Source organism: Niastella sp. sgz303648 (genome assembly GCF_059587045.1).
This window is the reverse complement of record NZ_JCAPSW010000024.1, coordinates 57,672-115,342: the sequence shown is the minus strand read 5'-3', so window position 1 is coordinate 115,342 and position 57,671 is coordinate 57,672. Positions and strand designations below refer to the sequence as shown.

37 protein-coding genes (2 of these 37 cut by a window edge) are annotated in these 57,671 nt (G+C 44.2%); 12 read left to right on the top strand and 25 right to left on the bottom strand.

Translation table 11 applies throughout. The features are described from left to right. The 5 genes from AC59IL_RS36485 to AC59IL_RS36465 form a co-directional block, all read right to left on the bottom strand. Positions 1-647 carry the 5' portion of a LolA3 family protein gene (locus AC59IL_RS36485; protein WP_496557186.1) on the bottom strand. It extends 79 nt beyond the left edge of the window, so 647 of the gene's 726 nt are visible here — the first part of the coding sequence; it begins with the start codon at positions 645-647; its stop codon lies beyond the left edge, outside the window. A gap of 30 nt (positions 648-677) precedes the next feature. Then, positions 678-8,177: a PA14 domain-containing protein gene (locus tag AC59IL_RS36480; protein WP_496557185.1), complete on the bottom strand. Its 7,500-nt coding sequence runs from the start codon at positions 8,175-8,177 to the stop codon at positions 678-680. 30 nt (positions 8,178-8,207) lie between these two features. Beyond that, on the bottom strand, positions 8,208-9,323 hold the full coding sequence (locus tag AC59IL_RS36475) for a hypothetical protein (protein WP_496557184.1): 1,116 nt from the start codon (positions 9,321-9,323) through the stop codon (positions 8,208-8,210). A 1-nt stretch (position 9,324) separates the two neighbouring features. Further along, a complete protein-coding gene (locus AC59IL_RS36470) occupies positions 9,325-11,691 on the bottom strand; it encodes a hypothetical protein (protein WP_496557183.1) in 2,367 nt (788 codons plus the stop codon). 346 nt (positions 11,692-12,037) lie between these two features. After that, positions 12,038-12,604 carry a hypothetical protein gene (locus AC59IL_RS36465; RefSeq protein WP_496557182.1) on the bottom strand — a complete coding sequence of 189 codons (567 nt, stop codon included), beginning with the start codon at positions 12,602-12,604 and terminating at the stop codon, positions 12,038-12,040. A gap of 357 nt (positions 12,605-12,961) precedes the next feature. Here AC59IL_RS36465 and AC59IL_RS36460 point away from each other — a divergent pair, with 357 nt between their 5' ends. Both AC59IL_RS36460 and AC59IL_RS36455 read left to right on the top strand, forming a co-directional pair. After that, positions 12,962-13,315, top strand: a complete 354-nt coding sequence (locus AC59IL_RS36460) for a LytR/AlgR family response regulator transcription factor (RefSeq protein WP_496557181.1) — start codon at positions 12,962-12,964, stop codon at positions 13,313-13,315. Between the two features lie 22 nt (positions 13,316-13,337). After that, complete coding sequence (locus tag AC59IL_RS36455; RefSeq protein WP_496557180.1) at positions 13,338-13,850, top strand: hypothetical protein; 513 nt, start codon at positions 13,338-13,340, stop codon at positions 13,848-13,850. Between the two features lie 3 nt (positions 13,851-13,853). Here the strand turns inward: AC59IL_RS36455 and AC59IL_RS36450 are convergent, their stop codons facing one another. Further along, positions 13,854-15,086: a glycoside hydrolase gene (locus tag AC59IL_RS36450; RefSeq protein WP_496557179.1), complete on the bottom strand. Its 1,233-nt coding sequence runs from the start codon at positions 15,084-15,086 to the stop codon at positions 13,854-13,856. Between AC59IL_RS36450 and AC59IL_RS36445 the strand changes: the two genes are divergently transcribed. After that, a complete protein-coding gene (locus tag AC59IL_RS36445) occupies positions 15,061-15,294 on the top strand; it encodes a hypothetical protein (RefSeq protein ID WP_496557178.1) in 234 nt (77 codons plus the stop codon). The genes AC59IL_RS36450 and AC59IL_RS36445 overlap by 26 nt on opposite strands. On the opposite strand, the gene AC59IL_RS36440 is transcribed toward AC59IL_RS36445, so the two are convergent. The 11 genes from AC59IL_RS36440 to AC59IL_RS36390 all read right to left on the bottom strand — a co-directional run bounded on the left by AC59IL_RS36440 (position 15,276) and on the right by AC59IL_RS36390 (position 33,151). Then, positions 15,276-16,604 carry a glycan-binding surface protein gene (locus AC59IL_RS36440; protein WP_496557177.1) on the bottom strand — a complete coding sequence of 443 codons (1,329 nt, stop codon included), beginning with the start codon at positions 16,602-16,604 and terminating at the stop codon, positions 15,276-15,278. The two genes, AC59IL_RS36445 and AC59IL_RS36440, sit on opposite strands and share 19 nt — an antisense overlap. 69 nt (positions 16,605-16,673) lie before the next feature. Beyond that, the gene (locus AC59IL_RS36435) at positions 16,674-18,308 is read right to left on the bottom strand and encodes a RagB/SusD family nutrient uptake outer membrane protein (protein WP_496557176.1); all 1,635 of its coding nucleotides are present in this window, start codon (positions 18,306-18,308) and stop codon (positions 16,674-16,676) included. Between the two features lie 21 nt (positions 18,309-18,329). Further along, on the bottom strand, positions 18,330-21,782 hold the full coding sequence (locus AC59IL_RS36430) for a TonB-dependent receptor (protein ID WP_496557175.1): 3,453 nt from the start codon (positions 21,780-21,782) through the stop codon (positions 18,330-18,332). Positions 21,783-21,909: 127 nt separating this feature from the next. After that, the gene (locus tag AC59IL_RS36425) at positions 21,910-23,154 is read right to left on the bottom strand and encodes a FecR family protein (protein ID WP_496557174.1); all 1,245 of its coding nucleotides are present in this window, start codon (positions 23,152-23,154) and stop codon (positions 21,910-21,912) included. A 166-nt stretch (positions 23,155-23,320) separates the two neighbouring features. Next, a complete protein-coding gene (locus AC59IL_RS36420) occupies positions 23,321-23,905 on the bottom strand; it encodes an RNA polymerase sigma-70 factor (protein ID WP_496557173.1) in 585 nt (194 codons plus the stop codon). Between the two features lie 120 nt (positions 23,906-24,025). Continuing rightward, positions 24,026-24,160 (bottom strand): hypothetical protein, encoded by a 135-nt coding sequence (locus tag AC59IL_RS36415; RefSeq protein ID WP_496557172.1) that lies wholly within the window; start codon positions 24,158-24,160, stop codon positions 24,026-24,028. 379 nt (positions 24,161-24,539) lie between these two features. Then, positions 24,540-26,393, bottom strand: a complete 1,854-nt coding sequence (locus tag AC59IL_RS36410; RefSeq protein WP_496557171.1) for an arylsulfatase — start codon at positions 26,391-26,393, stop codon at positions 24,540-24,542. Between the two features lie 174 nt (positions 26,394-26,567). Beyond that, entirely contained in the window at positions 26,568-27,524 is a 957-nt protein-coding gene (locus AC59IL_RS36405; protein ID WP_496557170.1) for a hypothetical protein, read from the bottom strand. A gap of 83 nt (positions 27,525-27,607) precedes the next feature. Further along, positions 27,608-29,101 carry a RagB/SusD family nutrient uptake outer membrane protein gene (locus AC59IL_RS36400; protein WP_496557169.1) on the bottom strand — a complete coding sequence of 498 codons (1,494 nt, stop codon included), beginning with the start codon at positions 29,099-29,101 and terminating at the stop codon, positions 27,608-27,610. A 24-nt stretch (positions 29,102-29,125) separates the two neighbouring features. After that, complete coding sequence (locus AC59IL_RS36395) at positions 29,126-32,302, bottom strand: SusC/RagA family TonB-linked outer membrane protein (protein ID WP_496557168.1); 3,177 nt, start codon at positions 32,300-32,302, stop codon at positions 29,126-29,128. Positions 32,303-32,797: 495 nt separating this feature from the next. Continuing rightward, positions 32,798-33,151: a VOC family protein gene (locus AC59IL_RS36390; protein WP_496557167.1), complete on the bottom strand. Its 354-nt coding sequence runs from the start codon at positions 33,149-33,151 to the stop codon at positions 32,798-32,800. Positions 33,152-33,526: 375 nt separating this feature from the next. On the opposite strand from AC59IL_RS36390, the gene AC59IL_RS36385 reads away from it, so the two are divergent. The 3 genes from AC59IL_RS36385 to AC59IL_RS36375 all read left to right on the top strand — a co-directional run bounded on the left by AC59IL_RS36385 (position 33,527) and on the right by AC59IL_RS36375 (position 36,862). Continuing rightward, positions 33,527-33,997: a (2Fe-2S)-binding protein gene (locus AC59IL_RS36385; protein WP_496557166.1), complete on the top strand. Its 471-nt coding sequence runs from the start codon at positions 33,527-33,529 to the stop codon at positions 33,995-33,997. Then, positions 33,994-36,147, top strand: coding sequence for a xanthine dehydrogenase family protein molybdopterin-binding subunit (locus AC59IL_RS36380; protein WP_496557165.1), 2,154 nt, complete (start codon positions 33,994-33,996; stop codon positions 36,145-36,147). The genes AC59IL_RS36385 and AC59IL_RS36380 overlap by 4 nt, the downstream gene beginning before the upstream one ends. A 91-nt stretch (positions 36,148-36,238) precedes the next feature. Then, on the top strand, positions 36,239-36,862 hold the full coding sequence (locus AC59IL_RS36375; RefSeq protein WP_496557164.1) for a hypothetical protein: 624 nt from the start codon (positions 36,239-36,241) through the stop codon (positions 36,860-36,862). Between the two features lie 120 nt (positions 36,863-36,982). On the opposite strand, the gene AC59IL_RS36370 is transcribed toward AC59IL_RS36375, so the two are convergent. After that, a complete protein-coding gene (locus AC59IL_RS36370) occupies positions 36,983-39,112 on the bottom strand; it encodes a family 43 glycosylhydrolase (RefSeq protein WP_496557163.1) in 2,130 nt (709 codons plus the stop codon). A gap of 544 nt (positions 39,113-39,656) precedes the next feature. Here AC59IL_RS36370 and AC59IL_RS36365 point away from each other — a divergent pair. Further along, positions 39,657-41,555, top strand: a complete 1,899-nt coding sequence (locus AC59IL_RS36365; protein WP_496557162.1) for a glycoside hydrolase family 127 protein — start codon at positions 39,657-39,659, stop codon at positions 41,553-41,555. 194 nt (positions 41,556-41,749) lie between these two features. Here the strand turns inward: AC59IL_RS36365 and AC59IL_RS36360 are convergent, their stop codons facing one another. Beyond that, positions 41,750-42,532, bottom strand: coding sequence for an alpha/beta fold hydrolase (locus AC59IL_RS36360; RefSeq protein ID WP_496557161.1), 783 nt, complete (start codon positions 42,530-42,532; stop codon positions 41,750-41,752). A gap of 396 nt (positions 42,533-42,928) precedes the next feature. Here AC59IL_RS36360 and AC59IL_RS36355 point away from each other — a divergent pair, with 396 nt between their 5' ends. Next, on the top strand, positions 42,929-43,738 hold the full coding sequence (locus AC59IL_RS36355) for a peptidoglycan-binding domain-containing protein (RefSeq protein ID WP_496557160.1): 810 nt from the start codon (positions 42,929-42,931) through the stop codon (positions 43,736-43,738). A 78-nt stretch (positions 43,739-43,816) separates the two neighbouring features. Here AC59IL_RS36355 and AC59IL_RS36350 read toward each other — a convergent pair whose 3' ends face one another. Together AC59IL_RS36350 and AC59IL_RS36345 are read right to left on the bottom strand one after the other, a co-directional pair. Further along, complete coding sequence (locus tag AC59IL_RS36350; protein WP_496557190.1) at positions 43,817-43,939, bottom strand: RNA polymerase sigma factor; 123 nt, start codon at positions 43,937-43,939, stop codon at positions 43,817-43,819. Positions 43,940-44,193: 254 nt separating this feature from the next. Continuing rightward, positions 44,194-46,017, bottom strand: coding sequence for a glycoside hydrolase family 35 protein (locus AC59IL_RS36345; protein WP_496557159.1), 1,824 nt, complete (start codon positions 46,015-46,017; stop codon positions 44,194-44,196). A 1,397-nt stretch (positions 46,018-47,414) separates the two neighbouring features. Between AC59IL_RS36345 and AC59IL_RS36340 the strand changes: the two genes are divergently transcribed. Both AC59IL_RS36340 and AC59IL_RS36335 read left to right on the top strand, forming a co-directional pair. Next, complete coding sequence (locus tag AC59IL_RS36340; RefSeq protein ID WP_496557158.1) at positions 47,415-48,008, top strand: hypothetical protein; 594 nt, start codon at positions 47,415-47,417, stop codon at positions 48,006-48,008. After that, complete coding sequence (locus AC59IL_RS36335) at positions 48,005-48,367, top strand: SANT/Myb-like DNA-binding domain-containing protein (RefSeq protein WP_496557157.1); 363 nt, start codon at positions 48,005-48,007, stop codon at positions 48,365-48,367. The genes AC59IL_RS36340 and AC59IL_RS36335 overlap by 4 nt, the downstream gene beginning before the upstream one ends. A gap of 33 nt (positions 48,368-48,400) precedes the next feature. Here AC59IL_RS36335 and AC59IL_RS36330 read toward each other — a convergent pair whose 3' ends face one another. After that, positions 48,401-48,796, bottom strand: coding sequence for a PRC-barrel domain-containing protein (locus AC59IL_RS36330; RefSeq protein ID WP_496557156.1), 396 nt, complete (start codon positions 48,794-48,796; stop codon positions 48,401-48,403). 524 nt (positions 48,797-49,320) lie between these two features. Between AC59IL_RS36330 and AC59IL_RS36325 the strand changes: the two genes are divergently transcribed. Both AC59IL_RS36325 and AC59IL_RS36320 read left to right on the top strand, forming a co-directional pair. Further along, positions 49,321-50,445, top strand: a complete 1,125-nt coding sequence (locus AC59IL_RS36325) for a substrate-binding protein (RefSeq protein WP_496557155.1) — start codon at positions 49,321-49,323, stop codon at positions 50,443-50,445. A gap of 224 nt (positions 50,446-50,669) precedes the next feature. After that, positions 50,670-53,582, top strand: coding sequence for a glycosyl hydrolase 115 family protein (locus AC59IL_RS36320; protein ID WP_496557154.1), 2,913 nt, complete (start codon positions 50,670-50,672; stop codon positions 53,580-53,582). 67 nt (positions 53,583-53,649) lie between these two features. On the opposite strand, the gene AC59IL_RS36315 is transcribed toward AC59IL_RS36320, so the two are convergent. From AC59IL_RS36315 to AC59IL_RS36305, 3 genes are all read right to left on the bottom strand, one after another. Next, positions 53,650-55,458, bottom strand: a complete 1,809-nt coding sequence (locus tag AC59IL_RS36315; RefSeq protein WP_496557153.1) for a DUF4082 domain-containing protein — start codon at positions 55,456-55,458, stop codon at positions 53,650-53,652. Positions 55,459-55,748: 290 nt separating this feature from the next. Beyond that, positions 55,749-56,177: a heavy metal-binding domain-containing protein gene (locus AC59IL_RS36310; protein ID WP_496557152.1), complete on the bottom strand. Its 429-nt coding sequence runs from the start codon at positions 56,175-56,177 to the stop codon at positions 55,749-55,751. A 121-nt stretch (positions 56,178-56,298) separates the two neighbouring features. Further along, a protein-coding gene (locus tag AC59IL_RS36305) for an ATP-binding protein (RefSeq protein ID WP_496557151.1) crosses the window boundary here: on the bottom strand, positions 56,299-57,671 show its 3' portion. It continues 334 nt past the right edge of the window; the window shows 1,373 of its 1,707 coding nt (coding positions 335-1,707); its start codon lies off the right edge, out of view; it ends in the stop codon at positions 56,299-56,301.

Below are 57,671 nucleotides of genomic sequence, written 5' to 3'. Positions count from 1 at the left end.
TAAGGGTCGGTTGAAAAAACAGCGTCGGTATAACCGCCGGTTTGATAATTGCTGAACACCATGGTTACATAAAAAGGCGAATTACTATTGGCTGTGGCAGCCCCCGTATCAAAAACATAATGTATAGTATTGACCCGGTGCGTTACAGAATCGTACACGATGTCGTATTGCCGGTAAGGACTGGCCGTTTTAAAGCTGTAAGAGAATTTTTTCAGATTTCCGGTATCGCGTACCATCATGCCGGTTACGAAAGTGGAGTAAAAATCTCTGTCGGTTATGTTGGCATGGGCAATGTATTTGAATACCTCCATAGCCTTTGACAATACAACCTTATTGCGCTTATGATTTAACACCAGACTGTAATATTCATTCTGTATAATTTCCTGGCTGTCGGGTATAGAAACATACACTTTATTGTTACAGGTTTTATAATTGTAGTAACAGGTATCCTTCGTCCCGTTACTATACTGTATGTAAAACGCTACCTGAAAACTGAGGTGGGCAGTATCGTTGTATACATAGCGAATGTTATTCAATTCTCTCGAACAAAGAAAAGCATCTGTTACCGGCTGGGCGGCGGCCTGCAGCAGACCGGCCGTCATCAGCAGCAGTATTATTTTTATACGTAAGTTGATTATATGTTGCATATGATTGTCGTTTGGTCAATGGTCAATTGGTTACTGTTTTAACAATGCACTCCTGCTTTCTTTAATGGTTTTTACGCCCTGTTCTGTTTCTTTTTTCAATCTTATAAGCGTACCATCATCGTCGTATTCATAAAACGTGGCATAGTTGTTTTCATCCAGTTCGGCCATCAACCGCAGGTTGATGGGACTGTATACAAATGATTTCATATTGCCATTGAACGGATGAATACGTATATCATCGAAGTTCACCGGCGCCGATGAAGTGGCCTTCATATTCATCGTGCAACTGGTAGCTGTGGCAGGAACGGTTAGCGTATCTTCTATCCGTTGCCATCCATCGATGATATTGCCGGCTGGTTTTAAAGTAAGGGTAGATGCTGCGGCATCGTTGAACACCAGTTGCAATTGCGCATTATCGTAATTGCCGGTGACACAGTCAACAGCCTGTTTTGCCCAGGCGCTCACCACCACTTTTTTACCCTGAAAGGGCGAGAAGCGGTTATTGATCACTGCTTTAGCAGTGGGATTTTTCAATGCCACACACCAGGTGGTGTCTCTATGTACTGTGTTGTTTGTTATCGAATTGAGATCACTGTTTTCAGGATACAACACACTAACAGGCACTTTTTCGCGGCTTACCGACTGTACGCCCTGACTTTTCCATTCAAGCATGAACTGATAAGCACCGCCACCCTGAGTGCATTGCACGCGAATAGGATACAGCACCCCGGCCTGCAAATACACCGTCGAACTTTCATAGGCTGTGCCCCAGGTATGATCGTGAGTAACCTCAGAATTTTCAATTTCCACGTTATTTACGAAAAGCCGCATGTTATCATCGGCCGTTGTAAGAAAGGTGTAGGTACCGCTATACCGGGGCTGTATATACCCGTTCCAGGTTACATAGAAATTTTCCTGGCTGGTAATATAAGGTATTGCCAATCCATCATACCGGTAATAGTCGATGTTACCTGTAAATGGCAGGTTATAAAAACTATTGCTCGACATGGTTGTATACTTAACAGTCAATCCCGGCCCGTTGCTGTTTACCGTGGTAGCAACAATAGGCACCGAATCTTCTTTTATAGACAACTGCGGAGAAATGGTATCCTGTGCAATCGTAGCTATAGGGAAAGTTGTAGAAACAGTTTGGTTACCGGGTACATACAAACTGTATATGCCCGAATGGCTGAGTGTATCTACCAGGGTGGCCGCTGTTCCAAAATCAGAATGGCGGTTGAACATACAATGTACACAGGTATCGGTTTGGTAACCGTAATCCTCAAAGCCATCGAAGGCTATTTCCCTGTTCCTGGCATTTTGCGCTACGGCAACGGGAAGTGATTTGTTATAGCCATACAGGCCGGCATTGTACCGGTTCAACGGATCGTGATTTTCTATTTCGGAACCTTTGTTATTGAATAAGGTCAGTTCGCTGTTCCAAACCCAGCGGCTGGTATCGGTGCCGGCGTATAATGTAGAGTCGGTAAAATTCCAATAAGGCATAAAGGCTTTTATTTCGCCATCGGTGCGTATATTGGTGGTATCCGAAGGATCGGTTTGTTTTCTTGTACTGTAATAAGTATAGGCCCTGTCCATACGCCAGTTGCCCAGCACCCCGGTGCGGTAAAAGTTTACAGCCGTATCGTTGACAACGGGTTTGCAAACGAAGGAATCAACCGGCATATCACGGCAATAAACGCCTGCAAAATGATCGTTGGTATAAACTACCGAATCGCCGGAGCAGGCTAAATGATACCTGAGCCTTATGACCGGCGTACAGGAACTTTCAGACCCGCATTCTTCCGGTGATTGGGCTGTGTTGTAATTCACGCTGCTGTGTTTGTAATCATTACCATCTCCGGTATAGGTTATTAAACGAATACGCATACCCGGCGATACCACGCTATCTGAATTGTAATACTGGTTTAGCATGGCCTGTGCCATGCTGGTAATGCCCAATTCGTCATTACCTACATTAGATTGATCCCAGGGCGATGCAGCAATGGTTACCCGCGTTGTTGTTTCGGTAGTTGTTTGATAAGGATCCCAGAAATAGTCGCTCAGCACACTACCGTCTGTGTTACCATTGATAACTGTTCGGGGCCAGGTGGCCGTTAACCGCTCGAGGTAACAGGCATTTGAATTGCGGTAGTTCTGGTGCGGTTTGTTCATACATCCATATAAATATATAGTGGCCGTGTCTATAACAGCACCCTTCGGAATCCGGCGCATATCGAACTTTAACCAGCTTCTGATATGATCTACAAAATCGCCATCATAGGAAGATGCTTCAAAGTACCTGTAATCGGGTAATGCACCTAAATTCGGGCTGCCACTTGACGCATAATCTTCTATCGAATAATTATCTACTGCATATAAAGTATCATCAATATGCTTTACCGGGCGCAATCCCAAAACAGTGGTGTCTTTCGCATAAACAGCACTATCTACTTTCCAGAAATCTTTGAACCGGCCTGCACCGGCGGCAATTACATTGATGGTTGAATCAAGCACCAGCCTGGTGATGTTATTTACTTTTTTTACCGGCGATTTCAGCGAAGTAACGCTGCCAATGGCCACCCCGGCAATGTTGCGTTTGCCCGAACGGATGATGGTAAGATTACAATCATCGGCAGAATGCGGCAACCCATCGTGGTCGATAAAGTAAATGCCTTTCTGGCCATCTTTTCCTTTACGGCCATCGATTGCCCATAATCGGTTATAGGTGGTATCTGATTTAAACTGGTAATAGTTATCATTGCAGTGATCGTTGCTACTGCCGTTGCGGGTATTTTTGCCATATACCAACACCTCGTCGCCGCTTTCAAAATACTTTTCTGTTGCTACTCTTTTTCCATTTGAATACAAAATGCCTTTTCTGAAATACACGCCTTTTAACACAGTACCGATATTTTTATAAGCCGGCCCCATGCCACTATAAGCCCAGTGTGCAGGATAACTGAAATTATAAACCGGATCGTCGAACTCATTATTGGTTTGCGACAATAACACATCGCCCGTTTCGCCATCATACAATAAGTTCCTGGTAGTAACACTGCTCCCCTTCTCTAAATGCAAAACGCTGTCTAATATACCATACCGGTTTACCACTTTCAGTACGGCAACAGCCCGGTAACGGTTTGTTTCGCCGTTAAACAGGGGTACCGGTACAAAGATCGGAACCGGGAAACCAGCTACATTGATCACATCTACATTAGACTCAATGCTTCCGCTGTTGGTTTCAGACGTTTGTTCACGTACATCGATCATTATTTCAACATCTTTCCCTATTTCAGCGGCTGTATCAATAACGCCATTTGCCGAATCAACAACCGAAACAATATTTGATAGCTTCGGTTGTGCGGCATTATCGTTTTGCACCCTGTAATAATTATAGGTATAACTTATAGGCGTTTTAGTATTTTGCTGTGACCAGGTTGCCTGCGACTTCAGTTTGCCATTCATATCATTCAGCTCAACCTTAAAGCCCTGACTCAGGGTTACATAATTACGGGCATCAAACCAAAAGGGATTTGAAATCGGCGATTTGTATGTTTTTTTACTATCGCCATCCATGGGCGTAATTTCAACCAGTGTGGGGAAATCCTTTGTTGTATAAAATTCTGTTTCATCAAAACCATTAGCCGATTTCCGATCCTTATTAATCGTTTGAACCCGCACTTTGCTATATCCTATCATCGGCGCAGGAAAAAATGTTTCGGCAAACGGTTCTTCCGAATACAGGTAATTGGCAGGCGCCAGAGCCCCCACTTTTTCGGTATACACCTGCAGGGGAACCCTGAAGGGATTTTCATCACTCCCTATCACAGGTTCATAACTGGCAACACCGCTGCTGATGGCTGTTTTTATTCCGTTAATCTCCAGACTATCGGTATACGTATACGTTTGGCCATACACCGATTGCTGCTGACCGGTCATGGCTTTCCAGTTATCATACAGCTCCACTTTTTTTACCCGCAAACCACCGCCAAACTTTTTATATACCGGGTTATCGAGCCGGGCAAACGATTTTTCCAAAACGAGGCTGTTACAGCGGTTTTTTATTCTTGCCGATGTACCAAAACCTACTGTTTTAAAAATATTTATCACACCACCCGCTACCGAAGCCAGCATGCCTACGGCCGCGCGTACGTCGATATTATCGCCCGGTTCAGACCAGGAGTAGGCTTTGGAAGGAAGATTTAACCGCAGAAACTGCAAAGCAGCTGTTGCAAAAGGGCTTTCATGATCTTTTATTGGTTTTACTTTTATCCATATTACTTTATTATTTGAATTGGTGCGAATGCCATAATCATCAATTTCTCCATAGCAGGGCACCAACTCAAAACCATTCCCCCATTTATCGCCCGGCATGTTCACGGCCAGTTTAAAGAACAGTTGCTTTACACCATCGAGGTATTTTCTTAGAATATCTGTTTTATCCGAAACAGCTTCCGTTACGTTAATAAAAACATACATGAAATCTGTATTAGGCAAGTTTTTAACATACAGTTTCGCCTGTATTCCATCAGTTTCGGAGTTACCAAAACCTGCAACTGAAAAAAACTGCATGGCTCTTTTGTTTTGCACGTAGGCATAATCATCCGACTCATAGGTAACTTTTATTTTGCCGCCAGATGGCAAACCGATCTCCGAAAGCGTCCAGGGCGCAGCGCTGTCTGCTGCCTTTACAGAGTCCCAGTTTTTTACAAGCGACTGAAGCGAATAGGGATAATCGGCATTGGTTAATTCATCACCGGTGTTACCGGGATTGTCTTTTGGATTTTTATAGTTACCCCACCGGTCAACCGATTTTTGACTAAACGCCGGATTGGCTGCATGGTAGGTAAATACATACGGATTGCGTTGGCCCTTATTGTTGTTATTGTAACTGAACCATACTTTTTTTAAGGTAAGCTTACCGTTACCAGAAACAGAGCCGGGGTTATTTTTGCATAACTCATAACTGTATTCAAAATAAACGGTTTTTACAGGCCTGGCATTGGTTCCTTTTTTTAAGTAATCGGCTTTTGAATACAGGTTGATTTTTTTAAGACGGTATAAATTTTGACTTGCGCTTTGACCGCCATCCTCACCACCAACGCCATAGGAATCTTTACGAATACTATCGGTATCGAGCTCAAATGTGGCGATCATGGTTTTCGATTCTACCGAGTTCAAATACCATACTTCCCGCTCGCCATAGGTAAAACTGCCCCGCTCATCGCGACTATCGGTTTTTAATCCTTCATTATAGGCCGCCTGGTTTTGCTGATAGGGCGCCCGCCATTTATAAGGTGAATTCAAACTGTACACCCGGCTATAATTAAATTTAACCGCATCGCCATTGTCGTCTTCTGTAATACCATTGCCCGTTATGTCTGAATAATCGGCCGATAAAATGCCCGTAAGCAAAAAAGAATGCGAATAAGCCGGCAAAACCTCCTTATTAAAATAGCCCTCTTTACCCTGATTATTTTTAACAGACTTATCAGTTGAGTCATAATTTACCAAACCGGTGGCATTGCTACCTTTTTGGGTTGACATGGTAATATCTACCTGTTGTTTGTTATACACAGGAATGCCATATACGTACCGGCGGCCATCATCATTCAGCACGGTGATCTCTGAAAGATGGTGTGCTTTTCGATCTGCATCGCTGCGTTGTATTTTCTCATAATTACTATTACAACTGGCCGACGGGAACGAATTGATCGGGTATGATCTTATAACTTTATCAAGCCCTGCATAGGCCGCCTCGCCGGCAGTGAGATACGAAATTACCTGGGTGCGCTTATCTCTTGTACTTCGCACGGTATTCAACCCAACATTGATCGCATCAAACGGCTTACTGTTTTTAAATAAGGTCATGTTGCGGGTAGCCGAAGGCACTTTGCCGCCCGACAGATCAACACGCATCAGGTAATCGTCGCCAATAGCTTTATGAAATGATTTATTGACTGAAGTTTTTTCGCCCGGATTTTTGAAATACACATTTTCAAAAGTGGTGTCGGCCTGTCTGAAAGGAATAACATCATCCAACAGGTTATCACCTGTCCATGCATTGCTGTTTGTGACAGAGTGCATATTGGTATAATCAACACCCGCTTTCATAATGCTTCCAGCCCCGAAATCCAGTCCAAGATTATTGCTGGTACTTCTGGTGGCCATCCGGTGATCATATACGAATCCTATGTCACTTCGATAAGCCCGGAACATACCGCCGGTGCCTTCCCCGCTTATCGACCAGGTATCATATGTATAAACAGGTATGGCGATATTCGGCGCATTTTCATTCCAGGCAATATCTTTTTCCCTGTTAAAGTCGAGTAGTGCATCGAGGTTATTGTTCGCTTTTTCATAGTACAGATATCCATAAGCCGGCACCGACCGTGTTTTATCCTGATCTTTTATAGTTTGAATTGATAAATAACCATGCATCTGCTTACTCGCGAAAAAGCCTTCGTTTTCTGAACCTACCTTAAGCCTTAACGAATACTGAGATGAGCTAAACGGAACTGAAATGGTGGGCGTGTACGATGGCTGCGCAAATGAAATAACAGAACTAAACCTGGTTACATTATTTATAAGCTGTTGTACAATGGCAGATGACTGTTGTTTTATTTCACCTGTGATTTGCAGGTTTTGTATTCCTGTACGGGAATTATAATTAGTGCCGATGGTTATACCACCCCTTAATAAATTTTCATTGGATCCCAGATGAAATCCCATGGAAGGACTTATATCGAGGCCGTTTTGTGAATTATTGGTAATTGACAACCCGCCTGTCAAATGCCCTTTTGACCCGATACCAACATCAATGGTGGCATGCAGCGACCTTTCGAGGCCCCAGCCTTTATAGGTATTATGAAACACACCGGTTGACTGGCCTGCACTTACATTAACAGGCAGCCCTAAAATTTCACCACCAACCGATCCATCCACATTTACCCCTATCGTTCTGTTCGGCTTCATACTAACAGTCTTGGTTACTTTATCATCACCACCCTGAAAATCATCCGGCAAACCCCGCATATTACGACTAATCACCCCGGGATTGATATTCCAGCCAAGCCCTACCCAGGTTGCTTCCTGGTCCATGGTAATACCGCTTTGGTAGTGCAGATTTACCGGGTAACCGCCCACATCGAGCAATGGAATATTGTATGAAAAATCGCCCGTGAACAGATCCACCATGTTATTGGCATTTACCGACTGAAAACTTTGCGTTTCGGGTTGCGTGGGCCCTGTGGTAAAAGTGCCCTTCGTATGTGCCGGTGCGTATGTATGTCGCACCTCACCTGTTCCCGATTTTTTCTCAGGTGCTTTATGAAATTCAGTATTATTTAATGACGTACCCTTATTGACAGCCAGGTTCCATTTAGCAGTTGCATAAACCGGCGTTTTAAAGGGCAAGGGCCTTTCATTAGCTCTGGTTACAACAGGCACCAATACCAGGTCGAGGTAAAATAAAGTCACTAAAAACCAGGCAATGGTTTTTTGATTACGCGATAATGTGTGTAACATTATAATTGTTTTTCTACAGTTAGGGGGTTATTATTCCTGTGGTTTCCGGTACTCAAATTTTAAAAACCAATGTTCACCTTTTGCATTGGTAAGCTCCAGTATATACATATGGCGATCGGTTATATCAGTATTACTGCCTATATCCAGATCGATATAATTAGCACCGTACTTAACCGCCAGTTCAGTTGAATCGAGCGATACCTGCTGATGACCTGCCGTACTGATATCGGTAAGTTGCATATGCGCCGTATTGCTGTTCATTTCATGCAGATAGCGGAAACGCAATACATTACCCGTGATGATATAGGAAGCGTCCTGCTCTCTTCGTATTTCGGCATAAGCGCCTTTGTTGGGAGCGTTGAAAGTATCGGTGCCAGATTGCTGAATACGAAAACTCCAGATCTCGCTATTGGCAATGGGTGAGCTGTTATTTTTCGCGGTCACGCGCCAGGCATATACTTTACCTGTATCGAGCTCTGGCATCGATAAGGGATATTGTAAACTGGTATAGGCCAGATTCGACTGAACCAATACCGGAATATTTTGCTGAATGGCATCAGCAGCGCTTTGGGTTGGTTGTACCTCTACAAGCAGATAGTCGTACAACAAATTGCTGAATGTATTATAGGGCGTCGGTGGCAGCCAGGTAAAAAATGGACGCCTGAACAATACGCGATCACTATCGCCGGGCTGCATCAATTGGGGCGGACTGATAGGTTCAACTTCGGCAGCTATACATTCTTCGGCCAGTTGTTCCTGAATATCGCTTGTGTATTTGGTTACTATATAACAAATGTTATAAGCACCCACCGGCAAAAAGCCATTGGGATTAGGATCTATAGCATAACCCGAACCTGCATTATAAGTAACCGGTGAAACAGTTGCAGCTGTTATATTATTAGCGCCTGGCGCCAATGAAATTACAGGAGTAGTTCCCGATAATACAGTTGCACTTGTAACTACATCGGTCATTACCATTTGCACCTGCACCGTCATGGGCGCGCCGGTTGTATTCACCAGCGACATATTCCATAATTGCGGTTTAACCGTAAGGCCCAATGGCGGCAACTGCAACGTAACAACTACCTGTGCGTGCAGGCACCAACCTGTCATTAATACAATCGCCAGCAATAATTTTCTTTTCATACTATCTGAAATTAAATGTCTTTATAAATTGAACGGTGCCCATTTCATTTCGCACCAGGCCCCCGGCATTCCCAGGCAGGTAGCCATGCTCGTAACTGATAAACAACATATCCTGTTTATGAATATGAATATTGGCTGTTACGTAGCCGCCCGCTTTTATAATGGAATGATTGAGATTACTTATTTTAATGCCTGCCCCTACCGTGCCCAATCCCGGAATATTTGGCTGAATGCTTCCATCGAGCACCTGCAGTGTATAGCTGGTATTTTTGGTATATGAAGTGGCTACATTGGCTGTAAATGCATTAAAAAAGAAACTTTGCGCCAGATAACTATTCGTGGCATTGTAAAACATATACCCCGTATCGGAACTGTTGTTGTAAAACTTATTCAGCATAACGGTTGTACTTAGCCTGAGCTGCTTTATAGTGTATAGGTGAAATGCAGTGGCATTAAAAGTTTGAAACCGGTTTTCAAACACCTGGTCGCCGGCTTTGGTCAATTGCGATAGCGGCTGATAAGCCATTGTAATTACCGGCCATTTGCGAACACGCAATGTGGCAGAAATACTTTTAAAGATCGTATTGGCTTTGTACGTTTGAACAATAAAAGGATTTGAAAATTCATTTTGACGTATAGAGGCCGCTATGCGCAGCTTTCTTTTAAAAAAAGGCTGATCGGTTTTTATATACCAGCTTTCCATAGCAGCATTGGTGGTATAGCTGCTGAATGACTGATAGTTGGCGCCCGTTTTCTTATAAAATACATCAATCTTTGATTTGGTTACCGGCACTTCTGAAAACAGGTGAAATGCAACTGCCTGGTTGTTTTTGTTGGCAAACGTTAGCTTATCACCGGCTTCAGGCGGATTATTGCGGTAATCGGGAGCAATTGATTTGGCTACCTCGGCAGTTAAATAGGTAGTTCGGTTCAATGCCCAGCGGCTTTCGGCGCTGATGCCCGATATGCGAATCGTAGAACCGCTGCTGCTGCCGGCGAATAATTGCTTTTGTCCCCTGAATGCCGATAGGATAAAATAATTTTTTTCGAGCCGCCCGATCCCTGCACGCACCAGGTACAGGAACTGAGGTTTTCGGTTGAACCCTTTTACTACAAAATCACGAAAGCGATAATTGACAGTTCCGGCTGTGGCGGCAAAATAGTACCACGAATTATATTCAACATTGATACCGTTTACGCTTATATTCTTAGCGGTGAGTTCGCTGTAATTAACGGGGCTGCGGCCTATGCTGAAACTTTTTATTCCTAACAACCACCGGTATTTTGCCGGAATTTCAACATGTTCCATGCCATACTCCTGCAATTTATTTTTCCATGACCGCGCCGATTGTATGTCGTTCCAGTTGCCCGATACCATTTGCCGGTACCGCTTTATTTTTTCCAGGTTTTCATCGTTCTTTTTTTTGAGCGAATCAACCTCGCCATGCAACGCAGCATATTTGTTTTTTGTATCGTTATATTGTTGCAGATAAAATGCTGCTGCCTTTTTTATTGAATCTTCCTGTTTCACATTCACACTATCCGGCAATTCGCCGTTCCAGGTAATTTTAGGAACTTTTAGTATCTCATTCGCCTCAATGATCTTTTGCGGGTGAAAGACCGTTTTTAATTCATTGTTCAGGTTGATTAATTGGCCCTGTTTAATATTGTACAATTTTTCGGTCAGTGAATCTTTGATGGCCGGCGCCAAAGCGAGTAACCTTCCCTGCAAGTCGGTTTTTAACCTGTTATGAAAATCATTGCCATTGAAAGCAACCTGTACATCATAGATATTTCTGAAAAATGCCGAATTGCTTTGCCTGATCCAATAGTTTACCTGAAGAGGAAAATGATTGCCTATAGTAAAATTCAACCGGCCTGTGACATTATGTTGCACAATATCTTTTTCGGCATATGGAGTATCGATGATCGACCGGTAATTGATATTATAAGCCACCATACCCCCATTGATCCTGAACGCAGGCTTTGCAAACAATAATTTGCGGAAGGGATATTTGAAATCGACAGGTACCGAATCTTTCTTTGGCATTTTTAATGCACCAACTGCAGAATTAAATTTATTATGCAGATTTTGAGCAACAGTTTGCTTTTGTTGCTTTAAGGCAAACAGCATATTTTTCCCTGCAGCAATAGCTATAGGTTTAATAGTATCCCTTGAAATTTTCGGAAAGCGGGCCGGTAATGAATCTGTTTTTTTGCTGAATAAGTGTATTGTATCGGTTCTGGGTAGCTGAGGTACCGAGCTCACCGGCGATTGCCCAAAGGCAGTATAGGCACATAAGTGCAATACAAAAGTAATGTGGGTACAGAGCAAAAGATGCCTGTATCGAGCACAGGAACGGGCCATGCCGGTTTAGGGTTAAAGGGGTTAAGGCTTTAATTAGTATTTAGTATAGCGTAATGAATTACGCAGGAATTCGCTTTCCTTTTGCGGAATATCGTTTACACTGGCAAGTATCAATTAATTATAGAGGCAATTATGTGGTACAAAAGGCAACAAACAAGCTAACTGATGTTTGTATAACAGTCATCAACGCGGTAAAACTATAATTTTTTCCTATACCAAAAATGTTTTTTTCCTCATAAAAAACTGTGTAAATATGGGTCTAACACATTTCAAAAAAATATACTCCTTTCATTTTCACAGGATTGAATATGCGGTGCGGATGGGAATTCGTGTCAAAACAACGTTCTTAAACAGTAACCGCAAGCCCCCCTGAATTACCCGGTAAATCGCGCGCTGTAACGTTGATAACAGTACCGTTTAACGAAGCATTACTTTGCCTGGCCGTATACATCCATTTATCTCTGTTGATGGGATTCAGTATGGCATTGCCTTCTTCGATCAATATGCCTTCGGCCGTGCGAATACTCACTGTAACTTCAGCCACTCTGAAATCGTCAATTGCAACAATAACGATGATTGAACCGGGCGTTCCGTTGTATTTTTCGGTATTGATGGCTGTTACTTCCGGCGCTTTCAGAAAATCTTTGAATGCCATGTTATAGGCTGTTGTACCGGGGGTTACCTTTTTGCCGTACAACATTTTCAGCTCTGCATCAGCGATAACACCTTTGGCATATGCCGAAGCAGCTGCAAACAGATCACGCATTTTTTCCTGTTTGGCAGTAGGCGCTGCATCTTTCATAACGGGCATTGGCCCGATTAAAGTTTTATTTCCGCGTTTACGGTAAACGAATTGTTTACCTACATTACCCCTTGCTCCACGAATAAGCAGGTTGTCGTTTATGTTTGCCATGAGTATAATTTTTTCATGTTCAAAAATTTGGTGAATAATCAAATCAACAGCACAAAAATAACAAGTGCGAAAACCTGTAAGCAAAGAATGTGGTGGGCTCTACCTAAATATGTGGTGGGCTTCGATAAAACCTGGGGTGAATAGCCTCATCCTTGTGTGAACCTTGTGTGAAACATGTACCCTTCATTGGGAAAAAAGCTATTTTGACACAAGGATTGCACATCCATCGCACAAGGATGGCCCATACCTCCTGTGCCTATCCGTAAAGTTTTGTTTTTGCTCATATAACCAAAATAGTATATTTGGCTATCAATCATTTACCTAACCGATTTACCTGAAAATCCAAAACTGATCGCTATGCCAAAACAACATTTTTTTTACAGGAAAGACGGACTGCTGAAAAAAATAAATCTCGATGAAATCTTATTCCTCGAAGCATCAAACAATTACACCAAATTTCACACGCCCGATGATTTTCATTACGTACGAATAACACTCGATGCAGCCCTGAACCTGCTGCCCGAAAGCAAATTTCTTCGCATACACCGCTCCTATGCCGTATCGGTTGATTATATCGACAAAGTGGGCAGGGAATCCGTTACTTTTGAATCGATACCCGATTTTGAATTGCCCGTTTCAAAAAAATATTATGCTGAGTTCGTAGAACAGGTCGTAATTCTTGATACGGCATCAATCGACGCCGGAGAGTAAAACCTAAAATGCAAATGAAAAAATGATTTACAACGATACCGAAACCACCACTATCCTCACCCAATGCATTAACTTCCTCAACAGCATCGGCATCACTACCCTGTTCAGAAAAATCGATAGCGGCAGCTTTTTACCGGGGTTGCTTATCGAAAATGGCTGTATTGTTGTTGATACCGAAGCGCTGCTGCATGAAGGTGATATATTGCACGAAGCCGGACATATTGCCGTAGTGCCCGCCGCCATGCGGCCGCAGCTCGATCAGCAGGCGATCGTTAACAGCGAAAACCGCGAGTCGGAAGAAATGATGGCCATCGCCTGGTCGTATGCCGCCTGCCTGCACCTGAACCTCGACCTGCATATCTTATTTCACGAAAACGGCTACCAGGGCGGTAGCCATTCGATCGTTGAAAATTTTAAAGCAGGCAGGTATTTCGGAACACCTATGCTGCAATGGTGCAACATGACCATTGAACCCGGCCGCGCACAAAACGGCGAACCTGTTTATCCGCAAATGCTTAAGTGGCTGCGCGAATAAAATCTAATTCGACACAAACGTTGCAACCGACGAAGCGGGTAGATTATAAAAAAAGCCGCTGTCGCTTACATTTACCGCTGTTTCTGCTGTAAGATTTTTAGTGGCTGATGTTATATGTGGCGTAAACGATGTAAAGGTCGTTGTACCTGGCATGTACATACGTATTCGCTTTTCGGTATTGGCTGTATTTACAGCAACGATCACCGCTTTGCCATTGCCTTTGTAGGCGCTTATGTACACATCGGTATACGGACTTGCCGCATCCACCCGCTGGTATCCCTGCCGGATGTATTTTGAAAACTGCGCCATTACATAACCGCGTTTGGTAATTTGTCCGCCTTCATCGATGGGACCATAAAACCGTTTTACATACCACCACAAATAAGCATTATAGTTAGCTACCGCCATACAGTCGTGTATCTCTTTGGCTGTGGCCATTATCGACGTCCAGGTGGTTAAGGTATCGAGATGTTCTGTCATCCATACCTCTTTTCCCTTACTAATGGCCAGATCATTTTTTTTCAATCCGCCGCCGTAGATATGTCCGCCTATGATGCCCACTTTGGCAGCAGCGGCCGCATCGTTTAAAATGGAATCGGAAAAAGGCTGGCGAAACTGGAACGATTCGGGCGCCATGAGCTTTGTATTACCCCAATCGAATGTATTGTTTTTAATAAGGTTTATCATTTCCTGTGCATAGTAATCACAGGATTCATAACCCACCTGAATATCGGGTTCGTTTTGTATCGACAATGCATATAGTTCGGCGCCGTTGACGCTCATGTAATCGGCAAAGCTTTTGAGGTATGCGGCATAGTCGGCATAGGAAGAAGTGCTCAACCGGCCTCCGGTAGTGTTGTTATTGGTTTTCATAGATGCCGGGGGCGACCAGGGCGTTGCCATTATAAGCGCGCCCTGGGCTTTGGCCCTTTTGGCATTCGATAATTCGGTGGCCCATTGGGTATTTCCGTATGGATTTACGCGTATGCGAAGAATGCTCAAACCAAGCTGGTTGTCGTTGGCATTGCCGAACAAGGTACTAACATCGGCATCTGACAAATCGGGTCGAAAAACAGTGGCGCCGCCAAACCCTTTGATCGTTTGCTGTACGGCATTCATATCAATTTTAGCTACCGGCGCCAGTTGCTCATCGGTTGTTGTTGTTTCATCATTTTTCTTATCGCACGAAAAAATAATTAAACAAACGGGTATGGAAAGTAGAAGCAGTTTATTCATATTACTTTATTTGAAAGAAATAACGTACGGGCATAAGGTACAGGGTACCAGTTACCAGTTACCTGTTACCTGTTACCTGTTACCTGTTACCTGTTACCTGTTACCCGGTACCTGGCAACCGGTATCCGGTATCCGGCATCCGGCATCCGGTATCCGGTATCCGGTATCCGGTATCCGGCAACTGGTAACCTATTTCGTTTTTACATAGGGTACTATACGAAAGTTGCCGAACGACAACTGAAAACTCTTTATAACTGCTGCGGCCAGCACTTTGCCACTGGCATCAGTATACGCACTATTGATAAATCCGAAGAACCCGCCTTTGGTGGGCGCCTGGTCCATCAGGTATTGATAGGTTTTTCCATTCAATGCCTTGAAGGCGCTCAGCGGCATGGTTACGGTTTGCCAGCCATTCATTTTTACAGGCACTACACTGCCATTCACGGCCCACGGCGCATACGTATAACGCCAGTCGGTGCTGCCTTTCACAAACTCAAAACGAATGAAGCCGCTCGACCAGTCAACCGGTATGTACATATCAAATTGCAACGCCAGGTTGTTACAGGCCGACGCAGGTGTAATGGCGCCATTGGATGTATTCAGCACCGAAGTAATGGCCGGACAGGTACGGAAGTCGAAGCCACCGGCTGTTTGATCAATGGCCACATCGCTGACCGTAGCAGGCACCTGACGGTACGTGTCGGGGTTCTTGTGTCCGTCGCCTGTTGCCGGCAGCAGAGCGGTTTGATTACCCGAAATGGTAGTGCCATAATTGTAAGCGCGCTGGTAGCAATCGCCGGTACCGCCGGTTACAGAAGTATCTAAGGCAAATTTTTGTATGAACACGCATTGGCTGCGGTTCATATAATTATAGCCATATGCCTGCCCGTTATCGCCATGCACGTAAATACCGCCGGGCGTAGTAACAGCATTGGGCGGAACAGTGAGCGTGATCTTGGTATAGTCGCTGCTTAACTGAAACTGTCCCGAAGTAAGCACCACATTGCCCGGCAGTACAACAGAATCTATATCACGTAAGTTTGAACCATAGATTTGCAGATTTTCTCCTGCACGGGGCAATGCGTGCGACACATCAGAGACAACAGGCGCAGGGCCTAATATCGGAAAATGGAAAGTATAGTCATCGTATTCGGTAACAATGCGAATGGTATTGCGCAACGATGCATCGGCCACATCACTGCCATACGGAAGCGTAGACGGAATATTCAGAATAATGTTATGCTCGGTTACATAATTGGGATTTACAGTTGCCTTTATGCCGTTGAGGTAAACAGCTTTTGCCGTTGAAAAACCCGAACCATTGATACGGATGATGGCTCCCAAACTTATTTTCGTTACAATGGTTGTAGTAGTAGTGGCGTTGTGCAGGGTAACGCTATCCACCACAATCTTTTTGGATGCGCCTGCGGGAAGATCTTTTCTGCACGATAAAAATCCTGCCATGATCACGCCACAGATCAGTGCAGTAGTTATTGAAATGCTATATATAATTTTCATATTGTTCATTTTATTGGCTGCCGTATGGGGTGAGCCACCTTTTATAAGATGGCTCCCCTTCGTATACGGCTATTTAAATTCAAAAGGAACAGGTTCTTCTTTTAATGCGGGATTCAATATCAGTTCATTGGCAGGATACGGCAACAGCAACCGGTCGGCCGTTGCCTGGTTTTGTTCCTGTCCGTCGGTAATATTCCTCCATACAAAACCATTGGGCGCCGTACCGCTCAGGTAGTAATAATACTCCGAGCGGCGCTGATGGTTCATGTAATCAAGCACCCAGGCCTGGTCCCAATAGGCGCGGCGCACCATATCGTACCAGAACTGTCCTTCCAGCGCCAGCTCACAGCGGCGCTCATCCCATATGTCGGCCAGCGTAATAGCAGTTACATCTGCCAGTCCGGCTCTTTTGCGTACAAGGTTAAAATATTTCAATGCATCGGCATCGGTTGTGGATGATTGTGATCCAAGTATAGCTTCGGCATACAGCAAATACACTTCGGCAAGCCGAAGCATGGGTGCAGCTAAACCCGAATTACCGCTGATGGCCATGCCATCGGTATCTTTTTTACTGCCGACCACATGTTTTTTAATATTGGGGTATCGCACTGCATTAGCGCCTGTAACAATCCATTTGCCGTCTGTTGTATGGGTGCCAATATAATCATACACCGCACCGGGATAAAAGAAGGTTGCTTTTTTGCGTTTCAACTCTCCCCTGTCGTGCATCAGCTTCACCAGTTCGCCTGAAGCATAAACATAAATACCATAAGCAGGCAACCCATCGGTAAGCGTGGTACTGTAAGCCAGCCAGTCCTGATTACGGTTACCCACGCCATATTCCGATGAGGCGGGTACAAACTGCAGGGCGAATAATGATTCGGAGTTGTTATTATTCTGCGGACGGAATAATTGCTCATAATCGGCCATCAGGCTATAATTGGGCGCTTCGCATACCTGTTTGGCTGCGGCTTTTGCCAGATCATAATAGTCCTGTGCCGTTTTGGTATACCGGCCCGAAAATCGGTTGCCACGGGCATAGCAGGCGGCGGTTATATATAAACGGGACAATATGCCCAGGGCGCTGTATTTTGTTATCCTTCCTTTATCATCGGTGGCCGGCAAATTAGCTGTGGCAAATTCAAGATCAAGGATCGCATACTGCAATACATCTTCAAAGAAATTGGGTTTTACCTTAAAGTTTTTCGACGTGGCGGCAGGATCTTCAATGATGGGAACATTGCCCCATACCGAACCCATATACCAGTAGGCCAGTCCGCGCATAAACCTTGCTTCGGCCTTGCAGGCATTTATATCTTTTAACGCAACATTGTATTGAAGCGCTTTATCGAGGTTATTCAACACATAATCGGCCTGTGTAATCACCAGGTACAGCGAATTCCACGCCTGTGGCAACGAAGAAGTTTCACCGGTTTCGGTTAACCGTATGTATGATTGTCCCGGTGTATACGGTGTGAACAGGTTGTTACCGCGCCCGTCGCCAAAATCAAAATAAAACTGGCTGCTGAACTGGTACCATACTTTGTTGTACAGGGCGCCGGTGGCAGCACGGCATTCCTGCACCGTAGTAAAATAATTTTCAAGCGTTGCCTGGCTGCTCGATTTTGTTTCAAGGAATTTTTTGCAGCCGGTGAATGGCATCATCACCATGGCTGCTAATAATATGCTTATAATACGTTTCATAGCAATCATTATATAATTCAATTATAAACCAAGGGAAAGACCGATTGTAAAACTGCGCGGGGTTGGGTAACGACCGGGATCAACACCGTTTAACAGGGCGTTCTGGCTGGTGGCCGAATACTGATCTTTGGTCATACCTACTTCGGGATCGTACCCGCTGTATTTTGTAAACGTGTATACATTTTGCGCATTCACATACACCCGCACGTTATTCATGCCCAGCCGGGCAAAAGTTTTTTTAGAAAATGTATACGCTAAGCTAACATTCTGCAGGCGCAGAAAAGAACCGTCTTCAACAAACCTCGACGATAACCGGTTGTTGCTGTTTACATCGTTTAACGACATGCGCGGCATAGACCCATCGCCCCCTGACACATACACATTGTATATATCTGTAGCCGTTCCATTGGGATCTTTCAAACCAAGGTGGGCATAATCTATTCCGGCGCGCCGGGTAATGTTGCCGGTAGTATTGGGATCGTCAATAGCGAGGTTCAGAAAGTTCAGCACTTTGTTGCCATAAGTACCGGTGAAAAATATATTCAGGTCGAAATTTTTGTAAACAAAGGTGTTGCCAAAACCATAGGTAAACAATGGCAGCGGACTTCCAAGATACTGGCGATCGTCCTGGTTAATAACGCCGTCGTGATTGTAATCGTCCCAGATAAGATCGCCCACCCATATACCATTGTTCTTATCGATCTTTTGTTTTTCAGGAATAGCAATTTTTTGCTGGCCGTTTTTGTCGTAAATGTCATCTGCCGAATTAATGCGGCCGGTCGCTTTATACCCCCAGAACTCACCTATGCTGCGGCCTGCTTCGGTACGGCTAACTATATACGTAGTGCCCGACAGCTGATAGGTTTTATTGATAAAGGCCGATTCGGCATTCAGCTTCAGTATTTTGTTCCTGTTCAGCGTGAACACAACGTTCGACATCCAGGTAAAATCCCGCGTTTTGTAATTGGTAGCGTTTACCGACAATTCAATGCCCTTGTTCTGCAGGGAACCCACATTGGCCCATGGCGCACTGGCCGATCCCGGAGGACCGCCCTGTTGCGCACCGGTAATGCCTGGCAATGTTAGTTCAAGCAATAAATTGTCGGTACGTTTTAAGTATACATCAGCAACCAGTTCAATACGGTTGTTCAGCAGGCTCAGGTCAAGGCCAAGGTTATACGACTGGGTGCTTTCCCAGGTTACTTCGGGATTAGGCACGTTGGCGATCAGCGCGCCGTTACCCCATATGGTGGGCACGTTGGCAATATTGGCGGTATATGCAAATTGCCTGATATTACTGTTACCCACTTTACCATAACCCAGCCGCAGCTTCAGGTTATTGATGGTTCTTATATTTCTGAAGAAAGGTTCATCACTTATTTTCCATGCAAGAGCAGTTGACGGAAACACGCCCCATTTATGCCCCTCGGCAAAATTCGATGAGCCGTCATAACGCAGGGTGGCTGTTATCATATACCGGTTACGGAACGAATAAAACGCCCGGCCGAAAAAGGAAGCATAAGACGCCCGGCCGGTATTACCACCGTTCTCTGCAGTAAGCGCATCACCCGCATCGATGTCCTGCAGCTGGTTGCTGCCGCCGCGCCGTTTCGCATAAATATAATTGTAAGTTCGTTCTGTAAGCTCCTGACCAAGCATAGCATTCAGCGTATGCAGTTTACCAATTACCGGGTTATACGTGACCACGTTGCGCCAGCTCCAGTTATTCGAATACCGCTGCGTTTGCTGATTGGTGATCTCGCTGTTGTAGCGGCCGCCGAGTTTATAGGTAGGAATAAAAGAATGCGTCATTTCCTCGCCAAGATCGGTAGCAAATTCAGTTCTTACCGATAACGCGCTGATGGGTTTAATTTCGAGATACACGTTGCCGCGTATGCCGATTCGTTTATTTCCTTTGTCTAATAATTTGGATAAGGCCAATGGATTGGATAAGGCATCATTCGGGTCTTCGGGTCCTCCATAAGTTCCATCGAGGTTGCGTGCCGGTACCGATGGCGATTGCCGTACTGCCGAGTTGATCAGGTCCCAATCGGCAATGGTAATGATCTGACTTGTTCTGCTAAGGGTCATGGCCCCTCCCATTTTAGCCCACGACTTCAGTTTGGTATCGATATTTCCCGAAGCCGTAATGCGATCAAAACCCGAACCGCTGGCTACGCCATCCTGCTTAAGATAGTTACCCGAAATGCGGTAGGTTGTTATTTCATTGCCGCCCGAAACCGACAGGTTATAGTTTTGCAAAGATGCGGGCCTGAATATTTCTTTTTGCCAGTTGGTACCTGTTGACAATAATGATGGATTGGCAAAATAATCATTTATAGGCCATCCTTTCAACGTATTATATTCGTTCAGGTGTTGCGCATATTCCTGCAGGCTTGTCATTGCCAGATACTTCGGTAAACTTTGTTTTCCGTATTTGGCATCGAAGGCAAGCCGTGGCGGACCGGGTTTACCTTTTTTGGTGGTAATGATGATCACCCCGTTGGCGCCCTGTGCGCCATAGATAGCGGTGGCCGATGCATCTTTTAAAACATCGATGGTTTCAATATCGTTGGGGTTAATGGCTGAAAAGGCATTACTGCTATAGCTTCCGGTACCTGAACTGATGATCACGCCGTCGATAACAAAAATGGGTTCGTTGGTAGAATTCACCGAGCTTAACCCACGTATCTGTATACTCGAACCGCCGCCGGGTAAACCTGTATTCTGCGTCATTTGCACACCTGCAACACGCCCCTGCAGCACCTGATCAATTGATGTTACGCCCGATTTTTCGATAGTAGCTGAATTTACCGAACCAACGGCTCCGGTTAAATCAGATCGTCGCTGCGTTCCGTAACCGATAACGATGATCTGATCAAGATTTTGCGAAACGGCACTCAGTCTGATCTCGAGCGGTGCACCGGAAATGATCTTTATTAATCTTGTTTCGTACCCGATGGCCGATATTGCAATGGTTGCGTTCAGCGATACTTCAATACTGAATTTACCATCTGCACCGGTAGGTACTCCTTTAGTACTGCCTACTATTGTTACCGAAGCGCCCATTATCACCCGGCCGCTGTCGCTCAATACCCGGCCGGTTATAATTATATCGGCTGTTTCGGGTTTAATTTCGGCACTGGCAAATCGTACTTCTTCCTTCTCTTTGATCACAACCATTTTATTTACGATCGAATAAGTGAGCGGCTGTTCTCTGAAGCATAGGGTTAAAACGTCGTCGAGCGAAGCATTCTTTACATTAAGGGTAACTCTTTTGGCTTTTTGAATGATGGCCTGCGTGTAAACAAACGTGAAGCCTGTTTGTCGCTTCAATTCCTGAAAGACCGTTTGCAATGGAACGTTCTTTTGCGAAAGGGTAATTTGTTGCGCATCACCGCGGCCCCAGGCGGTAAGCATAGTGGCAAGCAACCATACAACGGTTAATTTCATAGCGGGCAAATTTTTTTTCATGGCATGCTGAAGTTTATGCACCAGGCCATAACAATCGTTAACAGGCATAGTTTCGGTATGTTAATTATATAAATCGTTTGTTTCCCGCCTGCGGCGGGAAGCGGGAAATTGCTCTTTGGCCATCTCTTCAGGGTTTCACAATGATCCTCTTTCCCTCAATAACAAAATGCACCTTGCCGGTTAATTCCAGCGCCTTCAATACATCCGACAGTTTGGTATTGCGCGGGATCTCGGCATAAAAAATATCCTTTACTTCTTTATCATACACTACTTCCACATCGTACCAGCGTGCTATCTGCCGCATAAGCTGACCAATATCCGTACCCGAAAAAAGAAATCGTCCGTTCTTCCAGGCCATTACCTCTTCTGTCTGGACTGGGATGGGTTGGGATAGTTGCCCGCCCGAACGACCGTCCGGTCGCGCGGGGGATGTTTGGGATATCGATACCTGCTCTCCGGGCTTTAATATTGCCTCCTGATAATTATTGTGATTTTTATTCACCATTGATCCCGCAGGGCGGGAACCATTGACGACTTTTACTGAACCTTCGAGTAATGTTGTTTTAATGGCAGCTTCATCATCATAGGCATTTATGTTAAAGTGCGTGCCGAGTACCGTTACCTCACCACCATCGCCCTTAGCGGTAACAATTTGTACTGTAAATGGCATTTTCTCATGTTCTCCTTTGGCGGTTAGGGGCTTTACCTCAAAATATACTTCTCCGGTAACCTTCACGATTCTATGCTTTCCGGTAAATACAACCGGATAGGTGATAGAAGAACCTGCATTTAACCAAACGGCTGTTCCATCTGATAATGTGAGCTGATATTGGCGACCCAACGGCGTGGTCATCGTGTTCCAGGCCATTGCATCCGACGCATTTTGCGCATCATATACAACCTGTCCGTTTTTCTTTATTACCTGTGCGCCGTCTTCACTGGCGAGTGCGCCGTTGGCAGCACTATCCAGAATGATCTGTCGTCCGTTCGCCAGCGTTAACACAGCGCCCTGCGTACCGGGCAATGCATCGTTGGTAAGCGGCTGTTTGCTTTGATGGGCATAGGCCGGTATGGAATTACCGGAACGGAAAAGAAAAACATAGCCACCGCCGGCCAGCAGCAATACGATAGCTGCTGCAGCCGTAAACTTCAACCACCTCATCCTGTACACCCTGCCCCCGCCTATTTGCCGGATAATACTTTTTTTTAAAGCACGCTCCAGTTCGGCTTTTTCATTGGCCGGTATTCCTGTTGAATCGCTATTGGCCAGTTCGGCAAAATTGCACAGGCGGTTGTACTGAATTATTTCCTCCTCCGTTGCTGTTCCGGATACAATTTTCTCCGCAAGCCTTTGTATTTCTTCCTTTGTCATGGTTTTATGTCGTATTACTTTGGCACATGAGAGGGAGCTTACCCCTAAAAGGAGGGAAAAAAAATTTTGAGCAAGATGAACAGCAACAATTTCTGATTTTGAGATTTTGGGATATTGAGATTTGTTCTGGTGATACCGTATAAGGAAATCACAAAATCTCTAAATCTCAAAATCCCAAAATATTAGCCAGAATAAGCATTCCCACCAGCCGCAGACCAAGCCTTGTTCGTATACGTTTTAATGCTATAGACATCTGGGCTTCTACGGTTTTAACCGAAATACCGAGGCGTTCGGCTATTTCGCGGTTGGTTAAACCTTCTTCCCTGCTAAGCCGGTAAACTTCGCGGCATTTATCGGGTAATTGTAAAATTGAATCGTGGATCACCTGTTGCAGCTCTTTTAATTCAATAAGTTCTTCACTGGTGGCGGCGAGGGTATGAACAGGAATTTTTGTTAATTCATCAATTACATGATCATGAATATTTCCGTTGCGAATGTAGTTGGCCACTTTAAACCGTACGGCTGCTTTAAGATAGGCTTTTACATAGGTTACGTTCAGGGTAGTGCGATTTTCCCAAAGCCATACAAATACATCCTGCACAATATCTTTAACAGCATCCTTATCGTGTAAAATGGCAAAACCGCATTGATACAATTCAAACCAATGGCGTTCATACAGCTGCTCAAATGCATGCTGATCGTTGCCTGCAACCAGTTGAACAAGCTCCTGATCTGAATACGTATGATACACACCCACTGTTTTAAGTTTATAGTTGAAATAGGATCATGAAAAAATGATACGGGTGATAAGGTTGATAGCAGGCTAATGGAAAATGAAAGAACTGTTATATAATAATCCGGCGCAGGGCCATTAAAGATCAGGCGGTGTTTTTAAAAAGATGGTTGGTAATTTATATAACCCGAGGTAAGCAACAGCAGGTACATAATAGAGGGCCTGCAACAGGCAACGGTAAAGCACCGGTTCAGCAATCATTTTCGGCAGCATGGGTCGTTAGTTTTAAGTGTCTATCTGACGACTAAATTAATGAGATTTTGAAAGAATGCAACCGATTACAATATATTTTTTCAAAAATGTATTAGTATCCTTATTATCAGGCTTGTAAGCGATTGTAGTAAAAGTGTGCAAAAATGGTATATATTACACTTATTTATAATCAATTTGTTTAGGCGACAAAATTGGTAAAAAATACAAACGCCATCTGTTGTTTACAGATGGCGTCAGGCACAACCAAAAATTAAAATCAATTTGGCCGCTACTCCAGATCTCGTCCCTACGGGATCATATAAAACGATACGTTTTTTTCTACCCACATCTGATCCCTAACGGGATTGGAGGCAATTCCCGGATAAAGGCTTCCGTCCCGTTAATCCGTTGAAGCAGGCTGATTTATTTTGTGCAGTCTGCGTTTCACCACATCATCCCAGTCGATCAGGGGATAGATATGGTATTTTTTTGCCTGTGCATCGAACAGATCCTGCAACTCTTTTAATTTTTCAGGATACTTCTTTGCCAGGTCAACACGCTCATTAAAATCTTCGTTTAAATTATACAGCTCCCAAACATCTTTATCAAAGTTGCGGGCAACCGAATCTTTACCGGGCAATACATTTATATCGATGTAATCAGGATGATGTGCGGCAGCTGCCTTCCAGCCATCTTTATAAATAGCGCGTGAACCGAAAATATAATAATACTGATCGGCATGACGCGAAGGCGCTTTTGCATCGGCAACCGAATAGAACAGCGAAGTGCCCTGTAAGGTATCCTGCTTAATTCCTTTGATAGTTTCAGGCAAGTTCAGACCTGCAAATTCAATTGTAGTTGGCAATATATCAATTACATGTCCGTACTGATTTCTGATGCCGCCTTTGTCTTTTATGCCTTTGGGATAGAAAACGATCAGCGGGTTATGGGTGCCGCCTTCTGAATTGGCATCCTGCTTCCAGTATTTGAAAGGCGTATTGGCTGCCTGCGCCCAACCGAGCGGATAATTGGTTTGTGAACCCGATGGCGTTCCGATCTCCCCTATCTTTTCGAGATTGGTTTTGAATATTTCATCTTCGTTCACTTTACCACCCAACGGGCCACGGTTAAGCACACCCTGAAAGGTGCCTTCCTTGCTGGCGCCATTGTCGCCAATGATCACAACCACCAGCGTGTTGTCGAGTTGCTTACTATCTTTTAAATAATTGATCAGCCGTCCTACCTGGTTGTCGATATAGGTAAGATAACCTGCATACACTTCCATAAAACGGGCATACACTTTCTTCTGATCGGGTGTAAGCGTACTCCATGCTTTTACATTCTGGTTACGTGCAGGCAACTGTGCATTGGCAGGAATAACACCGAGTTTCTTTTGACTGGCGATCACCTTTTCGCGATACACATCCCAGCCTTCATCGAATTTACCTTTATACAGATCGCTCCATTCGGCACTCACCTGGTGTGGCGCATGGGTGGCGCCGGGTGCGTAATACAAAAAGAAGGGTTTATCGGGCGCTGCCTTTTTTTGTTTGTCGATATAACTAATGGCCTTATCCGTAATTTGTTCGTTCAGATTTCTGCCATCGGGTGTTACATGCGAATTGTCTTCTACCAGGTCGGGTTTGTACTGATCGGTTTGTGATCCTAAAAAGCCAAAGAAACGATCAAATCCTTTACCGGATGGCCAGCGGTCGAACGGACCGGCATCGGTAGCATCTTCATCGGGCGTTACACCCCATTTACCAACGGCAAATGTGTTATATCCGTTTTCGCGCAATATTTCGCCAATGGTGCCTTTATCGGATGGTATTCTTCCGTCATAACCGGGAAAGCCGGCCGATAAGGCAGTGTGCGCAAATCCGCCCATGTGCACGTAATGCTGGTTGCGCCCGGTTAATAAAGCCGCGCGGGTAGGTGCGCATATTGCTGATGTATGAAAGTTGGTATACCTCAATCCCTGGTTGGCCAAACTGTCGAATGTAGGCGTATTGATCAGTCCGCCGAAAGCGGTAGATGCGCCAAAGCCAACATCATCGAGTAATATCCATACAATATTGGGTGAACCGGCCGGCGCTTTCACCGGTGCGGGCCACCATTCTTTTGATTCGGCATAGGTTTTACCTACTACGCCCTGATAAGCCTGCGGAGCCGTTTGCGCCTGTACTGCAACGGCGCCTGCACCTACCATCAATGAAGCGGCAAGCACTCTCTTTGTTATTCTGTGAATACTCATATTGTATTATTGTTTGTGTGATAAATTGTTTGATTTCGGGTTCGGGGATCTGAAGTCAGAAGTCAGATGTCAGATATCAGAAGAACCCGTTGTTCAATCATACCTCGTTCCTGCAATCTCGTACATCCTACTTCGGACTTCAGACTTCGGACTTCAGACTTCAGACTTCCGATTTCATCGGGCAGCTAACCTGCTCTTAAGGAACTGCCCCGAAGGAATACAGCTATGCACAGCCGTAAAGGATGTAAGCAGTTTTGTTTCGGATTGTACAGTTGAAGCAGCGAGATTGATGAACCCATAGGCATGGTTGTACTGCTGACCTTTGGCAATTACCCATTGCAGAAAACCGAGCACTTCTTTTTCGGCCGGACTTTTACGAAATATCACGTTCACATTTTCGATCAGCAATTTGGGGTTCTTTGTTTTTTCGGCGAAGTCGAGCACCTTATCGAGCGTGCCGTAAATCTGTTCACCCGCATCAATGCGTCCGTTCTCATTAAAGTCGATGGGAACAATCGCTATGCTATCGACAATCCTGCGTGTTTTGATATCGTAAATAAAACCGAGGTTGTTGTAGCTGATGCCATTGGTATCTCTTTTAACGGCATTCAGCAGGTCTTTATCATCGCCTGCAACACCGGTGCCTTTTATATCTTTTTGCTCATTGCCAAAGTGATTGGCAAAGGCAATGGAAGCACAGGCAGGTTTTTCGCGTTTGTATACTGAAAAATGGTAAAAGGCATTATTGGTGGTATCGTCGAAATACACGCGTTTGAAATCGGCATCACTAAATCCTGTTGACTGCAATGTTGTAACCCTGCTGCTGTTTTTATTAATCACCGGCAACTGCACATACTGAGCTAAAGCAATACTACCCCGGTCCTCTTTTATATTACCGGGTTTCAAAGCGTACGAAGCGATCAAAATATCAGCGCTGTCTGCCGGTATTTTACTGCTTAATACAATGGTTACGTTTTTGTGGAGCCTGGTGTATTCATCTATCCATTTTTGCACCAACGGATGCGTAAGCCGTGTGCCTGTTACTTTTATAACTTTTGTGGCTGAAGCGTTTTGTGCTTCTGCCTGGAATGCTGTCCAAAACAGCATGGTAAAGAAGAATATATTTTTCATACAAATTGTTTTATTAAATCGTCCCTTCGATCCTTCGACTACGCTCAGGATATATGGTGTACTCCTTCGACTACGCTCAGGACTTACCATCCGGCGTTTTGTGATAACCCCGCCAAATCAATCTCCACCTGCGGAATCGGATACAACGTATCCTTCAGCGCAGCGCCGGTTTTGGCGGGCAGCTTTTTTAAGGCATCGTATAAATAACTGCCGCCCCGTCTTGATAAATCGAACCAGCGGTTGGCTTCCTGTATGAACTCTTTTCTTCTTTCCAGAAAAATGGAGTCTCTGAAGCCGGCCTGACTTAATGCAGGAGTCAACTCAGCTATATTGGCCCTTGTTCTTACTCTATTGATGGCCGCATAAGCATCGACCGTAGGGCCGCCATTGATTTCATTCAGGGTTTCGGCATATAACAGTAATATATCTGCGTAACGGATAACCGGGAAGTTGACGCCGCTTTGCGCCTGGTTGGTTATGGGCGACAAACTATAATCGATAAACTTGGCAAAACGCGGCGCCCCGTAATTGACTGTTTGGCCCGTGGCCGCATTGTACTGTGTGGTAAAAAATGTAACCGTCCGGCGTGTATCAGCCGCATCGAACAATTGATACAAGGTGCTGTCGGCAGGAATATCACCGGGATAAACAGCCGGGTTAAACGAATTAAAATCGCCACTGCTTAAAAACTGTGTACTGTTTTTGGCGCCGAGGTTGGTTTCGAACTGTACCGAAAAAATATGCTCTGCACCGTTCTTGGTTGCTTTCTGAAAAGCATCTTTATAACTGGCAAACAGGCTGTATCCGTATATACCGGTTGCTCCTGTAAAAGTTCCGGCAGTTATTACCTTTTGCAATTCAGCTAATGCGTTGGACCAATCCCTGCGGTTTACATATACTTTGGCCAGCAGGGCATGCGCGCCGCCGCTGGTTACACGTCCTATATCGGCGCCTGTATACGATTTGGGCAAATTGGTGGCATCGGCCAGATCGTTGATTATTTGCTGGTATACGCTGTCTTTCGATGCCCTGCCTGTTTTCAGTTTGCTTACATCAACAGTGGTCGGGTCGTGCAGTATCAATGGAACGGCGCCATGTAAACGAACCAGGTTAAAATACAACAGGGCCCTTATAAATTTTGATTCCCGCACCAGCCGTGAACGAAGGGTTGTATCCATGGCAATGGCAGGTATGTTGTCGATGGCAACATTGGCCCTGCTGATGCCATAATAATGTTGCTGCCAGTTCTTTTTGATGCGGTCGTTACTGGCTACATAGGTGGCGGTACCCAGGGCACGCACATCGGGATTGGTATTGGAAGGACTAAACACCTGGTCATCGCTTCCGCTGCCGATCAACAGGTTCAGGTTGCGGCCGTATATGGGAAAGTCGGCAGCAGGGTCGCTGTTCAATGTGCTGTAAACAGCCGATACAGCCGCAATGGCGTCGGATGATGTTTTATAAAACTGGCCTGATACTGTTATGGAGTTTGGATCTTCGGTCAGCTTATTGCACGATAAAAACAAACCTGTTGCCACTATAAATGCTGCCGGTATTTTTATACCTGTATTGTTCATTGCTCAATATTTTAAATGATGTTGTTAGAAAGTAATATTCAACCCCGCAAGAAAGGTTCTGGTTGCAGGATAAATGCCATAGTCAATGCCCTGTTTGGTATTGTCGTTATCGTAAAAATTCACTTCGGGATTATAGCCTGTGTATTTTGTGATGGTGAACAGGTTTTGGGCCGAAACATATACCCGCAGGTTCTTTGCCCTGATCTTTGAGCTGAGGCTCTTTGAAAAATTATAGCCGAATGTAATGTTCTTCAATTTTAAATACGAAGCATCTTCAATATAGCGATCTGTTACCTGCGGTACCGGTGAATTGGTTGCTTTGGCTACCGTACCATTGGGGTTGGTGCTGCTGTACCTGTTCAATAAAGCGGCAGATGCATTCAGCGACAAAGTTGGTATTTCGAGCTTTTGCTGCAACAGGTTGAACAGTTTGTTACCATACGATCCCTGTAAAAAGAAAGTGAGATCGAATTTTTTCCACGTAAGCGTATTCGAAATGCTACCGGTGAATTTGGGTTGTGCGCTTCCGAGGTTGTGTTTATCGGCTGTAGTAATTGTTTTGCTGTTATCCCAATCAATATATTTGGTATCACCCACCTGTTGCGATACGCCGGCCAGCAAGGGAACGCCTTTGGCAATATCATCTGCAGTGAGCAAACCATTGGTGCTGTATCCCCAGAATGTTCCAACAGGAAGGCCTACCTGTACAATTACGGGAGAAACCTGCCCGGTGGCCGCCAGCGGAAAGTAACTGGAGGTTGTACCCAGACTTAACACCTTATTTCTGTTGGCGGCAAAAATGATCGTTGAGCGCCAGGTAAAGGCTGCGCTTTTGATATTATCGGTATTAATGGCCAGCTCAATACCTTTGTTTTCTACACTGCCCACATTCTCGAGCTGACTGGCATAACCGGTATACAGGGGAAATGGCACATACAACAGCAGATCGGTGGTCTTTTTATAATACGCATCGAAGGTTATATTAATGCGGTTGTTGAATAAACCAAGATCAACACCTGCATTATATTGGGTGGTTGTTTCCCATTTTAAATCGGGGTTAGCCAGCTGAACAGGCGATATACCTGTTACCAGTGTGCTGTTAAAATAATAATTGGTGGGCGCCAGTGCTGCGAGCGAACTGTAGGGTGGTACTTCAGAATTACCGGTTCTACCGGCGGTCAGCCGCAACTTCAGATTGCTCACATACCTGTCGAACCGACTGAAGAATTCTTCTTTACTGATGTTCCATGAAAAACCTATTGAAGGAAAATATCCCCATTTATTGTTTGCCCCTAATTTCGAAGAACCATCGGCGCGTTCAGACAAAGTAATATTATACTTATGCAGGTATGAATAATTCACGCGTGCCAGAAATGAATTCATGGTCGACTGATGAGCATCCGACAATGGCAATACGGCTGTTCCTGCATAGGCCAGGTTATTGAAGCTGGCAAGGTCGTTGGGAAATTTCTGCGCACTGGCCACGGCCGATTCATCTTTGGCAAACTGGGTAGTGTACCCTGCCAGTATATTTACAAAATGAGTGTTATTAAAAGCATGGTCCCAGGTAAGTGTATTTTCGTTTAACCACGATACGGCCGTTGCCGAACCAACGGAACCGTAGCCGCCGGCAGCATACCCCGTTGATCCTCCTGCCGGAGAACCCGTGTACGTAGGTGCATAATAATTTTGTTTGGTAGTTAACAGATCAACGCCACCGGTTACTTTCAGCACCAGTTCCTTTACTATTTTATATTCGGCCGAAGCGCTTCCCAGCACACGGGTAACATAGGTGCGATTGGTAGTGGCTACAATATCCTGCAGCGGGTTGGTAGGCGTAGTGGTATATGAACTGGTGGTATTATACGTGCCATCGGCATTTTTTATCGCCGACACCGGTGAAGACAATATTAAAGAAGGATAAGCGCCACTAAAGTTAATGCTGTTATAGGTGCTGCCCGGTAATTTATCTTCTGTTGAACGGCTGCCAAAAACATTGGTGGCTACTTTAAAGCGATCGCTTACATTTCTTTCGTAGTTAATACGGGCCGAATATCTTTTAAAGCCTGAATTCAATACAATACCCTTCTGATCAAAATAATTTCCTGAAATAAGATAACGCGATTTATCGTCGCCGCCCGCAATAGATAATTCGTGGTTTTGTTGAGGCGCATTCCTGAGAGCAGCGCTCTGCCAGTCGGATCCCGATCCCAGCGCAGCAATGGCCGAATCGCTGAATGTTTTGGGATTTCCATCACTGACATTAATATCATTTACCAGGGATGCCCATTGCGATGCATTTAATAAATCAAGCTTTTTAGCCACCCGTTGCGTGCCGTAATAAGCACTATAATTAACTTCATCGGCTCCCTTTTTTCCCCTGCGCGTAGTAATAAGCACTACGCCATTGGCGCCATGCGAACCATAAATAGCAGTAGCGGCGGCATCCTTTAATATTTCTATCGACTCAATATCGCTCGGGTTAATAGTGCTCAGCGCATTTACGCTGGTCCCGTTCGATGCACCTGTATTGGTATAATTGTTATTGTTATAAATAATGAATCCATCGATTACATACAATGGTTCATTACCAAAACTGATTGAGTTGCCTCCGCGCACCCTGATGGTTGCCGTACTACCCGGCTGACCCGAGCTTTGGGTAACTGCAACGCCGGGTACCGCTCCCTGCAACAGGTTATCGAAAGAAGCAGCCGGTTGACTGAGTAAATTCTTAGGCACAGTGGTTACCGAACCGGCAACATCGCTTCGCCTTTGTGTTCCATATCCTACCACAACCACATCGCTGAGCTGTGCATTGTTTCCTTTTAATTTTATATCGATGTGCCCGTAGCTGTTTACCTGCACCTCGCGGGTTTCGTACCCAACGTGGCTCACTTCATAAACAACCGGTACCTTTTGACCGGTTATAAATGTAAAGTTGCCTTCTTCATCGGCCACCACGTTGTGCGTGGTTCCTTTAATATGTATTACAGCGCCCGGTAAAGGATCTTTTGTTTTTTCGTCGATAACTCTTCCTACCAGTAACACGTTGTTATTGTTCTGGGCGCCTGCTGAAATGTACATTAATGTTGTAAGAAAAATAGCTACAAGGCGAAAGGAATGCCGGGTAATACGAACGGGGTTGCTAACCGGCAATACATTACCTGTAAGGTATTTTTTATACCTTTGAAACGGATTCATGTTAATGATGTTTTATCGTTAATGTAATCAGAATGAAAATCAGTAAGTGATTGGCGTTACTGCGCTGATTTCATTCCATCTTACGGGACCGGCCAACCTGGCCGGCCCCGTTTTTTTATGTTTCTGCTATAGTTTATCTCTGTTCTCTCTTAGTTATACTGTGGGTTCAGGGGTGCTTAGTGCAGGCAATGTTGATCAGGATAAAATAAATGGTGCTTAAAAGGAGAATATAATTAGCGGCAACAACAGCAACATTCTTTCAAAAGAATACTGCCATAAAACCTTATTTGTGTAGTTGGTGATGCTCCCATAACATTTTTAGTTATTGGTAAAATAGTCAGCAGTGTATTAGCCCGAACAGACTTAACACACAACTTTAACAATCCTGCTGCAAATATAGAGTAAATTATTAGTCTACCAAATTAGTAGGTATTTATGAAGAAAATTTTCTTTGCAATGAAAGATGGAGGCTGTTAGTGACCGGTGTTGATGGATCTATGATTCAACAAAATGCCAGCAAACACCGGCTATATCAATAATATTAACTTCTTTACCGTAAGGTTGATTTGTTACAGCACTTACTCTGATGCCAAATTGCTCAGGCAGCTTTTTTTCAAGGACATAATTCCTGAACTCATCCACATTGCTTACGTTAACAGTCAGCATAAAATTTTGGGCGAACTCAACATTGTCATAATGCTGCAAAATGAATTTACACCCGTCTTTTTCAAAACCCACATACCCTCCTGCATCCCAGGTAATGGAAAAGCCCAGTTCCTGAAACAGTTGTTTCGATTTCTCATAATCGTGCCCCGAGGGTACAAACGGCTGGAGAGATATAAATTTCATTTTTATTTAAATTATAAGGTTTTAGCATTAGAGCGGGCACAAAATATTATCAATCAATTGTCAAAACCTATAATAAATATACTGATATACCAACAAATAGTGAAATGACGGCAAAGACTCAAACCACGGGCATTATATTACCTTTGCCTATCCCGATCAACCAAAATGGGTAACCGAAGCTATTCCCACCCCATTAAAATAATTGTACAGCAGTAGTTTGGATATTGTTTGAATTATGTAGTTTATTGTTTGAAATTCGCAATTCCCGGTCCTTTACATCTTTCTAATTTGCATAACGATCACCTGTCCGATTGAAAGATACAATTACATAATACCTGCCCTTCTTTTTTGAATCAGCAAAATATCAATAAGCGTATGATCAAATTAACTGTCAATAACCAGGTTTACAATGTGGATGTTGATCCCAACATGCCCCTGCTTTGGGTACTCAGGGATGTACTCCATTTAACAGGCACCAAGTACGGCTGCGGTATGGCGCAGTGCGGCGCCTGCACGGTTCACCTGAATGGTGATGCCGTTCGCTCCTGTGTTACACAGGTGCGGCGGGCCGAAAACCAGTCTGTTACAACCATTGAAGGGCTTTCAAGCGACTTCAGTCATCCCTTACAACAGGCATGGCAGGAAGAGGATGTGCCGCAGTGCGGCTATTGCCAGAGCGGACAATTGATGGCCGCCGCTGTGTTGCTTCGTGAAAAACCCGATCCAACAGATGCAGATATCGACGATGCCATGAGCGGTAATATCTGCCGTTGCGGTACATATCCGCGCATCAGAAAAGCCATTCACCGGGCAGCCGGCTTACAAAAACAGGGAGGTGCAAAATGAGTACAACAACATACAACCGTCGTGAATTTTTAAAAACCAGCGGAACAGTGAGCGGAGGCTTACTGATTTCGTTCTTTGTTCCGGCAGGTGCCAAACGCTTTGTTGGCAAACATGCTACTGCCGACCTGTTTCCCAATGCCTATTTAAATATTGCCCCTGATAATACCATAAAAATAATTCTTGCGCACGTTGAAATGGGCCAGGGCGTATGGACTACCCTTCCAATGCTTATGGCCGAAGAACTCGATTGCGACTGGAATAAAGTAACTGTAGAAAACGCACCTCCGGGCAAACCTTATTTTCATACGGCCTTTGGTATTCAGATAACCGGCGGATCGAGCAGCACATGGAGTGAGTTTGACCGTTACCGTAATGCCGGCGCCACCGCAAGAATGATGCTTATAGAAGCTGCTGCCAAAAAATTCAATGTGCCTGCCGCTGATTGCCGCACCGAAAAAGGTTTTGTAATTGCCGGCGACAAAAGCGCCAGTTACGGCGATCTGGCCCAGGCAGCCGCTACATTGCCCGCACCGGCTGCAGGTTCGGTAAAGCTAAAAGATAAAAAAGACTGGCAACTGATAGGTAAGGCAACCAAACGCCTCGACACCAAAGCAAAATCAAACGGAGAAGCTCAGTTTGGGATGGACGTACATTTTCCCGATATGCTGATCGCTGTGGTAGCCCATGCACCTGTTTTTGGCGGCACCGTAAAATCATTTGATGCAACAGCAGCTAAAGCTGTTAAAGGAGTAAAAGAGGTGGTACAGGTGCCAACGGGCGTGGCCGTTATAGCCGATCACTTTTGGGCAGCCAAACAAGGCCGCGACGCTTTGAAAATCGACTGGAATTATGGCCCGGGTGAAAACATTACCACCAATACGCAATTTGCAGAATACCGAAAATTAGCGGCCACCAAAGGAACCACCGCGGCAAAGGCAGGAGACACCGCCGACGCATTGGCAAAAGCACCTAAAAAAATAAATGCAGAATATACATTCCCCTACCTGGCGCATGCCCCCATGGAACCCCTTAACTGCACTGTTAAGATCAGTGACAACAAATGCGAAATATGGACGGGCACGCAAATGCCGGGATTTGATCAGGGAACAGCTGCCAAAATATTAGGCTTATCGCCTGAACAGGTCACTGTAAACATTTTGTTTTTGGGGGGTGGCTTTGGAAGAAGAGCAACACCTACATCAGATTTTGTAGCCGAAGCGGTGCAGGTGGCAAAGGCCAGCGGCAAATTCATTAAACTGGTATGGAGCCGTGAAGATGATATTCGCGGTGGTTATTATCGTCCGGCATTTTTGCATTCGGTAAATATTGGCATCGGGACCGATGGATTGCCCGCTGCCTGGCAACACCGCATCGTAGGACAATCAATTGTAGAGGGTACTCCGTTTTCAGGACTTATAAAAGAAGGCGTTGACAGCACATCGGTCGAAGGCGTAAGCGACTCACCCTACTTTGAATCCATCGCAAACCATAACGTTGAATTACATTCACCCAAACTGCAGGTACCCGTTTTATGGTGGCGGTCGGTAGGCCATACACATACCGCTTTTGTAATGGAAACGCTGATCGATGAACTCGCTGTTGCCGCCGGTAAAGATCCCGTAGCTTACCGTCGCAGCTTATTGAAAAGTAAACGGCATCTGGCAGCACTTGAGCTGGTCGTAGAAAAATCAGGCTGGAACAATCCTTTGCCTGCCGGGCAATTCCGTGGCGTAGCTGTGCATGAATCATTCGGAAGCTATGTTGCACAGGTAGCAGAAATTTCAATTGAACAAGGCAAGCTTCGCGTGCATAAGGTTACCTGCGCCATCGATTGCGGTTTGGCTGTTAATCCCGAAGGCGTTCGGGCCCAAATGGAAAGCGGCATCATCTTCGGCCTCACCGCTGTATTGTATGGAGAAATAACTTTAGAAAAAGGACGTGTTCAGCAAAGAAATTTTCACGATTATAAAATGCTGCGCATGAATGAAACGCCGGTTATTGAAGTACATATTGTTGACAGTACCGAAAAGATGGGGGGCGCGGGCGAACCGGGTGTTCCACCCCTTGCTCCGGCTGTAATCAACGCCATTTTTGCGGCTACAGGTAAACGTATCAGGCGGTTGCCCGTGCGACCAGCAGATTTAATTTGAAAATTAGCAAATTTGAAAATTTGAAAATGAAAACTACCGCATTTTCATGTTTTCACATTTGCACATTAATTTAACCGGCAAACCGATTATTATGAAATTGTATAATCGCTTATATAAATTAAAACGGCTCTCCTTGTTTACAGCAGGTTTTGTACTGGCATTGAGTGCGGCCATTCTGTCGTTCACCAGCGATCATAAAAACAACGCCGTTAGCTATTCAAAAAAAGACAGTCTTGCTTCGCAGCAGGCATTTCTGCAGGTGTATAAAGTATTGATGTCGCCCCGATGTATGAACTGTCATCCGTCGGGTGATATTCCCTTGCAGGGAGAATACAGTCACCCGCATACGCAGGGCGTAAAACGCGGCCCTGATGGAAAAGGATTGTATGCGCTGAAATGTTCCAACTGTCATCAGGCACAAAATACAGCGGGTTTAAATATGCCTCCCGGAAATCCCAACTGGCATTTACCGCCGGCCGATATGAAAATGGTGTTCCAGGGCAAAACACCCCGGCAACTGGCCATGCAGCTGAAAGATCCCAATCAAAACGGACATAAAACATTAAATGATCTGATCAAACACGTTTCGGAAGATAAACTTGTTTTATGGGGCTGGAATCCGGGTGATGGAAGAACCAAACCACCGCTCGACCATGCTACTTTTGCCAATAATTTTCGCGAGTGGGTGCAAAAGGGTGCGGTTGTTCCTGAGTGAGGAACGTGAACCGGCAAACGTGAATCGGCAAACGGCAAAGAATCTGTTGCAGGTTGCAGGTTCCATGTTGCAGGGAACGCCTTGTAACCTGAGACCTGAAACCTGTAACCTGAAACCTGCTTAGTCTGCCACCGTCCAAATAAAGCAGGCACCATCTTTACGATCGGGACACGTACCGGGTGCATCGGCCGAGCAAAGGCTTCGCGCCTGCGGATCGGCAAACAGGTACCGGTGCGTATACAGCGACTGCAGCATCAGGTCGCCACGCAACATATCCTGCCACTGAAACTGCGAGGCATCGCCCTTTTCTTCTTTCTCAATGCGCACTTCGGCCATAGCGCCTATGCCCTTCACCGTTACCCAGCCGCTATCAACCACAGATTGCAGCGCTATGCGGCCATTGCCTTTGTCAACTACCCTGAACTTTGCATTATTACCCTTCGCCAGTTTACCCTTTGCATCAACTGGCCGCACAAATCCTTTCCAGTTAACCAGCACGGCGTTATCGGCCAAACTGGTTAGCGTAATTAATTTTCCGTACGGGATCGGCTTTGTTAAACCACGCGGCCGTGGTTCATCAACCACAAAAGAATTGAAATCGGCATAGCCGCCTTCGGTGTTTCCTGTATTGTAATTAAAAACGCCATATCGCACGCCCTGAAATGTTTTTAACTGGAATACCATGATGAACTCATCCCCCAGTGCTTTATAATTGATCCCATCTTCGCTGTAACTGAATAAAGCCTTTTCGGTTTCAAAATTACAGTAAGCGCGTAACCATACACGCGAACCAGATAATATTGCTGTAGTTGTATTGCCAGTTTGCTGATCGAATTGTCTGAGCTCGTACCCGCCGGCTGTGCGGGCAACACCAATAAAAGCATAGGGAAAATTCAACAGGGCAAGTCCTGCCACATCGCCGTTCTTCAGTTTCGACACATCGGCTTCCACCGCTACGATCGACTCAGGCCCAACAGCCCGTTGCGTGAGTGTATTTTTCGCCATCCAGAAATCCGTTGCAGGTAAGGCATGCAAACGCAGGTATCCCTTTCTTTCCTTCAACGACCATTTGTTATCAACGGGCACATGGTTCCATTGCCATACAGGCTGTAATGCAACCGACGAAAAATCATCGCTGCGGCGATATGGCGCATGCGGCGCCGAATTAAACCCGGTAGCCGGTTTCACCCATGTTTGCGGACTGCGGGTAAGATTGCCCGGCAAACCAAAGTAAGGCCATCCATCCTGCCAGGTAACCGGCGACAAACAGGTAAGCCTTCCGATTGAATTGTGGTCCATCATCGACCATCCCCACCATTCGCCCGATTGAATTTGTACAATGCCGCCCTGGTGCATAGGAATAGCCCCGAGTAAATCTTCAACCGGCGGTATTAATTTAATCGTAGTACCACCTTGCTGACCGGCCAGCCGCCAGCCGGTACCAATGCCAAAACTTTCTTTTGCACTCATTACGCGAATATCATAAGGCCCGCGCGGGTTATCGGCCCGCAAACAAACCTGGTAACAAACCGGATCGTAATTGGTATTGGTGATATAATACTTTCCGTTGATCTTATAAAAATGCGATCCTTCGCCCGCTCCGTTTCCACGCTGAACGATCACCTGTTCACTGCCGGGTTTAATATCGGTCAATGAATCGTTCAACTCTGCCAGCCGCACTTCATCATATCCCCATACTACGTATACCTTTCCATCATCATCAAACAATACCGACAAATCATGAAAACTTTTTTTCAGTTCGGTATGCACCCATGGGCCTTTGGGATCGGTAGCCGTGAATAGTTGCGTATTGCGCTTGTTAACATTACTGAAAATATAAAATTTCCCATTATGGAATCTGAAGCAGGGCGCCCATATGCCCTGACCGTAAATATTACCGCCGTTTTCCAAACGAAACTCAGGTCCCAGGTCGAGCCGGTTTATGGCATAAGTTAAAAATTCCCAGTTCACGAGATCGCGTGAATGCAATATTGGTAAACCGGGCATGGCATGCATAGTGGTGCCGGTAAGATAATAATCATCCCCTACCCTGATCATATCGGGATCAGAAAATTCATCAAAAAAAAGCGGATTGGTAAATGTGCCATTGCCATTATCGGCCGTCCAGGTGGGCTCTTGTAAAAAATCAGTCGTTTGAGAAGATGCCTGTTGGGCAACAGCTTCGGATACCTGCAGCAGCAATATCATCAACAGAACACAGGTCAGCAATCGTTTAAAATAGCGGCTCATCGTTAGAAATATTGTTTTAAAGAAATCCGGGATAAGAACCCTCTCTTTGTGGCATGAAAATAAGAAGCGGGCGCTATATAAAAAAATAAAGTGTAGTTTTCACAAATATGTTGCCGGTAAAGGGTTACGGCCGAAGCCGGGACTGAAAGGGGATATTCACCGCGACTGGTGTATGGTATACCGGGAACAAGGTCGAGCATTGAATTTTCCCGCAAAGGCGCCAGACCGAAAAGCCGAAGAAGAAATCTGTTACAGGTTGCAGGTTTCAGGTTACAGGGACTTCAACTTCGAAATTGTTTACTTTCATTCAATAGCCTTACACATTGACCTTTGTTCTCTGAACCTTGTAAACTGGAACTTGTACCTTGCAACCTGCGCCTGATGCCAACGTTTGCCTAAATAATTATCATCATACAAAGCGTTTTGAATAATAGTAACTTAATTTGATGTTTAATTTGCACCGGTAAGGCCTTACACCAGGTGCATTGCCTTTAATAATATGCAACAAAGAAGCTTATTTTATATTTCAACGATTTGCCTTGTCATGTGGTTTCAACCTTTGCAGGCACAATCACATTACCCCGGGCAGCATGCAGGAAAATTTGCCATAGCCGATAAATTAGTGCCGGCTGTTTACAGTTTCGATTTACAAAATGTTCGGCTGCTCGATAGCCGTTTCAAAGAGAATATGCAACGGGAGCAGGCCTGGTTGTTATCTATAGATGTAAACAGACTGCTGCATAGTTTTCGCACCAGCGCCGGAATATACAGTGGCAACGAAGGCGGCTATTTTACCATGAAGAAACTCGCCGGGTGGGAATCACTCGATTGCGAACTGCGAGGGCATTCAACCGGTCATATTTTGTCGGGGCTGGCATTGATGTACGTATCTACAGGCGATACAATATATAAAATAAAAGCCGACAGCCTTGTAAGCGGACTGGCAGCCGTACAAAAGGCGCTTAATCAAAACGGTTACCTGAGCGCTTTTCCGCAGGAACTGATCAACCGAAATATTGCCGGTCAGCGCGTTTGGGCGCCCTGGTATACCCTGCATAAAATATTATCGGGCCTTATTGATCAATACCTGTATTGCAACAATGAGCAGGCGTTACAGGTGGCTTCAAATTTAGCATCGTGGGCGTATCAGAAATTACAGCCGGTAACAAATGAACAACGCATTGTGATGTTGCGCAATGAATTTGGCGGCATCAACGAATCGTTCTATAACCTGTATGCCATTACCGGCAATGAAAGCTACAAATGGCTGGCCACCTTCTTTTATCATAACGAAATGCTTGATCCGTTAAAGGAAAAGAAAGATATTCTGGCAAATAAACATGCCAATACCTATATACCCAAGCTGCTGGGATTAACACGCGATTATGAAATTGAAGGCACGGGCGATGGAGATTCTGTTGCATCCTTTTTTTGGTCAACAGTAGTTAACCACCATTCGTTTTGTACAGGAAGCAACAGCGATAAAGAAAAATTCTTTGCACCTGATGAGCTGTCAAAACATTTAACCGGTTATACCGGCGAATCGTGCAATGTATACAATATGCTGAAGCTTACACGGCACCTGTTTTGTCATACCGGCGATGTACAATATGCCGATTATTATGAAAGGGCTTTATACAATCACATTCTCGGCCAGCAGGACCCGGCAACCGGTATGATCGCCTATTTTTTACCGATGCTGCCCGGTGCGCATAAAATATACAGCACACCCGACAGTTCGTACTGGTGCTGTGTAGGAACCGGTTTCGAAAACCAGGCCAAATACGGTGAGGCCATCTATTATCACAATGACAATGATCTATTTGTAAATCTTTTTATTCCGTCGGAACTTACCTGGAAAGAGAAAGGAATAAAACTTCGGCAAAACACCCGCTTCCCTGAAAATGGTTCAATATTACTAACTATCGAAACGCTCAAACCCGTCAATACAGGGCTGCACATACGCTATCCTTCATGGGCAACAGCAGGTGTTACCCTTACGATAAATGGCAAAAAAACAGCAGTAAAACAGTCACCGGGCAGTTATATAGTGCTTACCCGTACCTGGAAAAACGGCGACAAGGTAGCAATCAATTTCCCCATGACATTGCACACTATAGCTACCAACGACAACCCCAATAAAGTGGCATTGGCATATGGCCCCATTATACTGGCAGGCGTAATGGGAACAGCAGGATTTGTACATCCGGAGCCTTACTCGAACCCGCAGTTATATAACGATTATTACACGTATAATTATAATGTACCTGCTTCTTTAATTCAGTCGTTACAGGCCAATGCCGCCCACATTACTGATTTTATGCAACCGGTGGCGGGAGCGCCGTTAACATTTAAAACAGTAAGAGAAGGCATTGTACTGAAACCTCTGTATGATATTCACCGCGAGCGGTATGTTATATATTGGAATATAATCGAACATTGAACTTTTATTCCGACAAACTTGTCAGGGAGAAGCAGTTTATAGTTTGTGGTTTATAGTTTGTGGTTTGTGGTTCTTTCGGTGAATTATACTTTGCAATTTTGATCCTATTACAATTTTAAGGTGCGGATATGTAATAATGACTTTCCAAAGCGCGGCAGCAACCACAAACTACAAACCTCAAACCAAAAACACAATTACTTTTTCAAAAACTCCTCAATCATAACCGTTACCAGTTCGGGTATTCTGGTATTCTTATCAGGAGAGCATACTTCACCTATATAATCACCATGTCCGCAGGGCAATATGGCCAGCTGGGCATGCTGCAAAGTGTGCGATAATTCGAGTGCATGTTCGGGGCGAACCACATCTGCATCGCCATTAATGACCAACGCCGGGGCCACGATACTTTTTATAACTGTGTCGCTGATATCTTTAAACGCCTTCATGCGGGCCACATCACGTTCAAACATAACCTGTAATGCTTTGGGATCGGGGTTCGCTTTGAGAAAAGCATCTTTTAAAGGCTTTGGCATCGTTTCTATAGTTGCATTGTTGAACCCGTCGAAAAAACCGGGTTGCATACCACTTCGTTTATACAGAGCCGAAGCCAGCACCAGTTTGTTCACCAGCTGAGGATGGCGTATAGCGATCTGCAGCGAAGTAGTGCCGCCATTGCTGAACCCCATAATATCTGCCTTTTGTATTTTAAGCAGCTTCAACAGGGCGGCCACATCATCGGCATCCTGTTCAAAACTAAGCGGGCGATCAATATCTTTTGTATGCCCATGCGCCTGCAGCTCAATGGCAATTACCTGGTGCGTTTTGGCCAGCTGCGGCAATATGCGACCGTAGGTTGATTCAATGGTTGAACCGCCCCCATGTAACAATACCAGCGGCCGGCCGCTGCCATGTATTTCGTAATACAGATTTAATCCGTTTATGGGTGCATAATGCCCCGCTTGTTGTTGTGCATTCATATGCCGGCATATTATCGTTAAAATGAATACTAATATGATACGTTGCATGTGATGTTAAGCTTTTCTCAGGCAAACTTATGTTAAAATAATAAATACGAGGGGCTGTAAATGCGTCATTATATGGGGGCGAATGCGTCAATCTACGCATATAAGTTTTAATAAAATGAAATAATGCTTACTATATAACCCTGTATTGTTCAGGTAACTTAATAAGGTAGGGATAACAACCGTAAAAAGAACCCGTATTATCACGGTTTTTTGGAAAATGTAAATCATTTAACTTGACCGCCATTGGTAGCGAAATCTTCGTTTACCCCAACCCTTTGAACATCTTCTGCCTGCAATGGCTTTGATTAGTTTCCGGTAAGGATAGATCTAATAGTTAAATTAACACCAATGAAAAAAACGCAATTCGAAAATGAGATCAGCCTTTCAACAACCTGTAAGAAAGGAAGTACGGGAACTGATGTAAAAAAGATACAGGAATGGCTTAACATTCACGCCATTCAGGATACCGGCGCCAATATAGCCACTTCGATCGACAGCGATTATGGGTCGGCCACGGAACTGGCGGTCATGAATTTTCAACAGGCCAATGGAAAACCTAAAACAGGTATTGTTGACCAGCATGTGTTCGACGCTTTATGCGCCCCTATGATCGGCGCTTATAAAACAACCATCAACGGCAGCGGATTAAGAGATACTATACTAAAAGTTGCCAATACTCATTGCGACAAGCACCCAATAGAATTACAGATAAACGGTTCGCAAAACCTGGGACCCTGGGTAAGAAGTTATTGCCAGGGCAATGAAGGGAACGACTGGCTGTGGTGTATGGGTTTTGTGCAAACGATCTTCGATCAGGCAACAGCCGTTCTGGGAAAAGACTTTACAACCATTATGCCGCTCACGTATAGTTGCGATGTAGTGGCGCATCATGCCAAACAAAAAGGACAATTTATTGCCAATAGCGATGTTCGCAATAACCCGGCTCGCGTAAAACCGGGCGATATATTCCTTGTACAAAAAACACCTAACGATTGGGTACACACCGGAATTATTTCAGGTGTAAACGGCGATTGCTTCGAAACCATAGAAGGAAACACCAATACAGGCGGTTCCAGCAACGGCACCGGTGTATTTAAAAGAACCCGCAATTTTATGCAATCAAAGCTGGATGTGTTTTCGATTGAAGCATTTGTATAAAGTGAAGAGCCCCGCCTTCGGCGGGGCTTCCCTTTTAAGAACGGTTACATGAGAAAATAAACAGGAGTTGCTACTTCATTACTTCAGCAGCTTTCCCCCCTGTATCTTATAACGGTTCAACCAAATTTTTACAAATACATCCTGCACTATTTCTTCTGCAATAGCAGCCGATTTGGTGTAAGCCAGCGCAACACCATATATATATTATCTGAATACCGTTCAAACAGTTCGCGAAAAGCAAGTTCATCATCCCCTGCTGATGACGTAAAAATCAAAAAATCCCGCCTTTTGGCGGGATTACTAAAAAGAATCAAAACCAATTAGCAAAGCCATAATTTTTGTTCATCAAGGTTAGCAATGGCCTGCTTTATGTAAAGAAACAAAAAACAAGGCTCAGGATCAAGGTTCAAGGCACGAAACACAAGGTACAAGATACAGGAAAAAGAACATAGAACTTAAAAACCAGCCTTTGCGGGTATAGAATTTAAGATCGCTTTATCAATTGCTTTAATAACTTTTTGCTCAGGTTTGAGCAGTTCAAGTACCACGATATCATTTTTTCCTGCTTTTAACCATTCAACAGGTACATATAGGGTTTGCTGAGGACCAACATTCCAGTAGCGGCCTAAATTATGCCCATTGATCCACACAACGCCCTTGCCCCAGTCGCTCATGTCGAGGTAAGTATCTCCTAACTTTTGCAGGTTAAAGCTGGCCTGTTTAAGTACCGGTGCGCCGGCTATCTTTTTATCAGATAAAATAAGTTTGTTTAAATTATCAAACGGCAGTGAATACATTTCCCAGCCCTTTAATGCTGCGCCGCCCAGCAATACAGCCTGCGTAATACCCTTGGTATTCTGCAGCATGTATTTTCCAAAGTTTACACGTCCCAGGTTTTCAACAAGAATATCCAGTGTAACATCTCCTTTTGGAACAGTCAATGCAATGCTGTCCTGGAACAATCGCCTATCCAACATGCCTGCCTGCTGACCATTCACATATATAATACCAAAATCTCTCAGGTCGCGAATAGTAAGCGTACCGGAAGCTGCATTTTTTAAATGTGTTCTATACAATACAAAACCATAGGCCTGATTCAGGGTTTCGAACGTAAGCGGTGTTTGTGCTTTAACCGGATTTGGAAGGGTTACATATTTTGTAGATGCTAATGTAATGGCAGGTATCGATATAACCGGTTTGGGTTCCGGAACAGCCGGCAAAACAGTTCCCGCAGGCAAATACTTTTCAATCACTTTTCTGAACTCCATAAACTTGTGCGTGGCATTACCTGCTTCATCGAGCGGTGCATCATAGTCATAACTGCTGATCTGCGGTTCATAAGGTGTGCTGTCTTTACAATTGGCGCCGTTCATGAAATCTCTGGTTGAACCGCCATGAAACATATACATATTGATTGATATGCCTGTAGCCAGCACCGAATCAAGCGCGGGAGTATATTTTTCAGCAGGTACGGTATGATGAGGCTCTCCCCACCAGTCGAACCAGGCCGGATACCATTCAGCAATAAAGAACGGCCCTTTGCCATTGTGATTTTCACGGATCAGTTGTTTAACTTTTGTTGGTCTATCCAAACCATTCACAGCCGGAAATATGCCGGGCAAATGTCCGGCTACCAGATCAGCTGCCGGATCGCAGGTATACAATAAGCCATCGAACCCTGCATTGATAAACATTTTGCGGTTAATATCAAGGTATTCTTTGTCACTTCCGTAAGAACCATATTCATTTTCAATTTGCACCATCAGAATGTTGCCGCCATGATTGATCTGATAAGGAGCCAGTTGTTTCCCAACTGCATCGATGTATTTTTTATACTCGGCCAGGTATTGCGGCTCTTTGCTGCGAACGATCAATCCTTTTTCGCGTTGCAGCCAGTATGGATACCCGCCAAATTCCCATTCGGCACAAACATAGGGCGAAGGTCTTAGTATCACCCACAAGCCTTCTTCCTGGGCAATTTTTACAAAAGCGGCAATGTCTTTATTTCCTGAAAAATCAAATTTTCCTTTTTCCGGTTCGTGAAGGTTCCAGAACACATAGGTTCCAATGGTATTCAACCCCATGGCCTTTGCCATTTTCATTCTCTGGCGCCAGGCTTCTTTCGGCACCCTGGGATAATGCATTTCACCCGAAATGATCTGAAAAGGTTTTCCATCTAACAAAAAAGCTGAATCTCCTAAAGCGAAAGTATGTTTACCGGTTTGGGCATTGATCAGTGAGCTGAACAACAAGGCAAGCGCAAAAAATTTACATTTCATATGTCCCCAATCTTTAAAAATAATTTATACCTGTTATCTAATCTTCGCAATTTACTATTACACCCATACAAAATGGGGGGCATATTCATTAAAAAACAGGGGGAAATTGGTAATTCGACGAAATTACCCGTTGAAAATGAAGTCAAAAGACAATCGTCAAAAATCATATGTAAGTACTTCGCCCGGTCACTGTAAAAAGTTGTACCTGCTATAATCCCTTCTGTTTTCATCCCTATAAAATGTACTGGTTTTAGAATAGTACGGCTATGAATGCAGCAACCTGCAAAACTATTTTTGCTTAGGCAGCAACACAATTAACAACCCCCCAATAATACCAAAATCAACGCATATGTCGGGCATGATGCGGATTATATTTCCGATTGGCTGAAGCGCATCTGAGAAATTTTTTAAGTCCCGCTTCGCGGGGCGCGTTTTTTTTGCCATAGAGGGTACAAGAATAGAATGAGAAGAAAGAGATATGTGTTTGCCTTTAGTCCCGCCACGGCGGGAGATCGGAGTGTTTGCGCCCTTTTAAAAAGGCTTCTGTATTTGCGACAGCCGGTATATCCTAGCTACCGAAGATCAAACCATTCCACCCGATGGTGAGCGCTTTATGGCAAAAAGAGGCAACGCAATAGTCCGCCTTTTTTATTTTAAGCATTGTTACTTCGTGCTCCCCAAAACTAACTAAAAAGAACATCTGCTTTTTTGGAAAGCTTATTCTTTATCAATTTTTAACTATCTTTAAAAACAGGTGCCGGCCTTAATTTTTTTTAAAATGCCGGATAGCAGATTATGTGATTGAGCCAATCGGATGTTGCTCTTTGCTTTCTGTTTTTTTCACATTGCAATACGTTTTATACTCTTAGCCAACCGGAGTTTTCATAACTCCTGGCGAGTACAGATCAACTCCGTGCGTGTTGTATCCCCTGCAAGGCAAATTGTTGTGTGCGCAATGCAAATTACAGTTCCCGCAATGCGAGTTATAGGTACAACCACGCGAGTTTAGGCTGCAATCAGGCTTGCCATCACCTAAAACCAGCTGTACAAACGCTCACTCCGGGCATGCAAAGGGCATTACCAGGCTTGCAAACACTTATACTCAACCGGCCTTCGCTACAACACAGTTTGCAAACGCTTCAACCCGCTTTGCAGTCGCTTACATTCAGATTGCGAACAACTAATCTCAACCTGCAGACACTTACCTTCAGATTGCTGACACCTAAACCCAACCTGCAATCGCTCAAACCCGGATTACGATCACCTAAACACGCTCTGCAATCGCCCCAACTCAGCATGCGACCACAAAACACAACCGGCACTCGCTTAAACTCAAATTGCGGCCACATAAACCCAACCTGCAAAGGCCCCGACTTGCATTGCCATCCTCTGAAATTGTGAAGCGATGGCCTGAACTTGCGTTGCAAGCACCGGAATTTACACAGCACAGTCAAAAAAACGAGCAGTGGATCTCACAAAATGCGCAGACTCCTGAACTTGCACTGCACAGCCCCAAAAGGCCACATTCCCCCACTTTCCTGTATGAAAAAAATCCTGTATTTTACCCGGTCAACCTGAGTCAAATGAAGCGCATTATTCTTTCAAATATAATATCAGTAACAAAAATACTATCACTTACAATTTTTATTATTTGTCTTTCCTGCAAAGGAAACAGATCGAGCCATATTGAAACCAAAGAAGATGTTCTACAAAGTATGGCAAAGGCAGAGAAAAATACAATCAAATTTGAAGGAAGATTTTTTGAGATCCACCAATTGAACCATCGTGATTATAATCTTCTTTTAAAAAACGAAAACGATAGCGTGTTTTCTTTTTTAACCATAAATCCAATTGATAGTACTGAGATTAAACTTCTAAGTAAAACAGGCAATAACATAATACTACATTATTATAATTTTTATAACCCGGTGAAAAAACAAATTGAAAAAGTCGTTAGTTCAATGACGCCCATTTATAAAACATCAAAATGAAATTTATACATTGCGCAATTCTCATTATTTTTCTTTCATCCTGTAACCCGGGTCATAAGTTTGACAAAAAAGGATGGGCAGAGCGTGCAGATTTAATCAACTTTCCTAATCGTAAATACATGCTTGATGATCTTTTGAACAATTATAAGCTTAAGGGAAAATCATATTCACAAATAATTAATCTACTTGGGCAGCCAGTTGCAACGCCATTGAAAATTGACACTATTTCTGAAATACTGTATGGAATTGAAATGGAATTTGCAAAAGACAAAACTATTAAGCACGTAAAAACCTTAAGCCTGAAATTTAACGCTGATACAATTGTTCAGGAGTATAAAATAATTGAGTGGACGAAGTAAGTATAGGAACGTCAGTTACAAAGGGCTCATATTCTATTCCATAAAATTCCAATAACCGTACACCTGCTCTAAATGGATATTTGTGTCTGGCCAATGATCCATATCAAACCCGGGGGCTTTTTTAAGGACTTCTTTTTTTTGATTAAATATGAATATTTTTTTGGCAGGATCAACCTGAAGAAGATCAAATGGAATCGCAAAATATTTTATGCCAATACCAAGGAAACCTCCGAATTCTATTACATAATATTCAATTTTACCGGTGGTAATATCAATCATGATATCTTTGATTTCGCCAAGGTGTTCATCCTGAGGGTTATGAACTTTATCTCCAATAATAGACGAAGCTGTTAAATATTTTAATGGGATGTTGGAATATAATTCCCCATGGTTTATTCCCGTAAGATTATCTTTTGTAATAGTGTTCATTGATTATTTTTTTGGCATTCCCTTTCTCTTTATGCCTGCCTGCACATTGCCATTTGCAGAATATTCAACAAGTATAAATGTGATAAAATTTTTCTGCATAAAGGTCGGATATTAAATTCAGGAATACGTTACACAATTATTGAAAAGAGTTATATCATTCCCACATTTCAGATGTGAATCGCCAAAACGCTTCACCCACAACAATTCCACCTGCTTCGATTGCAGCGTTCCATATCAGGACGTCCTTTGAACATTTGTAAGATTTTTTGGCGTTGCTATTCCGTTTCGGTATATTTATTCTACGAGCTTCGTTTATAAAAGCTTTCTGCACTTATGGAAATCTTCAATTAAAATCTCCGGGCAGCAGTCTTTCAGCAATCCTATTTGGCAGGTACAGCCAGGGCGAAGGACGATAGAAATTGAACTTAGTCATTACCCCAACGAAAAACAGGGAACTGCTTCAAGGGACCCTCAAGCCTGAGCCTATTCACACAGGTAATCCATTTAAAAAAAAGGAGGATACAATGAAAGAGTCAACAGCTTCAGATGGTCGAACCATCAGGGTGGGTGTCATCACCGATCAAACGGGTGCACTCTCATTCATGGGTACTGCCGATGCAAACGTAGCTAAGATGGTGATTAATGACATCAATGCAAAGGGTGGCTTGTTGGGGCGACATGTAGATCTTTACCTTGAAGACAGTGCAACTACAGATAGTATAGCAGAAGCCAAAGCTACCAAGCTCGTCCAGCAGGATCATGTCGATGTGATCTTTGGTGGCATTTATAGCTCAACCAGGCAGGCTATCAAGGGTCCTGCTGTAGTGAAGGGCAAGAAATTGTACATTTATCCGGAGCAATATGAAGGAGAAGAATCCGATCCGCTCATCTTCTGTACAGGTCCTGTACCAGCGCAACAGGTTGATCCGCTCATTCCCTGGCTGATGCAGGAAACAGGGGCGAAGAAATTCTACCTGCCGTCGGCTGACTATATCTGGCCACACACGATGAACAGAAAAGTGCGTGAAGTGGTCACGGCCCACGGTGGCGAGATAGTCGGAGAAGAATATTTTGCCCTCGATCACGCTGACTATAACAAGACTATTAAAAAGATCATGTCGAGTGGTGCAGAGGTAGTATTTAATACAATTGTTCCTCCCGGACTCACGCCGTTCCTCGAACAGCTTTACCACGCTGGTTTCTCGCAAAAAGGTGGACACATAGTATGCACCTATTTCGACGAAAACTTTTTCAATTTAGTGCCAGCCGCTCACGTGGAGGGTTTGTACAGTTGCCTCGACTACTATCAGAACATCAACGATCCATTCAGTAAAAAGCTGATCGACGAGTACAATAACCTCTATCCGGGCAGCGCCAAATTCACTGCCGGCAGTGCATGTTCAGGTATGTACCGCGGGTTGAGGCTCTGGGAGGCTGCTGTTAAAGAAGCCGGCTCGATAAAGCAGGAAGATGTGATTAAGGCACTCGACCACGCAAAGATTGCTGAAGGGCCAGGTGGTGCAGCTGAAATGGTGCCCGGTCAGCATCACGTTCGAATGAACATGTACATTGCCCAGGCAAACAACGGTAAATTCAAAATTGTAAAGAGCCTGGGTATCATTGATCCAAAAGAACGCATGCTAAACTAAACAAATACAATCCGCGTCGCTACACATGATCAACATGAGCGCTCCGAATGTGAGTTGATGAAATTCACGGGATAAAAGGTTCCGCAACTAAAAACCGGTTCAGCGAAGGGTGCTACGCCCACCGCCGAACCGGATCCTTACATCTTGCCTGGTCTGCAAACACACAATACATCAATAACACGTACTTTTATTCCCTGGCAGTACAATCTGTGCCTTTTAGCTATATGAAAAAATACAATTACAGGTTCCTGGTTTTATGTTTCGTAATTTTTATTGCTGCCACCCAAACCCGTGCGCAGGATTTCACCATCGTAAGCAGCGCCCAAAAAGCCTGTATTATTTATGATGCTGCCGGCTCCCCTACCGACTCTGTTACAGCTCATTTGCTGGCAAAAGATATTGAACAGGTCACTGGTTTTCTACCTAAAATATATACTGATCTTTCTCTTGCATCAGGCAATGCCATTATCATCGGAAATTATAAATCGGCTTTGATTGCCTCAGTATGCACTAATAAATATGCAAAACATAAAACGCTGGCCGGCCAATGGGAATGCTATATGATAAAGGCGATCAGCAACCCGGTGAAAAACATCAGCAATGCACTGCTTATCATCGGTAGCGATGCACGGGGCACCGCCTATGGCGTTTTTTCTGTTTCTGAAAAAATTGGTATTTCGCCCTGGTATTGGTGGGCAGATGTGCCGGTAATTAAAAAGCAGGAACTGATTGTTGATGGCAACGAATTTATTGCAGAGCCCCCTTCTGTTAAGTACAGAGGTATTTTTTTGAATGATGAAGACTGGGGACTTCAGCCCTGGGCTGCCAAAATAGTTGAACCCGAAACAGGTGATATTGGCCCCAAAACATATGCCCGCATTTTTGAACTATTGCTTCGCCTTAAAGCCAACCTCATTTGGCCGGCCATGCATCCCTGCACGAAAGCATTTTACTCCTATGAACAAAACAAAAATGTTGCCGCCGCCTTTTCCATTATTGTAGGTTCCTCACATGCCGAACCCATGTTGCGTAACAACGTAGGCGAATGGAACAGCAAAACCATGGGTGATTTCAATTATATCACCAACCGGGAAACCGTTTACAAATACTGGGAAGACCGGATAAAAGAAAGCCGCATTAATGATGTTATTTATACCCTGGGTATGCGGGGTGTACACGACAGCGGCATTGAAGGCGTGAAAAATGCAAAGGAAGCCGTGCCATTGGTAACACGCATCATCGATGACCAAAGAAAATTACTGTCAAAATATATTAACCCAAAAGTTAACAGCATTCCCCAGGCATTTACAGCTTACAAAGAAGTGCTCGACATTTACGACAATGGTTTAAAAATTCCGGACGATGTTACCCTTGTTTGGCCCGATGATAATTACGGATATATTCAACGGCTGAATAACGAAACAGAAAAAAAACGATCAGGCGGATCAGGTATCTATTATCATGTTTCTTATTGGGGCCGGCCGCATGATTATTTATGGTTAAGCTCAACCCACCCTGCCCTTATCAGGGAAGAAATGATGAAGGCATACGAAAACCGGTCGAACAAATTATGGGTGTTGAATGTGGGCGATATTAAGCCGCTTGAATACAATACAACATTATTTCTCGATATGGCTTATGATATAAAACCGTTTACCGACAGCCGCTATTGCTATGAATATTTCAAAAACTGGCATGGCGATATTTTTGGTAAATCATATGCCGATTCAATAGGCGCCCTGCTGTGGGAATATTACCAGCTTGTGTTTGAACGCCGGCCCGAGTTCATGGGTTGGAGCCAAACCGAACCTACCACCAAAACTACCCTTACTGCATACAATCATTTTTATTACGGCGATGAAGCGCAACAAAGGATTGACAAATACAACAATCTCGAAAAACAGGTTAAAGCCCTGCAGCGTCAGATAGACAAAACTCACCAGGATGCATTTTACGAACTGGTTTATTACCCGGTTGTATGCGCCTCGTTAATGAACAAAAAATTTATTTACCGCGACAAGGCATTTCTTTATTCACGCCAAAACAGATTAAGCGCCAGGGATTACGCGGCTTTATCAAAAAAAGTATACGATTCCATTGTTGCCGAAACAGCTTATTACAACAACACACTGGCTGGCGGAAAATGGAAAAACATGATGTCGATGAAACCAAGGAACCTGCCTGTATTTGATACCGCATTAATCATCACATCGCCCATTGACCGGTTGGCCAAATGGAATATTGCACCGGAAGGATATTTTCAAAAAGATTCGGCAACAAAAGATCAAACCAATGGTTCGCTTCCGGTATTCAATAATTACTCCCGCAAAAAATATTTTGTAGATATTTTTCTTAGCGACAGCATTGCCATTGACTGGAAAGCCACTGTTTCGGAACCCTGGATCAATTTATCAGCAACAGAAGGCAGGTTACTGCCTGAATCAGGTAAAACAGATGTACGCTTATGGGTACATATCGATTGGTCAAAAGTTCCGCAAAAAGAAAAAATAACAGGGCAAATTATATTTGAAGCAGCCGGCAAAAAAATACCTCTTGAAATAACAGCCCTGAATTATACAAATTCATTAAACGCCTATAATGGGGCCATAGAAGACAATGGTTATATTTCATTATACGCCACCAGCTTTACCCGCAAAAAAGACAAGCTGCCATCACAATGGATATTGTATCCCGGCTTAGGACATACCGGCAATGCAATGCTTGCCCAATCAGATTCACCCACACCAATAACCGACACGTTGGCTATAAAAGAAAAAGCCGCCAGTGTAGAATACAATTTTTATACGTTTACAGCCGGCTCACCCGTGATCAATCTATATTCTTTGCCCACTCATCCACTGAATACCAATTTCAGCATGCGTTATGCCGTTCAGTTAAATGATGGCCCGGTTCAGTTACTGGATTTTAAAACTGTAGGTAGAAGTGAGGAGTGGAAACAAAATGTATTAAACAACCAGGCTGTTAAAACCGCTGTGCTGCCGTTTATTAAACCGGGTATGCAAACACTCAAAATATATGTGGTTGATCCTGGTGTACTGCTCGACCGCATCACTATAAGCCTGGGCGGCCTTCAACCCGCTTATGGGGTAATTCCTGAAACGAAAATGGGTCGATAAAATAAAAAAGAGGTGCCACGGCCCGGAGCCGTGGCACGCATTATTACTAACTTATCAAACATACGGACTAATAATCAGAAGCGGATGTTCTGTTATCGGGTAAAAGAAAATAGTCTTTATATGGTCCGTCAACCCACTTATTATTTTTCCAAAGCATTCCGGTTGCTTTATAATCCGGAATAGTTTGACTGGTGTTATGGTATACCGCATTGGTATAATCTTTATCCTCCGCATCAGCACTCCACTTCCATAAGTTACCGGTTACCTCCATATTGGTAACGGGTACACTCAATGGTGCGTGCAAACCAACGCCCCAGCCATGTAGAATTAAATAATTATCTTTTACCATAACATGATCGTAGCCAGAGAAACCTTCCTGATCGCCATCTGAATACATTGCCACCATTCCCGAAAAGCCACCTTCCTGCGTATAGGGTCCATTAAACTCAATATGATTGCGTGAGAAATTCAGGTAATACTGTCCGCCCCAGGTTTGTATAGCATCGATGTGATCGCCTGAACCTGCAGCAGCGGGATCAGGTGTGATCCAACTTTCAGTAACGGTAATATTATCTGAGTAAACATTTTCAAGGCCACTGTGCGGGAAATAGCAACGGTAAACAATGCCCGCTGCGGGTTGCATGCCCCATCTGCGCCCTCCTGTATTGAAAGCAGTGAGTTCACAAAAAAGTGCAGCCCCGCCGCCGCCATTACCGGTTGGATGATTCATTAACATACTGCCTTTACAACCGCGTAATACCAGCCAGCCCGAACTAACAGTGATCTCTGAACTGATATTGGCGCCCTGTAACACAACAGTTCCTGCAGGGAAACTAAAACCATCGATTGTTTCGCCGCCTGCACCCACCGTACGCGCCAGGTTGCCCCAGCCGCTTAGAGCCGTACCTGTGAAAGTTCCACCAGGCACTGTTGTAAAGGAGGTAATTGAAATACCGGTGGGTCCTACCAGCGATGTAGTAAGTTGTATACCATGCGTAATAGTACTTGTATTGGGTGTAATAACATCAACCGTATTGCTGGCTGCAGAACTATTGCCAACAGCATCTTTCGCTTTTACATAAAAGCTGTAGGCAGTACCGCCACTTAAACCAGTAACCGAAGCAGTAGTAGTTGTAACAGTGGTGATCAAAACGCCATTGCGGTATACATCATAACCGGTAACGCCCACATTGTCGGTTGAAGCGGCCCAGCTTAAGGTAACGCTGTTACCGGTGATATTAGAAGCCGTGAGATTGGCAGGAGCAGTAGGCGCCAAAGTGTCGGCATTTTCCGGAACAAATTCTATGTCCCTGAAATAATTGGAATTCTGATACGTTTGTGTGGGAAAACTTCCGGGAGAATAAACGTAAACACCATTGTTTCCGGCAATACTGCTGAGAGGGCCGTTCGTGATCGCTGAAGCGAACGCATCGTTGGTAGCCCCATATTTGCTCACCGAATTAACCGAAACAACATACACCACATTCGAATCAATATGAAAAGGCGTATCCAGTGTTACGGTTTGCCAGCCGGTATCGGTTTCGGAAGTAAATACGGCAGATTTCAACAGGCTGCCGCCTGCCGACCATAAATGTCCGGTATGCGTACCCGTTTCTCCGGTCACTTTATAATACCTGAACTTTGTAACGTTACCGGGTAAAGAAGATTTGAATTTCATACCCAGTTCCAGCGGATTTTCGGCGTCGATCCTCACCGGCCTTTGGGTAGTTAAAACAGACCAGGTTCCCGTGCTGATTTGTTGTTGACTTTTTTCGAGCGTGTTAGGATCAATTTCTCTTTTACAGGCCGTTAACGACGATACTACGGAGGCTACAACTATCGCCAACCGGCCAAAAGGATAACGTTTTTTTTTCATGAGTAAGATTATTGTGGCGTTAACACGCAACAATTATACCTTTTTTAACCGTTGTGAAGAAAATTAAACTCTTTTCAAAAAACAATTCAAGACATTACTCATTTCCGTTATATCAGTTAAAATCGTGCAGTTTTTTGCGGGCATTTTTTGATGATATCAATAGCAGCTATAAAAAAGCAGGCAGTCATTGGTTGAAATTGCAATGACTGCCTGCCGTAATAATACTGAAATTATAATGGTATTTATGCAGTTACTTTTTTTTGACGAGACTCATTCTTTGCTGCCTGTGCTTAATTTTTCTTTTCAACCAATGCTTTACCACATTTGGGACAAACACCATCTTTGGTAAGCGCTACCTGCGGATGCATGGGACAGGTATACACCTTGCCGGCTTCGGCTTTCATTTGTTCTTTGGGAGATAAATTTAATTTCTTACCGCATTTGGGACATTTGCCGGGATCGTGGCTAAACACATCAACATGCACCGGACAAACATAGTTTTTTGCCGTATTTGATTTGATTTGTTCTTTAGTTGAAATAGCCAGCGCCATACCGCATTTGGGACATTTACCCGGTTCGTGCTTTACAATATCAGGATGCATAGGGCAGGTATAATAAGATGCTTTTTTTGTTGTATCAACTTTACCGGCCTTTGATTGCGCTAACACACTGTTTACAACAAACAGCATTGTTACCGATAGAATAAGTAATGATTTCATGATTTTAAATGTTAATGATTGATTGCTCTAAATTACGGTAACAAAAACTCGAAGGACCTGAGATTCGTCATATAGCCTGTTGATAAAAATCAAGCCCGGCGGGGTCTGGCAGAAAGAACGGCTATACCAGTGCTATATTAAACCGGCAATAAAAATAACTGCCTTTACCTATTTCGGATAATACGCCAATTTCTCCGCCCATGGCTTCGGCAAACTCTTTACTGATAGCCAGCCCCAGGCCAGTACCCTTTTTTTCACGAATGCCCGGCACGCGGTAAAACCGGTCGAATATTTTATGTTGCAGCGTTGTTTCAATGCCAATACCAAAATCCTGCACGCCTATTTCAATATGCTGTTCATCGGGCACAGCTGTTTTAATAACCACATGATCATTTTCAGCAGAATACCTGATGGCGTTGGTTAAAAAATTATTGATGATCCAAACCGCTTTTTCAGGATCGGCCTGAACAAAAGGCAATTTGTCGGCTATCTGTTGTTTAATAAGGATGTTCTTTTCTTTTGCGGCATTTTGTACCGAAGCCAGCGCTTTGGAAATAACTTCATTAACCTGCACCGGCTGCATGTTCAGTTGTATTTTACCACTTTCAACCTGCGACATATCGAGCAATTCGCTTAGAATACGCAGCAGGCGCTGGTTATCGTCTTTCATACTTTTTACCAGCTCTTTTTGTTCGGTGGTTAACGTACCTATGCGTTCATCTTCCAACAGTCGCAAACTAAAATCTGATGATGCCAGCGGTGTTTTCAACTCATGCGATATAGTGGCAATAAAATTGGTCTTTGCCACATCCAGTTCTTTATACGGCGTTATATTTTTCAATACTATCACATGACCTACCTTTTCGTTCTCCTGACTTATTTCGATGTACTCTTTGGCAAAAAAATTCTCTTTATCATTCACTACTATTTTAAACGGCATACCGTTTTCTTCGGTAGTTAAAAAACGGAACAGGTCGTTTCGTTTTTGAATATCCTCCTGTCGTTGCCCTACAATATCGGCCTCTTTTAAATTCAGCAATTGCAACGCCTGCTGGTTGGCAAACAGTATTATTCCGTGGGTATCTATCCCAATACTGGCATCTTTCATGGAATTGATCACCGTTTCGGCCCGTTTCTTTTCAAACATGATCTTTGCCAGGTTGCTGTGCTCGTATTCATTCAGCTGTTCGGCCATATCATTAAACGCTTTTGCCAGGTCGCCAAATTCATCCTTACGCTCAAGGTGAATGCGCTGGCTGTAATTTTTGTTGGCAATGGCCTGAATGCCTTCTGTAAGCTTTGTAATGGGGTTTGCAATTAACCCGGGGAAATTAACGATAAAGGTAAAACCGATCAGCAGGCAAAGGGTAATGATCATGGTGATAATAACCTTGGCATTTTCAACCGCCTGTTGCGCCGCTGCATTTTTTACATCTATTGCCTGCAGATTGATCTGGATAATACGGCTGATGCTTTTCTGCAGCGCCATTTGCA

Coding starts and splice junctions, on each gene's coding strand:
- AC59IL_RS36345 (WP_496557159.1), bottom strand. CDS start 46,017: ATGAAATGTAAATTTTTTGCGCTTGCCTTGTTGTTCAGCTCACTGATC.
- AC59IL_RS36430 (WP_496557175.1), bottom strand. CDS start 21,782: ATGAAAAAAAATTTGCCCGCTATGAAATTAACCGTTGTATGGTTGCTT.
- AC59IL_RS36450 (WP_496557179.1), bottom strand. CDS start 15,086: ATGAATAAACTGCTTCTACTTTCCATACCCGTTTGTTTAATTATTTTT.
- AC59IL_RS36320 (WP_496557154.1), top strand. CDS start 50,670: ATGAAAAAATACAATTACAGGTTCCTGGTTTTATGTTTCGTAATTTTT.
- AC59IL_RS36355 (WP_496557160.1), top strand. CDS start 42,929: ATGAAAAAAACGCAATTCGAAAATGAGATCAGCCTTTCAACAACCTGT.
- AC59IL_RS36310 (WP_496557152.1), bottom strand. CDS start 56,177: ATGAAATCATTACTTATTCTATCGGTAACAATGCTGTTTGTTGTAAAC.
- AC59IL_RS36465 (WP_496557182.1), bottom strand. CDS start 12,604: ATGGCAAACATAAACGACAACCTGCTTATTCGTGGAGCAAGGGGTAAT.
- AC59IL_RS36415 (WP_496557172.1), bottom strand. CDS start 24,160: ATGCTGCCGAAAATGATTGCTGAACCGGTGCTTTACCGTTGCCTGTTG.
- AC59IL_RS36445 (WP_496557178.1), top strand. CDS start 15,061: ATGGAAAGTAGAAGCAGTTTATTCATATTACTTTATTTGAAAGAAATA.
- AC59IL_RS36460 (WP_496557181.1), top strand. CDS start 12,962: ATGCCAAAACAACATTTTTTTTACAGGAAAGACGGACTGCTGAAAAAA.
- AC59IL_RS36315 (WP_496557153.1), bottom strand. CDS start 55,458: ATGAAAAAAAAACGTTATCCTTTTGGCCGGTTGGCGATAGTTGTAGCC.
- AC59IL_RS36375 (WP_496557164.1), top strand. CDS start 36,239: ATGAAATTGTATAATCGCTTATATAAATTAAAACGGCTCTCCTTGTTT.
- AC59IL_RS36335 (WP_496557157.1), top strand. CDS start 48,005: ATGAAATTTATACATTGCGCAATTCTCATTATTTTTCTTTCATCCTGT.
- AC59IL_RS36470 (WP_496557183.1), bottom strand. CDS start 11,691: ATGGCCCGTTCCTGTGCTCGATACAGGCATCTTTTGCTCTGTACCCAC.
- AC59IL_RS36365 (WP_496557162.1), top strand. CDS start 39,657: ATGTGGTTTCAACCTTTGCAGGCACAATCACATTACCCCGGGCAGCAT.
- AC59IL_RS36370 (WP_496557163.1), bottom strand. CDS start 39,112: ATGAGCCGCTATTTTAAACGATTGCTGACCTGTGTTCTGTTGATGATA.
- AC59IL_RS36475 (WP_496557184.1), bottom strand. CDS start 9,323: ATGAAAAGAAAATTATTGCTGGCGATTGTATTAATGACAGGTTGGTGC.
- AC59IL_RS36395 (WP_496557168.1), bottom strand. CDS start 32,302: ATGAATCCGTTTCAAAGGTATAAAAAATACCTTACAGGTAATGTATTG.
- AC59IL_RS36400 (WP_496557169.1), bottom strand. CDS start 29,101: ATGAACAATACAGGTATAAAAATACCGGCAGCATTTATAGTGGCAACA.
- AC59IL_RS36325 (WP_496557155.1), top strand. CDS start 49,321: ATGAAAGAGTCAACAGCTTCAGATGGTCGAACCATCAGGGTGGGTGTC.
- AC59IL_RS36330 (WP_496557156.1), bottom strand. CDS start 48,796: ATGAACACTATTACAAAAGATAATCTTACGGGAATAAACCATGGGGAA.
- AC59IL_RS36455 (WP_496557180.1), top strand. CDS start 13,338: ATGATTTACAACGATACCGAAACCACCACTATCCTCACCCAATGCATT.
- AC59IL_RS36410 (WP_496557171.1), bottom strand. CDS start 26,393: ATGAGTATTCACAGAATAACAAAGAGAGTGCTTGCCGCTTCATTGATG.
- AC59IL_RS36480 (WP_496557185.1), bottom strand. CDS start 8,177: ATGTTACACACATTATCGCGTAATCAAAAAACCATTGCCTGGTTTTTA.
- AC59IL_RS36425 (WP_496557174.1), bottom strand. CDS start 23,154: ATGACAAAGGAAGAAATACAAAGGCTTGCGGAGAAAATTGTATCCGGA.
- AC59IL_RS36440 (WP_496557177.1), bottom strand. CDS start 16,604: ATGAAAATTATATATAGCATTTCAATAACTACTGCACTGATCTGTGGC.
- AC59IL_RS36435 (WP_496557176.1), bottom strand. CDS start 18,308: ATGAAACGTATTATAAGCATATTATTAGCAGCCATGGTGATGATGCCA.
- AC59IL_RS36405 (WP_496557170.1), bottom strand. CDS start 27,524: ATGAAAAATATATTCTTCTTTACCATGCTGTTTTGGACAGCATTCCAG.
- AC59IL_RS36380 (WP_496557165.1), top strand. CDS start 33,994: ATGAGTACAACAACATACAACCGTCGTGAATTTTTAAAAACCAGCGGA.
- AC59IL_RS36385 (WP_496557166.1), top strand. CDS start 33,527: ATGATCAAATTAACTGTCAATAACCAGGTTTACAATGTGGATGTTGAT.
- AC59IL_RS36360 (WP_496557161.1), bottom strand. CDS start 42,532: ATGAATGCACAACAACAAGCGGGGCATTATGCACCCATAAACGGATTA.
- AC59IL_RS36390 (WP_496557167.1), bottom strand. CDS start 33,151: ATGAAATTTATATCTCTCCAGCCGTTTGTACCCTCGGGGCACGATTAT.